The following is a 55,296-nucleotide window of genomic DNA, read 5'->3' as shown; positions in this document are numbered from 1 at the left end:
ACACATTGAATACTTGACCGGCCATGAGGCTGGAGGACACTTGAGTGAACACCGTATCAGTACCTTGGTTTTACTGCCCCAGGTCACCGATGTGGTCAAAATCCCAGTGATTGCCGCTGGAGGTATCTATAACCTGAAAACCGCAAAGGCGGCCTTGGCAATGGGAGCGGCCGGGATCTATGTTGGCACACGTTTTATTACCACGTTTGAATCTCCCGCCAGTCTCAATACCAAGCAAGCGATTGTTAACATTCAGTCTGAGGAGTTGGTCGAAATTAATACCCCGGCGGGAGATATCCGCGTCATCGCCACCGAGAGTATCCTCGCAGGTCGCGGAGAGAGCGAGGTTGGTATCATCAAGACGGGTATGCTAGACGGAGATCATCAATATGGTGTGATCACGGTATCTGGCGCAGCAGGCGGCATTACCAAGATTAGCAGCGTTAAGGAGGTAGTCTGCGAATTATCTTCTGCCTTTAATTAATAAATTCTGTCGAGGAGCCTATACCACCAGGTACAACCCAAAAGCTGTATTACGACCCCCTTCGCAAACCCTGCATTGATGCGGGGTTTTTTATTGTCTGCATAAAAATCACCCGCTACCGTATTCATCTCCTTGCTAATTAATGTGTATGGTGTGTATTATAAGTATTGAACAGGTGAAAAGTTCAGAGCTGATAACATTACTCGAAAAACAGGGTTGGGTTTTGCAACGGATCAAAGGCAGCCACCATCAATTCAAACATCCCGACTCACCGCTGGTGGTGACCGTGCCTCATCCTGTTAAAGATCTGAAATTGGGCACCCTACGGCAGATCATGAAAGATGCCGGGTTATCTGATGGCAAAACCCTTTCGCATTAACGAGGTAACGCTATGTTTTATGCCGCTTATATTCATTCCGATCCCGATGGTAGCGCCAGCGGCTTCTTTCCCGATGTGCCCGGCTGCTACTTTGCCGGAGACAGCCTCGACCAAACCTTCCAGGATGCCAAAAACGCCCTGGATGCGCATTTTGAATTATTAAGCGAAGACAATCAGGCCATTCCGCGTCCACAGGCGGTGTCATTCCATTTAGCACAGGGAAACGACGCCCTCAACGGTGGGCAGTGGCTGCTGGTGGATATCAATATGGACAAGTTTGATGGCCGGGCAGAACGTATCAATATCACGTTGCCCCACAGGCTGCTGAACCGTATTGATTTGCTGGTGCAACAGCATCCAGGCTATGGCAGCCGCAGCGCATTTCTCGCCGCCGCAGCACGCAATGAGTTACTAAAGGCGGGTTAAGCTCAGGGGGCATAGCCCCCTGGCAACATCACTGATTAAGAAACTTATCCAGAAACTGCTTGGTGCGCTGATGCTGCGGATTGGCGAACAATTCCTTCGCGGGCCCCTGCTCAACAATGCGGCCATGATCCATAAAAATGGCGCGTTCGGCCACGTCGCGGGCAAAGCTCATCTCGTGCGTAACAATCACCATGGTGCGTTTTTCTTCTGCCAAAGCGCGAATGGTGCTGAGCACTTCACCTACCAACTCTGGGTCGAGTGCCGAAGTCGGCTCATCGAACAGAATGACTTCAGGCTGCATCGCTAATGCCCTGGCAATGGCTACGCGCTGCTGCTGGCCGCCGGACAAACGTTTAGGATAAGCCTGTTCTTTGCCACTTAATCCCACTTTCTCCAATAGGACACGGGCGCGCTTTTCGGCGCTGGCCTTGGCCTCCCCTTTGACGATCACCGGCCCTTCAATGATGTTCTCCAGCACCGAACGGTGGGGAAACAGGTTAAAGCTCTGAAACACAAAGCCCACCTGTTGGCGCAGGGCACGCACCTGATTTTTCTGTTTGCTCAGCGGGCGAGCGCTGTCGATCAGGATCTCACCGACGCGGATGGTGCCAGAGTCCGGCACCTCCAGCAGGTTGATGCTGCGCAGCAAGGTGGTTTTACCGGAACCACTAGGCCCAATAATCGCCACCACTTCACCCGCATTCACCTCAAGATCGATGCCGTGCAACACGGTCTGCCCTTTGAACTTTTTAACCAACTGTCTGACTTCGATGGCGCTCATCGGTTACTCCTGATCCTGACGGTTAACATGCGCTTCCAGGCGGTTTTGCAATGCGGAAAGCAAGGTGGCCATCACCCAGTAGATCAGCGATGCCGCCAGATACATAGCGAACACTTCCAACGTCCGTGAGGTGATCAGTTGCGCCTGACGGAATAACTCCGGCACCTGAATGGTCGCCGCCAGCGAGGTATCCTTGACCAGACCGATAAAGCTGTTGCCCAACGGAGGCAGCGCGGTACGAGCCGCCTGCGGCAGGATCACCCGGCGCAGGGTCTGCCAGGGCGTCATACCGATACTGGCCGCCGCTTCCCATTGCCCTTTATCGATCGAGGAAATGGCCGCACGCAGCGTTTCAGACGTATACGCGGCGGTATTTAACGACAGGCCAATCAGCGCCGCCGGGAACGGATCCAGCTCGATGCCGAACTGCGGTAAGCCGTAATAGATCATAAACAGCTGGGCGATCAGCGGCGTACCACGAAACAGCGAAACGTAGATGCGGGACAGCCAGGAAACCGGCCATAACGGCGAAAGGCGCATCAGCGCCAACAGAAACCCAAGGATCAAACCGAGCGCCATGCCCCCCAGACTAAGCTGGAGAGTCAGCAGCGCACCGCGTAATAAAAATGGCGCTGAATCCAGCGCCAGTTGAATACTCTCTTGCATTATTTAGTTACGTCCGCACCAAACCATTTTTCAGAGATCTTCGCTAACGTACCGTCTTGCTGCATTTGAGCAATGGCCTGATCGATAGCGGCCAGCAGTTCCGGGTTGTTTTTACGCACCGCGACACCCGCTTCCTGACGAGAGAATGCCGGGCCAGCGACGGCCAGCGTATCACCGGTTTTCTTCACCAGATCCAACGCCGCCAGACGATCGACCAGAATGGCATCGATGCGGCCTACGCGCAGGTCCTGATATTTGGTTGGGTCATCATCATAGGTACGCACATCGACACCCTGCACATTGTCACGCAACCACTGTTCGTAGTTGGTGCCCAGACCAACGCCGACCTTTTTACCCTTCAGATCGTCGGCCTTGCTGATAATGCCCTCATTGCCTTTCTTCACCAATGCCTGGATACCGGACACGGTGTACGGGGTCGAGAAGTCGTACTTTTTCTTGCGCTCGTCAGAGATGGTGACCTGGTTGATCACCACATCGATACGCTTGGACTCCAGCGAGGCCAGCATGCCATCCCATTTGGTTGGATTGAGCTTGGCTTTCACCCCCAGATGTTCCGCCAGTGCATTAGCGAAATCCACCTCGAAGCCGGTCAGTTTGCCGTCCTCACCCTGGAAGCTGAACGGCGGATAGGTCCCCTCCAGCCCAACGATCAGCGTGCCGCGCTGCTTGACCTGATCGAGCAGGTTGTCGGCCGCATAGGTTTTCACGTTCAACCCGGTAGTCAACGCAACGGCCATCACACCCAGCAGCAGTTGACGACGCAATTTTGAAAAGATCATAGACACCCCATCTGTTGTTTATCTTTTTGATATCATGACTTTACCAGTCATGATAATTTCATAAAGGAATATAAAAAAATAAATATAGTTCTAAATGGAATAACAGCCTGACCCGGCATCACACCTGCGGGTGATAGGCGAACAGCGCCGGTGCCCCACCGGTATGCACAAACAGGATCGGGCCTTGATCGCGAAAACGTTGCTGGCTGATACCATCAATCAACCCCGCCATCGCCTTACCAGTATAGACCGGGTCCAGCAGCACACCTTCCTGTTGTGCCAGCAGTTTTACCGCCGCCATCCCCTCGTCATTCGGCATACCGTACTGTGGTGCAAAATAGTCATCCCACAGGGTGATTGGCGCCAATGCATCAATATCCAGCGAACAGGCAACCGCTTTTTGCAACTGCTCTACTTTCGGTAACTGGTCGATCACTTTGCGGGAAACGGTCACGCCAATGAGTTCGCTTTGCGGCAACAGTTGCTGTAGCCCCACCGCCAGGCCAGCATGGGTCCCGGCGCTACCGGAAGCCACCACGATCGAACTGAAGGTGATATCACGGCTTTGCGCGGCAATTTCCAGCGCGCACTGTACGTAGCCCAGTGAACCGAGCGCGTTGGAACCGCCAATAGGGATCACATAAGGACGAAAACCTTGGGCTTCCAAACGGGTGGCGAGATCGGCCAACTGTACCTGTGGATCGTGCAAGGCATCGCACATCACCACTTCAACGTTGAACAAGTCGAGCAGCAGGCGATTACCGTTAGTGAGGTAGTTTTCCGCTTTGGTATCAATCGGGTTTTCCAGCAGTGCCACACATTGCAAGCCAAGCTTGGCCGCCACGGCAGCGGTCTGGCGAACGTGGTTAGATTGAATGGCACCGGCGGTAACCAGCGTATCGGCCCCTTGGCGCACCGCATCGGCGGCTAAAAACTCCAGTTTTCTCAGCTTGTTACCGCCCATTGCCATCGGCGTGACATCGTCACGTTTGATGTAAATTTCGCGGCCAAGGTAATCAGAAAGGCGGGATAACTTTTCGAGCGGCGTGACAGAACCAACCAAATCCAGGCGCGGAAATTGCGCCAGTTGCTGTTGCAGATCCACAACTTCCCCCAGGGAAAAAATAACGACGTCAGAACGATAGATTTATCAGATGTGCTCTGAATAATCACTCTTTATTCGTGGGGCAGCCAGTGGGGAGATCCGGCCAACCGGCCGGACTCGTTAGCTTAATAACTCTTTTGCCAGGCTAAATATTGGTCATACTTACGCAATGCGATGCGGTAATTATCATTCGCAGCCGGTGGCAGATCGTCGATAATACGCTGATGGTTAAACGCGCTGGCAAACTGATCGGCAGGATAATTGTGTGCCACCAGCATTTCATCCAATCGCCGCAGGCGCACGACATATTCGCGGATGGTGCTGTGGTTCATCTCGGTCTGTTCAAACAGATACTGTTTGAATGCCATGATGTCGAAGTAGCTGGGGTGACTATTACAGGAAATTTCACTGCAAAACCGGCATAGCGCAGTCAGTTCGCTTTGCACGTTTTGCCAGACCAGATCGTCAATCGGCTGATCCATCCGGGCGATGGCCTCCTTATTGATGATCTTGCCACGAAACACCAATGCCATGCGATCAAGCAGCTTCTCGCACTGGGAACAATGGGTTTGGCTGTGTTTATAATCTTTCAGGTAGCGGCTGAGTGGCCGTTTCTTCAACTGTTTTCCTGGCATATTTTTGCAGTCCATTTATTGCGGCAATAATCAGGTAGGTTTTGAGGGCAGGCTTTAGGGTTCAGGTATCCTGGGCCAACCGTGCCCGCAGGCGTTTAATCGCCTGGCTGTGCAACTGGCTGACTCGTGATTCACCCACATCGAGCACTGCGCCAATTTCCTTCAGATTCAGTTCTTCCTGGTAATACAACGTCAGCACCAGTTTTTCACGTTCCGGCAGCGCCTCGATGGCGTCGATCACCCGCTGGCGCAGATTACCTTCCAGCAGTTGATGCAGCGGATTGGCGGCTTCATGGCCTTCCAGCACCGGTTCGGCGCTGTCGCCATGCTCTTCCTGCCATTCGTCGTAGGAAAATAGCTGGCTATTGTTGGTATCCAGCAGGATCTGGCGATATTCGTCCAGCGATACATCCAACCCCTGCGCCACCTCCACTTCGCTGGCCGGGCGGCCAAGCCGCTGTTCCAACTGCTGCATCATGCGCGCCACTTCCCGGGCATTACGGCGCACGCTGCGCGGTACCCAGTCCCGGCTGCGCAACTCGTCAAGCATCGCACCGCGAATACGCTGCACGGCATAGGTCGTGAAGGCCGTTCCTTGCAGGGCATCGTAACGCTCAACGGCGTTTAACAGCCCTATTCCCCCGGCTTGCAGCAGATCGTCCAGCTCCACGCTGGCGGGCAGCCGAACCTGCAGGCGTAACGCCTCGTGGCGCACTAACGGAACGTAGCGCAACCAGAGAGAATTTTTGTCCATGACGCCTTCGGCGGTATACAGATCGCTCACTATGTCTAACCTGCGGATTACGGAGTCACCGCTATTATCCGCAGCAGGCGAAATACCAATCGTCTGAACAGCCGTACAAAACGGGCTTTATTTGTGCCATGTAAACGCCCTGATGGCACCAGAAGACAAAAAACCCTGCCGCAGCAGGGTTTGAATGACAGGCTAATCGGAGAGAATCGATTAACGCAGCAGAGTCAGTACGTTCTGGGTAGACTGGTTAGCCTGGGCCAATACAGAGGTGCCAGCCTGTTGCAGAATATTGGCACGGCTCATGTTGGACACTTCGGTCGCGTAGTCAGCATCCTGAATACGAGACTGGGAAGCAGACAGGTTGTTCACGGTGCTGTTCAGGTTGTTGATAACAGAATCGAAACGGTTCTGTACCGCACCCAGGGAAGAACGCAGGCCGTCAACTTGTGACAGTGCTTTGTCCAATACCGCCAGTGGATCGGTGGTTTTAGGTTCGGTAGACTGCTGCGCGCCTTTGGTTACTTTACCTGAGGCATCCAGCGAGGCCTTGAAGAAGGCATCATTACCATCAGCATCTTTGCCTTTAACCACATAGCCAGCTTTACCTGCTGCATCAGTGTAAGAACGCAGTTCATCACCACCGCTCAGACCACTTACCGTAGTGGTGCCCACTTTAACTTGAGCCTGCTCTGTCAAACCAGTTGGTTTAGTAGTAACAACATTGGCACCAACACTTGAATCGAAGGTGAATTCACCAGTACCGCTAACAGCACCTTTCACCCACTCACTGGCACCAGTCTGGATGTAAGAATCAGTACCATCGCTATATACTTTACCGTCAGTAGATGTTTTAGGTGTAGTAGCACTGGTATCGGCTGCAATAGTCGGAGCAGCCATCTTGTCGATTGATGTCACTGCTGCAGTGCCTACTGCAGTAGGATCAATGGAATCAGCGACGCTGAATTTGTCCAGGCCTAAAGTTTTAGCATTGATATTTTTCAGATCGATATCGATGGTTTCACCATCGTTTGCACCGACCTGAATGGTCAGCTTCTGGTCACCGCTCAGCACTTTCACACCGTTGAAATCAGTCTGCTCTGAGATACGGTTGATTTCGTTCAGACGCTGGGAGATTTCGTCCTGGATTGACTGCAGGTCGCTAGAAGAGTTAGAACCGTTCTGAGACTGCACGGTCAGACGACGGATGTTCTGCAAGTTGTCGTTAACTTCGTTCAGTGCGCCTTCGGTGGTCTGCGCCAGAGAGATACCGTCGTTGGCGTTACGAGAAGCCTGAGTCAGGCCCTTGATGTTAGCGGTGAAACGGTTGGAGATCGCCTGACCCGCAGCATCATCCTTCGCGCTGTTGATACGCAGACCAGAAGACAGACGCTCGATTGCGGTACCCAGAGAAGACTGAGATTTGTTCAGGTTGTTCTGCGCCATCAGCGACAGGCTGTTGGTATTAATTACTTGTGCCATAATTTGCTTTCCTTACGAATCAGTTGCGACGTTCGCATTCACAATTAAAGGGTTCGGGCCTTGTTGGCCCACGGCGTCAACCACCGTCCCATCAGGTATCGGCGCTCCCCCAACAACCTTTAGATTTTTTTTCCGTTTTTTTTATTTATCGTCAATGGCGCGAATAACGCTGTTTTTCCCTCTTCTACTACCCCATCGTTTTTTCTATTTATCCGTAAACTTTTCTGATACTGAGCCGATAACGCATAGAACGTACATACCCGATGGATTGCAGGTGGCGGCAGGGCTTCATTCCCCGATGCTCGCAAGCGACTGGTAATACGACGGGTATCAAGTTTCTGATCATAGGAGAATGACGAATGGCATCGATTAGTTCATTAGGCATCGGCTCAGGGCTGGATCTTAACGGCTTGCTGGATAAGCTGAGCGCGGCGGAGCAACAGCGCCTGACACCTTACACCACACAGCAAACCAGCTATAACGCCAAGCTGACCGCCTACGGCACGCTGAAAAGCTCGCTGGAAAAATTCGATAACCTGAGCAAGGATCTGGCCAAGCCGGAGTTTTTCAACAACACCACCACCAGCACACACGATCAGTTTGGCGTCACCACCACAGCCAAGTCGGTCCCGGGAAACTACAGCGTTGAGGTGCTACACTTGGCACAACCGCAAACCTTGACGACGACGGCAGATATCAAGGATCAGGCTGAACAACTGGGAACCAGCGGTGCCAGCGACCGTTCGATCTCCATCACCGCCGGCAATCCGCCCAAAGAAGTCAAAATCCCGCTTGGCGACGATCAAACCTCGCTGCTGGAAATGCGCGATGCCATTAACGGTGCCAAGGCTGGGGTGAATGCCACCATCATGCGCGTGGGCGACAACGAATATAAGTTGGCCATCAGTTCCTCCACCACCGGTGAAAGTAATACGGTCAAGGTACAGGTCAATAATGATGACAAGCTGGGGGCGATGTTAAATTACGACGCCGCCGGTACCAGCAACGGCATGAAAGAAACGGTCAAAGGCCAGGATGCTGAAGTGACCATTAACGGCACCAGCATTAAACGCAGCACCAACTCGATCGTCGATGCCCTACAAGGGGTCACGCTGGATCTGAAAACCACCACCAAACCGGGCGAGCCGCAGAATCTGGTGGTTACCGCCGATAAAGGCGGGTCAGCGGACAAGGTCAAGGCTTGGGTTGATAGTTACAACTCGCTGCTGGATACCTTCAACTCCCTGACCAAATACACTCCGGTCAAGTCGGGTGAAGCGCAGAACGCCAAAAATGGGGCATTGCTGGGTGATAACACGCTGCGCGGCGTTCAGTCCTCTATCAAGAGTGCACTAAGCGCCGCGCAGGATAACCCTGACCTGAAAGGCCTGGGTAATCTAGGCATTACCACTAATACCAAAACCGGCAAGTTGGAATTGGACAGCGACAAGTTGAAAAAGGCGCTGGACGAAAAGCCGGACCAAGTGGCCAAATTCTTTGCCGGAGATGGCAAAGAGACCGGTATGGCGACGGAAATCCACAATGAGATCCAAAACTATATCAAGGCCGGTGGGGTCATCGAGAACTCGACCAAGAGTATCAATACCAACCTCGACCGTTTGAATACCCAGATCACTCGCGTGACCGAAAGCATTCAAAGCGCCATCGATCGTTACAAACAGCAATTTGTTCAGTTGGATACCATGATGTCGAAATTGAATGGTACCAGCACTTATTTAACCCAACAGTTCGCGTCGAAATAAGCGCGTTAACCAGGTAACAATAGCATGTACAACCGCAGCGGCACCCAGGCTTATGCCCAGGTGAGTGTAGAAAGTGGCGTGATGGGAGCCAGCCCGCACCAGTTGATCGTGATGCTATTCGACGGGGCGCTCAGCGCCCTGCTTCGTGCACGCATCCTGATGAACCAAGGCAATATCGCAGGCAAAGGTTTAGCCATCTCGAAGGCGATTAATATTATTGATAACGGGCTGAAAAATGGCCTCAACCACGAACAAGGCGGCGAGATTGCCGATAATCTCGCTGCCTTATACGACTATATGAAACGCCGTCTGATGCAGGCCAACCTGCACAATGATGTCGCGGCCCTTGATGAGGTCAGTGGGCTGCTGGAAAACATTGCCGACGCCTGGCGTCAAATTGGGCCCAATTATCAACCCGTTCAGGACGGCGTCTAATGGAACACTACCAACAGTTGCTATCGGCCTATCAACAGATCCAGACGTTGAGCGAGCAAATGATCTCCCTGGCGCAGGGTGGCCAGTGGGATGTGCTGATTGAAATGGAGCTCATCTACGTCCAGGCGGTGGAAAAAACCGCCAAACTGGTGACTATCTCCGAGTTATCTCCAGCGTTGCAGGAGATTTTACGCAACAAATTGCAGCAAATTCTCAACAACGAAACCGAACTGAAGCGGTTAATGCAACTGCGCATGGACGAATTGACGGTGTTGATCGGACAATCCACGCGCCAAAGCGTGGTCAACAGTACCTACGGTCAATTTCACGACCGCGCTTTACTGCTTGGTGAACCACAACCAAGATAAATCTTAGGTTTATTTGTCTGTCTTGGGTGATTAAGAGGATAAAACACTATTATTATCCCGTTGCACCATAATATAAACGCATGACATTTGAATAATTCGCATGGCAGGTAATGCATGAAAATGCAAACCGCTGGCATTATTGCCGACTTAATGGATAACACTTATCCCGACACGGACGTTTTCTGTTCAACAGGAAACTGATTCTTGACCAGTAAATTACCGAGTTGTGATCGGCAACAGACGAAAAGATGTTGCTCCATCACTCAGCAAAGCGTAAAGATATTCGTAGATAATAACGATGAAATGAATATTGATGGAACGCTTAATTAATCTTTGTCCCGGGATCGGTGCATCAGCACACCTCATTCAGCACACTGAACTACGATTTCTGGCGCTCTATTTTGAGCACACGCATCTGTTTTTGATCCAGCAAGGGCAAACACGTATACGATGGCAGCAGCGGGAGGTGGTCGCTCACGCTGGGGAGCTGTTGATTGTAGACGGTGGGTTAACTGTCGATGTGATTAACAGCCTTTCAGACAGCGGAGTGTTCAGTTGCCAGTTGCTGATTTGCGATCCCTTGCTGTTTGATACGCAACCCAATGCGCCTACTCCATTCACCGGCGTCACTACGCTGACGAAGCTGCCCTGCCCGTTTTTGCACAGTTTTGAAACCGCCTCGCTGGCAATGACGCTACACGAGCGTTTTCCGCAGGCGGTCATCCGCCATAAAATGTGTGAAATCCTGCTATGGCTGGCACATTTTGGGGTCCATTTTGCTCGTCAGGACACCAACGATCTGACTCAGCAGGTTCGTCGCTTGCTGGCAACCGATCCGCACCGGATCTGGACCGCCGCCGAAGTGGCTGAAAATCTGATGATGAGTGAGGTGGTGCTACGGCGTAAGCTGTCGGCAGAAAATACGGCCCTGCGCAGCCTGATGATCGACGTACGTATGAGCCGTGCGCTGTTTCTTCTGCAGGCCACCGACTGGCCAATTTCCGCCATTGCACAATATGTGGGCTATGAGAGCGCTTCCCGTTTTGCCGAACGCTTTCGTAAACGCTTCGGCTTCGCACCTACCGCTATTCGTGGGCATCAGCGAATTATGCAAGCCACCGCCGTGCAACCCCCTTCCTACCCATGGCTCAATACGGTGGAAGAATAAGTGCGCTTGATGGCAATGGCGAGCAGGGAATGTGACTAAGGCCACCCAGAGTGGCCCGTACTTCAGCTGAGCTTAACTAACACATAGGTCAATACGGCCAAGACAACTAGCATGACAATGCTGAAAAAACGCCATCTCACTTCACTTTTAGTACTCATCATCGTTCCTGCATAATGACTATTACCGCTATTATTTCCATCGGTGAAAAAATAACATCCTTGCCAAAATAAATGTATCATCGTTCTTATCTACTGCTACGCCAGCATACTCCGATATACGGCCAAAAAAAATAAGAATTATATTATCAAGTTAGATACCCCCGAATTTATTTAAGTCACAGCTTACCTGGCATGTCACTGATACTGTAATGAGACTCACTCCGTTTATCATTGAACGGATAAGGGTGCACAACCTGATGCTGGACTCAAGTGCGGCGAAATTTTCACCTAATACATTCTTCATCGATACCAGGGATTATATTATTTTCGATTGATATTGGTGGTATCACCTCACACTATAAGGTCAGCACCACGCTAGTTATTGGCTTAACTAACCCTGTGGTTTATCCCATTAAAAGGGTTAATCTAAGTTATTAACAATTATCCCCGCTAAACGCTAACAACATCCATTCTCTAATCAAATAACAACCGCACCATTCATTAGTTTCACACCCAAAAATGTAAGATAATTCCTTTGTTTCACAAGGATATATCCAATTTTACCCCCATCAATTGACTTTTAGGACAATAACTACAAATATTAGTTTGTTTTATCAATTTTAAGGAGGACGTTGTGATGGAATATTTGGTGGCGTCGCTGACTGCCTTGTGCATTTTTGCCTTCAAGAAACACGCAGAAGTTATTGATAGTAAAAAGATTGGTATCGCCAAGAAGAAACATCGGCGACGCACAAAGCACCGGATCGCAGTGATTTATTAGTCGTTCAAAGCGGTCGATAAAGGTACCGGGCGGAGGGTGTTTGTGCAGAGCGTGTTATTGTTGCACCCGCTCGCCGCCCTACCTTATTACTACACGGCCATATTCATCACATCCTGATAAGCCGCTACCAGTTTATTACGTACCTGCACACCCAACTGCAATGAAACCGAAGACTTCTGCAAATCGACCATCACATCATTTAAACTGATACCCGGAACGCCCAGTTCAAAATCCTGCGCCTGCTGGCGAGCGGTTTGTTGCGTGTCGCTAATCTTACCGAGAGCCGCCTTTAGCTCACTGGCGAAGCTGGCCCCCTGTAGCGGATCGTTTTGGCGCAGCGCCCCAGCCTGGACCGCGGTAGCCTGCAACTGCTGCACCACCCCTGCAATACCCTCAATAGTCATAATGACTTCAACACCTCATTCGTACCCTATGGATTTCAAGCTGTGGCTTGAAAGACGACGGGGATAGCCGCGCATTAATTCGCCTGCATTATTCCGATGTAGCACACCCTACCACAGCGTTTTACGACTAAAGCGGCTAATTAACTGCAAAAACACCGGTTTATCGGGCCATCGAAATCGACCTTTAGGGCAAATAATGGCATGCCCGAAAATGGGGGCGCTTTTGTTAGGCCGTAAAGAACTGTGTATCAGGGAGTCTGTTTTGTCATCACACAACAACGCTAGCCATACCTCGAACCCACCTGAGTGGGTACCAGCATGAATGGTGAGAGCCGTGATAACGGCCTGCTGGCCCTATGGAACCGGCTGCGTGCCAACCCTAAAATTCCACTGCTGATCGCAGCCTCGGCGGCGATTGCTATCGTGGTTGCGCTGACGTTATGGGCAAAAAGCCCGGACTACCGCGTGCTGTACAGCAATCTCAACGATCGCGACGGCGGCGCTATCGTCACGCAACTGACGCAGATGAACATCCCCTATCGCTTTACCGAGAACGGCTCAGCGTTGATGATCCCGGCGGAAAAGGTGCATGAAACCCGCCTGCGTCTAGCGCAACAGGGGCTGCCTAAGGGAGGAGCCGTCGGCTTTGAGCTGCTGGATCAGGAAAAATTCGGTATCAGCCAGTTCAGCGAACAGATCAACTACCAGCGGGCGCTGGAAGGCGAACTATCGCGCACTATTGAATCTCTTGGACCGGTACAGAATGCCCGCGTGCATCTGGCTCTGCCTAAACCTTCACTGTTTGTGCGTGAACAAAAAAACCCTTCGGCTTCGGTGACGTTAACACTGCAACCTGGCCGCACCCTGGACGACGGCCAGATCAATGCCGTGGTCTATATGGTGTCCAGCAGCGTGGCCGGTTTACCGCCGGGCAACGTCACGGTGGTCGATCAGGCTGGCCGCTTGCTGACCCAATCCGATGGTACCGGGCGCGATCTCAACGCCGCACAGCTGAAATACGCCAACGAGGTCGAGAACCGCTATCAGCGCCGTATTGAAGCCATTCTGGCGCCTATTGTCGGCAGTGCGAACGTACGCGCTCAGGTCACGGCCCAAATCGATTTTGCCACCCGCGAGCAAACCGACGAACAGTACCAGCCCAACCAACAGCCGGATAAATCCGCGATACGTTCCAAACAACTCAGCCTGAGTGAACAGAACGGCGGGCAACAGATCGGCGGCGTACCGGGTGCGCTTTCCAACCAGCCTAGCGCAGCACCGACGGCACCGATCGAAACGCCAAAAGCCACCACGGCGGGTAACACACCGGCCACGGCCAACAATGCCAATACCAACACGCGCACCGGGGCAAGCAGCAACGTAGCGCAAAACAGTCGCCGTGACGAAACCACTAACTACGAGGTGGATCGCACCATTCGCCATACCCAGCACAAAGCCGGGTCGGTGGAGCGTCTGTCGGTCGCCGTAGTGCTGAACACGCTGGGCACCGATAAAGACGGCAAACCACGGCCGATGAGCAAAGAGCAGTTGGCCCAAGTGGAATCGCTGGTCCGCGAGGCGATGGGTTATTCCAGCAGCCGTGGCGATACGCTCAACGTGGTCAGCACCCAGTTCAACGACGTGGAGCAGACCGGCGGCGAGTTGCCTTTCTGGCAATCACAATCGTTTATCGATCAACTGTTCAACGCAGGCCGCTATTTGCTGGTACTGCTGGTGGCCTGGATTTTGTGGCGCAAACTGGTACGTCCGCAGTTGCAAAGCCGTCAGATCGCTCAGCAAGCCATGGTTGCCGCAGCCAATGCACCAGCCAACCGCCCTGCTGAGGTCAATAAGCCAAGTCATGAAGAGCAGGCGCTGCATAAGAAATCCCAGCAGCGCGTCAATGCTGAAGTCCAGGGCCAGCGGATCCGCGAACTGGCCGATAAAGATCCACGCGTGGTCGCCCTGGTGATCCGTCAATGGATGAGTAACGAACTATGAGCCTGACAGGTACCGAAAAGAGCGCCATTCTGCTGATGACGCTGGGTGAAGATCGCGCCGCCGAAGTCTTCAAGCATCTCTCCTCGCGCGAAGTGCAGCAGTTGAGTGGCACCATGGCCACCATGCGCCAGGTGTCGCATAAACAGTTGGGGGAAGTCCTCTCCGAGTTTGAAGACGATGCCGAACAGTACGCCGCGCTGAGCGTCAACGCCAGCGACTACCTGCGTTCGGTGCTGGTTAAAGCCTTGGGTGAAGAACGTGCCAGCAGCCTGCTGGAGGATATTCTCGAATCACGGGAAGACACCTCCGGCATGGAAACGCTCAACTTTATGGAGCCGCAGAGCGCTGCCGACCTGATCCGCGACGAACACCCGCAGATCATCGCCACCATCCTGGTACACCTCAAACGCGGCCAGGCGGCGGATATCCTGGCGCAGTTCGACGAGCGCCTGCGCAACGATGTGATGCTGCGTATAGCCACCTTCGGCGGTGTCCAGCCGGACGCTCTGGCAGAGCTGACCGAAGTGCTCAACAATCTGCTGGATGGCCAGAACCTCAAGCGCAGCAAGATGGGTGGCGTACGTACCGCCGCCGAAATTATCAACCTGATGAAATCTCAGCAGGAAGAAGCGGTTATCGATGCCATGCGCGAATACGACGGCGAGCTGGCACAGAAAATCATCGACGAGATGTTCCTGTTCGAAAACCTGGTCGAAGTGGACGATCGCAGCATCCAGCGCCTGTTGCAGGACGTGGAAAGCGAATCTCTGCTGATCGCCCTGAAAGGTGCCGAACAGCCACTGCGCGAGAAGTTCCTCAAGAACATGTCGGCACGCGCCGCCGATATCCTGCGCGACGATCTGGCCAACCGTGGCCCGGTGCGCATGTCGCAGGTGGAGAACGAACAGAAAGCCATCCTGTTGGTGGTGCGCCGCCTGGCAGAAACCGGCGAAATGATCATCGGCGGTGGCGAGGACACCTATGTCTGATCGCCTTAACACCCTGCCCTGGCAGCCCTGGTCACCTAACGATCTGGCGGAGCCCAAACCGGTGCTGACACCGGAAATCCCGCCGGAGGTGATCACCATCCCGCAGGATGACAGTATCAACGAGCAGCAACGGCTGGAGATGCTACGTTTGCAGGCCCAGCAGCAAGGCCAGCAACAAGGCTTTGCCGAGGGCCAACAAAAAGGCTACGACGCGGGTTTCCAGGCCGGGCTGGAGGAAGGCCGTCAGCAAGGCATTCTGGCGGGCCAACAGCAGCAGCAGCCAATCACCGAACATTGGCAGCAGTTGGTGACCGAGTTCCAGCACACGCTGGATGCGCTCGACAGCGTGATTGCCTCACGCCTGATGCAATTGGCCCTGACGGCGGCCAAACAGGTGATCGGCCAAGCGCCGGTCTGCGATGGCACCGCCCTGCTCGGCCAGATCCAACAGTTGATCCAGCAGGAACCGATGTTCAGTGGCAAACCTCAGTTGCGTGTTCACCCTGACGATTATGAACGGGTGGAGCAACAGCTTGGCATGACCCTTAGCCTGCACGGCTGGCGGTTACTGGCGGACGGTCAGTTACATCCTGGTGGCTGCAAGGTGAGCGCAGAAGAAGGCGATCTGGATGCCAGCCTGGCCACCCGTTGGCATGAACTGTGCCGCCTGGCTGCACTGGGAGAGCTGTGATGACCGTTCGTCTCGGCCGCTGGCTGAACTCGCTGGATAGTCTGGAGAAACGCATTGCCCGTGCGCCCGCGGTACGTCGCTATGGTCGCCTGACCCGAGCTACCGGGCTGGTGCTGGAAGCCACCGGTTTGCAATTGCCGTTAGGGGCAACCTGCCTGATCGAACGCCATGACAGCGGTGTGGTGCAGGAAGTCGAAAGCGAAGTGGTCGGATTTAACGGCCAGCGGTTGTTCCTGATGCCACTGGAAGAAGTCGACGGCATCGTGCCCGGAGCACGTGTCTATGCCCGCGTCTCGCCCGAAGGGCAAAGCGCCAGCAAACAGTTACCCCTTGGCCCGGCGTTGCTTGGCCGGGTACTCGACGGCGGTGCCAAACCGCTCGATGGCCTGCCAGCACCGGATACTGGCTATCGCGCACCGCTGATCACCGCCCCGTTCAACCCGTTGCAGCGTACCCCGATCGAGCAGGTACTCGACGTAGGCGTACGTACCATCAACGGGCTGCTCACCGTGGGCCGTGGCCAGCGCATGGGGCTATTCGCCGGTTCCGGCGTCGGTAAAAGCGTGCTGCTCGGCATGATGGCACGTTACACCCAGGCCGACGTGATCGTCGTCGGTCTGATCGGCGAACGTGGCCGCGAAGTGAAAGACTTTATCGAAAATATCCTCGGCCCTGAGGGACGTGCCCGTTCGGTGGTGATCGCCGCACCGGCAGATGTTTCCCCGCTGCTGCGTATGCAAGGGGCCGCCTATGCCACCCGCATCGCCGAGGATTTCCGCGATCGCGGCCAGCACGTGCTGCTGATCATGGACTCCCTGACCCGCTACGCCATGGCGCAGCGTGAAATCGCCCTGGCGATCGGCGAACCCCCGGCCACCAAAGGCTACCCGCCTTCGGTTTTCGCCAAACTGCCCGCATTGGTAGAACGTGCGGGCAATGGCATCAGCGGCGGCGGTTCCATCACCGCTTTCTATACCGTGTTGACCGAAGGCGATGACCAGCAAGATCCGATTGCCGACTCGGCACGCGCCATTCTCGATGGCCATGTGGTGCTTTCGCGGCGATTGGCAGAGGCGGGACACTACCCGGCGATCGATATTGAAGCCTCAATCAGCCGCGCCATGACCTCATTGATTGATGAGGACCATTATCGCCGGGTACGCAACTTCAAACAGATGCTGGCCAGTTACCAACGTAACCGCGATCTGATCAGCGTGGGAGCCTACGCCGCAGGCAGCGATCCGCTGCTGGACAAGGCCATGACGCTGTATCCGCAGATGGAAGCCTATCTGCAACAGGGCATTTTCGAGCGCAGCGGCTATGACGAAGCCTGCCAGCAATTACAGCAACTGATTGTTTAACCACGGAGCCTGAGCACCATGAAACCACAGTCACCGCTGATTATTCTGCGAGATCTGGCGCAGGATGCCGTAGAACAGGCCGCACAACACCTTGGCCAGGCACGTCAGGCGCAACAGGCGGCGGAGCAGCAGCTTGCCATGCTGCTCAACTACCAGGATGAGTATCGGCAAAAGCTGAACAGCACCCTGTGTAGCGGGATGGGCTCCGCCAGTTGGCAAAACTACCAACAGTTTATCGGCACGCTCGAACAGGCCATCAACCAGCACCGCCAGCAGTTGGTGCAGTGGAGCGAGAAAGTAGAACGGGCGGTCAAGCAGTGGCAGGACAAGCAGCAGCGGCTGAACGCGTTCGAAACGCTCAACACCCGCGCCCTCAGCGCCGAACTGATGCTGGAAAACAAGCGTGACCAAAAACTGATGGATGAGTTCGCGCAACGTAGTTCACAAAGGAATCTGAATCCATGAATCTCAACGTTCTCTCTGGCCTACCGCCGACCGCTGACGGTACGGAGACTGGCCTTACCGCACTGTCGTTGGATGATGCCGGGCTGGCTGCCAGCTTTGCTCAACTGCTAGGCGAGCGCTTCACGCCAGATGGGCAGCCAATGGGCAAGCCAAACGCGGCACAGCTACTGGCAGCGGATCCACAAATCCCGACCCTTAACCGCCAACAGCTTAACCAACTGCTGGCCTCCTTTAGCGATCGTGGGCAGTTGTTGGCCGCTCCGCAGGAGCTGGGCGCGGCAGACGATAGCAAGAGCAAAGAAGAAAAGCCGTTACAGACGGTCGACGCGTTGGATACGGCTAGCTTGCAAGCCCTGTTTGCCATGCTGCCAGCCACCGTGATGCCGCCGCAAGGAAATGGCATTGCCAGCGCTGATGAGCCAAACGGTGATGAAGCGCAACTGACCGCCACTTCCTCGCTATCAGCCACTCTGAGCGACAAACCCACGTTGCCAGCCTCCGGTAAAGCGGCAGCCAAAGCACCCACCAGCGTAGACGACAAATCCAACCTGGCCGCTAAAGCGGAAACGGTTACAGCGTTGTCTTCTCCGGCCGATGGTAACCAGGACGACGCGGCAACGCCACTAAAGCTGGCGGCTGAATCAGCACCATCGTCTTCGTTGCCACAGCACACCGCCCCTGCCCCCGTTTCCAGCCCGGTCATCGCCAGCAACCCGGTCAGCGCGACGGTGAGCGCACCCGCAACGCCACAGCTGAACGCCCAACTCGGCAGTCCGGAATGGCAGCAGGCATTGGGTCAGCAGGTGCTGATGTTCCAACGCAACGGCCAACAGAGCGCCGAATTGCGCCTGCATCCGCAGGAGTTGGGGGCTTTGCAAATCACGCTGAAGCTCGACGATAACCAGGCTCTGTTGCATATCGCTTCGGCACACGGCCAGGTTCGTGCTGCGGTCGAAGCAGCGCTTCCCCATCTGCGTCATGCGCTGGCGGAAAGCGGCATCAACCTTGGCCAGAGCAGCGTGGGCGGCGAATCGTTGCCCCAGCCGCAACAGTCACAGCAGCAGGCTTCACACCAAGGCGGGCAGCCGTCTTACCGTGAACAACACGGCAGCGCCGAGATTGGCGTTGAGGCGGTGACGACACCAGCGGCGTTACAGGCAATGGCACGCTCGATCGACGGCGTTGATATTTTCGCCTGACGGCGTGCAAACGCCCAAGCTGGCACGCTTTTCCCCGCCTATTCTGGCTATTGCAGGCCCGAATAAGCGGGATAATGGAATTACATGTAATGCGTGCAGCTTGGTAGCGCGCAGAGAACAGGATTTGGTTTAGCAATGTCTCAGAATTCCCTGCCAACAGCAGCAAAAAAGAAACGCCCGATACTGGTGATCCTACTGGTACTGATCGCCCTGGGTGCCAGCGGTGCCGCAGGCTATAGCTGGTGGTTGATGCAACAAGATAAAGAGGGTCAACCCGCCGAGGCGAAAAAGCTGCCGCCCCCGGCACCGGTGTTTATGCCGCTGGATACCTTTACCGTCAATCTGGTCACCCCGGATAATAACCCCGATCGCGTGCTGTATATCGGCCTGACGTTGCGCCTGCCCGATGAAGAAACGCGCCGCCAACTGAACGATTTTCTGCCAGAGGTGCGTAGCCGCCTGCTGATGCTGCTTTCACGGCAGGCAGCGGATCAACTGGCCAACGAGCAAGGGAAACAGCAACTGGTGGCACAGATTAAAGACGTGCTCAGCCCACCGCTGGTGGCAGGACAACCGAAGCAAGTGGTCAGCGATGTGCTGTTCACCGCCTTCATACTGCGGTAATTAACCATGGGCGACAGTATTCTTTCACAGGCCGAGATCGACGCATTGCTCAATGGCGACAGCGCAGCGGATGAACCCGCTGTCGTTATCGGTCAGGAAAGCGAAGTCAAACCTTACGATCCCACGACTCAGCGCCGTGTGGTGCGTGAGCGTCTGCACGCGCTGGAAATCATCAACGAGCGTTTCGCCCGTCAGTTCCGTATGGGGCTGTTTAACCTGCTGCGCCGCAGCCCGGATATCACCGTCGGATCGATCAAGATCCAGCCTTACCATGAATTTGCCCGCAACCTGCCGGTGCCAACCAACCTGAACCTGGTGCATCTGAATCCGCTGCGCGGTACGGCGCTGTTTGTATTTGCCCCCAGCCTGGTATTTATCGCCGTGGATAACCTGTTCGGTGGCGATGGCCGTTTCCCCACCAAGGTCGAAGGGCGGGAGTTTACGCCGACCGAGCAACGGGTGATCAAGCGCATGCTGCGCCTGGCACTGGACGCCTACGGCGATGCCTGGAGCGCCATCTACAAGATCAATGTGGAATACGTGCGCGCCGAAATGCAGGTCAAGTTCACCAATATCACCACCTCCCCCAACGATATCGTGGTGACCACGCCGTTCCAGGTGGAGATTGGTGCGCTGAGCGGCGAGTTCAATATCTGTATTCCATTCGCCATGATCGAGCCACTGCGTGAGCTGTTGACTAACCCACCGCTGGAGAATGCCCGCCAGGAAGACAGCCAGTGGCGGGAAACGCTGGTGAAGCAGGTTCAGCATTCCGAACTGGAGTTGATCGCCAACTTTGTCGATATCCCGATGCGCCTGTCGAAAGTGCTGAAACTGCAGCCAGGCGACGTGTTACCGATCGATAAACCGGATCGCCTGATCGCCCATGTGGATGGCGTCCCGGTCTTGACCAGCCAATACGGCACCTTAAACGGGCAGTACGCCCTGCGTGTTGAACATTTGATTAACCCTATTTTGAATGCCCTGAGTGAGGAACAGCCCAATGAGTGATCCTAAACAACCGTCTAGCGAAGAAACGGGCTCCGTAGACGATCTGTGGGCTGATGCGTTTAACGAGCAGCAGGCGACCGAGAAATCCGCCTCTACCGAAGGCGTCTTCAAGACGCTGGAAGCTCAGGATGCGTTGGGTAGCCTGCAAGATATCGATCTGATCCTGGATATCCCGGTCAAGCTGACCGTGGAGTTGGGACGCACCAAGATGACCATCAAAGAGCTGCTGCGCCTGTCACAAGGGTCGGTAGTGGCATTGGATGGTCTGGCCGGTGAACCATTGGATATCCTGATCAACGGCTATCTGATTGCCCAGGGTGAAGTCGTGGTCGTCGGCGACAAGTTCGGCGTACGTATCACCGATATCATCACCCCTTCCGAGCGCATGCGCCGTCTGAGCCGCTGATGAACCCCAACGCCAGCGTTCAGACGCAAAGCATTCAGCAGCCCACCGGCTCGGCGCTGCCCACCGGCTCGGTATTGATGCAGGTCAGCAGCGCGCTCGGCGCTATTTTGCTGCTGATCCTGCTCGCTGGCTGGCTGTTTCGTCGGCTGGGGCTGGCCCCGCAGGCCCGTGGCAATCAAAAATTGCTGAACCTGCGTGCCAGTTGTCAGGTGGGCCAACGCGAACGTGTGGTGGTCGTTGAAGTGGATAACACCTGGCTGGTGCTGGGCGTCACAGCTCAGCAGATCACCCCGTTACACACTCTGTCTGCACCACCAGCCGCGCAGGCAGCAACCGATGCAAAATCACCGGCAGATTTCCGCCAGTTAATGCAAAACGTGTTAAAACGCCCGGATAAAACGGCATGAATTCATTTCTCCATCGCCGGGCAGTTGGCCCGCTGCTGGCCGCAGGCCTGCTCCTGCTCAGCCCAGCCGCTTTGGCACAGTTGCCGGGGCTGATTAGCCAACCGACGGCCAACGGCGGCCAAAGCTGGACGCTGCCGGTGCAAACGCTGGTCCTGATCACCTCACTCAGCTTCCTGCCTGCGATGCTGCTGATGATGACCAGCTTCACCCGTATCATCATCGTACTGGGACTGCTGCGTAACGCCCTTGGCACCCCGTCGGCACCGCCCAATCAGGTGATGCTCGGGTTGGCACTGTTTCTGACCTTCTTCATCATGTCGCCGGTGTTCGACAAGGTTTACCAGGATGCCTACCTGCCGTTCAGTCAGGATAAGATCAGCATGGAGGTGGCGATCGACAAAGGTTCGCAACCGCTGCGCGAGTTTATGCTGCGCCAGACGCGGGAAAGCGATCTGGCCCTGTACGCCAGGTTAGCTAACTTGCCCGCTCTGGAAGGCCCAGAGGCCGTCCCGATGCGTATTCTGTTGCCCGCTTATGTGACCAGTGAGCTGAAAACCGCCTTCCAGATTGGTTTTACCGTGTTTATTCCGTTCCTGATCATCGATCTGGTGGTGGCCAGCGTGCTGATGGCGCTGGGGATGATGATGGTGCCACCCGCAACCATCTCGCTGCCGTTCAAGCTGATGCTGTTTGTGTTGGTGGACGGCTGGCAACTGCTGTTGGGATCGTTGGCACAGAGTTTTTATAGCTAGATCTTGAGTGTCCCCCTCACCCCAACCCTCTCCCACAGGGAGAGGGAGCCGAATGGTGTCGTTGATAAGTCTCTGCACCCTCGGCAAAAACACTGAAGCAGCAGCAAACTCGATCGATCCCCTCTCCTTGGGGAGAGGGTTAGGGTGAGGGGCCAAAAGCTCCCCCATATTGGAGAATAAAAATGACACCAGAATCGGTAATGGCGCTGGGTACGGAAGCGATGAAAGTGGCCCTGGCGCTGGCCGCCCCGCTGCTGTTAGCCGCGCTATTCAGCGGGCTCATCGTCAGCTTGTTGCAGGCCGCCACCCAGATTAACGAAATGACGTTGTCGTTTATTCCCAAAATTCTCTCCGTGGTCGCCACCCTGATTATCGCCGGGCCGTGGATGCTGAATCTGCTGCTGGATTATATGCGCATGCTGTTCAGTAACCTGCCGAACCTGATCGGCTAGCCATGCTGACCTTTGACAGCGCCCAACTGACCGTCTGGCTCAGCCAGTTTTTCTGGCCGCTGCTACGCATCCTGGCACTGATTAGCACTGCCCCGCTGTTCAGCGAAAAACAGATCTCCAAACGGGTGAAAATTGGCCTGGGTGGCCTGATCGTGTTGCTGATCGCCCCCACGCTGCCCACCAGCAATATCCCACTGTTCTCCGCCACTGGCCTATGGATGGCCGTACAGCAGATCCTTATCGGTGTGGCGATTGGGTTGACCATGCAGTTTGCCTTTGCGGCAGTGCGCCTAGCGGGTGAAGTGATCGGCATGCAGATGGGGCTGTCCTTCGCCACCTTCTTCGATCCTTCCGGCGGCCCCAATACGCCGCTGTTGGCACGGCTGCTGAACCTGCTGGCGATGCTATTGTTCCTCAGCTTTGATGGTCACCTGTGGCTGATCTCACTGCTGGCAGACAGCTTCCACACGTTGCCAATCCAGGCTCAACCGCTGAACGGCAACGGTTTCCTGGCGTTAACCCAGGCAGGCACGCTGATCTTCATTAACGGGATGATGTTGGCACTGCCGCTGATCTGCCTGCTGCTGACGCTGAACCTGGCGCTTGGCCTGCTCAACCGCGTCACTCCGCAGCTATCAGTGTTTGTCATCGGTTTTCCCGTGACCTTGACCATCGGTATGCTGACCCTGGGTATGATGATGCCGATGCTAGCCCCGTTCTGTGAGCATCTGTTCGGCGAGTTTTTCGATCGGCTGGCGGTGGTGATCGGTGGCATGTCCGCTTGACGCCAAGTTTAGCCGCGAGACAAACTAGCAGGGAAAAATATTTTCCGAGATAAAAAGTTGAAAAAGGCAAATTAACCAGATTTAGCGGCGATTATTCGCCCGGACTTGAATAATAAAATACCCACCTTAGAATGGCCTCATTAAATAAATCTCTCAGCGTAGCAATACGCTAAAAAAGTCATTAATTTGGCTGGTGATTTATTGAAACAACCAACAATCCGAAAAATAAAATAACCGTGCCTGCGGGCTGCGGTATTTTATTTATCTCGCTTTATCTACCTAAGCATGGCCAGGAGCATGGAATGAAGATGAAAAACAGGAAAGCACGCAGAGCCTTAGGCATGGCACATTGGGTCACCAACCGCATCCAGATCACGCCATCCGAGTGCGGTAAATTCTGGACCGTCGCCAAAAAGAAAAAATAACGCGCATTTCAGCGCGTAGTATTAAAAATAAAGGTTACTTATCCAGTCGGAATATCTTGACGTTTCCCGGCGTTAAATCAGGCTGTGTAAAAACGGCGCGGCGCTTTATATCCACTTTATAGCGCGCCGTGCCCTACTCAATGAATATAAGCCATCAAGAATTAATACCCTATGGATTTCAAGCTACAGCTAGGCGACAAGCTTGCTCATCCCCAGGAGCTTACGTTTTTGTAAGTGACTGGGGTGGGCAAGTGCAGGTAACAACGCTGTAGTTTGAAAGACGACGGGTATTAGCGGTTCATTTGGAACAGTGACATACCTTGCATATCGCTGAAGGTTTTATACGATGCCTGCAAGGCGGCCTGCTGCATGTAGTAGGACGAAATCGCCTCCACCACATCCGCATCCACCAGCGCGGTCAGCTGGTTTTGGTTCGCCGTGTTATTTTCCACGCCGATGCTGTCCAACACATCCAACTCTTGCAACTGGGTCCCCAGCACCGCACTGGTACTCAACACGTTGTTGTAGCTGTTATCCAGCCCACGGCTTGCCTTGTCGAGATCGGCGGTGACCTGGGCGCGGGTGGCCTCATCGGCCCCCTGCAACGGGGTCTTCAACGCCTTCAACGCCAAGTCGATGCTGTTGAACACGTTGGCTTCCGAAGGGCTGCCATCCGGCTCCGGTTTCACATTGCTGGTCAATGACATAAACACCGAACTGCCGGTATGGCCCACGGTCATGGTGCGGTTGGCATCCACTTTCTGTTCAATGGCCGAATTGCTGCCCTGGTAAACCACCGTGCCATTCTGATCGACAAACGGCGCTTTATCATTGGCAAAGCCAGCGAAAATAAAGCGGCCGTTTCCGTCGGTACTGTTGGCCTGGCTAAGCAACTGATCTTTCAGCCCTTGCAACTGAGTGGCCAACGAGTCGCGGTCATTGTCGCTGAGGGTACCGTCACCGGCGTTGACGATCAGCGTTTTCATGTCCTTGATACCGTCGGCAGCGCTACGCAGCACGGTCTCTTCCATCGAGATATTCTGACGGGCAAAGGTGCGCGCCAACGCGTACTGGCTGTTTTCCGACATCGACTGCGAGATCATCACCGCCTGTGACGCCGCTAACGGATCGTCCGAAGGGTAAAGCACGCGCTTGCCGCTGGAAAGCTGCTGCCCGGACTGCATCCACAGAGACTGATTATTGGTGACCCCCGACAGATTCTGTTGGTAGATCATGCTGGTGCTCATGCGCATGGGTTGGGTTCCTCAATAAGGGCATCCACAGCCGGGAGGCCGGCTGTGATTAACGGTAAAATCAACGGATATTCAGTATGGCGTCAAACAACGAGCTGGCAGTCTGGATCACCTGCGCATTGGCCATGTAATACTGCTGGAAACGCAGCAGCTCGCCGTACTCTTCATCCAGGTTAACCCCGGAGATAGACTGCTGCTGGGTTTGCAACTGGGTCACAATATTGTTTTGTGAGGTGCTGTTGACCTTGGCGGTGGCGGTCTGGTTACCCACGCTGCTGACCAATCCGGCATAGGCTCCGCTCAAGGTTGCCTTGCCTTCCACCACTTTGGCGGTTTGCAGATCGAGCAGTTTCTTGACGTTGTCGTTATCGCCCTTACCGCCATCCTCCGCCCCTGCGGCAGCAAACTTGGCCGAATCGCTGATGGCCACCTTCAGGCTACCGGCCACATCGCTGACCGGTTTGACGGTAAAGCTGTCATTCTTTTTCGCGCTGCCCGTCACGCCGATCTGTAGGCCATCAAAGCTCAGCGTCGGCTTGCCATCCGCATCGGTGCCTGCGGTAGCAGGTACTTTAGCGTTATCGGCCAGGCGCGTGACCTGCCAGTTGGCACCGTCAAACTCCACACGGTAATCACTGGCTTTGATCTTGCTGGTGTCGGTAAAGTCGACCGACAGCGAGGCATTACCGGTGTTGTTGGTATTGTTGACCGCACGGCCACCGGAGAAGCTGAAGAAATCCCCGCCTGCGTCGCCGTTGATATCAAAACCTTCACGATGCTGCTGGTTAAAGCTGTCGGCCAGCGCCAGAGCAAGTTGCCCCAGTTGGTTACGGGCACCATCCAATGACTCACTGCGGAACTTCAACACGCCGCTGACGCTACCGCTGCCAATCTGGCTTTCCGGGATTTCGTTGGTGCCATTGCCGCGATCGTAACCGAGCGTTAGGCGAGATGGATCTTTGCTGGAAGGGATCGCAGCCACCTGATAGGAGGAATTGCCTTGCACCAGCGTCAAACCGTTGGCGAAGGTCACGGTATAAGCATCACCATCCTGCTGGGTGACCTGAACCCCAACCACCTTGTTAAGCTCCGTCACCAACTGATCGCGCTGATCCAGCAAGGCGTTCGGCTCGCCACCACCGCTGCTGGCGCGCACCTGGGTGATTTCGTTATTCAAGCGGGCGATCTGCTGGCTGTAGGTGTTGATCTGCGTGGCGCTGTCGCTCAGTTGCTGGTTGACGCCTGAATCCATATCACGCAGATACTTATCCGCATTGTTGAACTGATTCACCAGGCCGTTGGCCTTGCCGAGTACGGTCTGACGGGCGGCATCATCGCCGGCATTGCTGACAACGTTTTGCAGGTTTTTGAAGAAATCTTCCATACCCGACGCCAGGGTGTTGGTTTTGGACGCCAGCAGGTTGTCGATCTGGGAGACTTTCTCAAAATAGCTGCTTTGGGCCGAAGCCTCGCTTTGCGCCCCGCGCAGCTGGGTCATGATGAACTGGTTATACTCGCGATTGACCGTAGTCACGGTGGCTCCGTTACCGATAAAGCCGTTCATGGTGCCCAGGCCGCCGTTTTGCGCCAGGATCGCGGTCTGGCGGTTATAGCCCGCCACGTTATAGTTGGAAATATTGTTACTGACGGTGCTAAGCGCGACCTGCGCCGCATTCAGGCCACTCATCGCGGTATTGATTAAGCTGTTGGACATAGAGGTTCCTTATGCTGCGGTGCCAGCGGCCCACAGAAGTCAAATAGTGTGCCGGGCGTTGCCATCCAGCCTGTTTGGGTTATCGGCCATCCGTCGGAAAACTTGAGGTAAAATTGTCGGTTCGCGGTTGGTATTTCCCCTCACCCTAACCCTCTCCCAAAGGGAGAGGGGACTGTCCGTGCCACAGATTAATTCTGTGCCTAACCACAACGTCGAACTGGCTCCCTCTCCTTTTTGGGGAGAGGGTTGGGGTGAGGGGACTAAAACAGATCCTGCAAATCGTGGGTATAGGCTTTACTCACCTGCTCCCCGGCGTTTTTCATCTGCTGGATCATACTGACCAGCTTTTTGGCATACTGTGGATCGGTCGCGTAACCGGCCTTTTGTAACGCATGTGCCGCCTGCTCAGGGCTGCTGGCACTGGCCACGTTGGCATAGCGCGGGTTGTTGGTCAGCAGTTTGACGTAATCACCAATAGCTTCCATATAGGAGCCATACACGCGGAAGCGGGCTTTGATCTTCTTCGCCACGCCCTCCTCAAACTCGGTGGTGGTGATCTCCGTTACCGGGCCGTCCCAACTGCTACCCGCCTTGATACCAAACAGGTTGTAACTGCGTGAGCCATCCGCAGCCGGGATCTCACGTTGCCCCCAACCAGACTCCAGCGCAGCCTGCGCCATAATCAACTGGTGTGGAATACCGCTTTGCTGGCTGGCAACGCGAGCAGGAATGGACAGTTGCGCGACAAAGTTGCCATTGCTCAGAGGTAAGGAAGGCACCGGCGGCATTTTGGGCACCGCCCGGCGCACCATCTGTTCCAGCGCCTGATGCGGTAAGGTTTGCAGCACCTCGTTGTCCAGCGCCATGGGCACCGTCCCTGCGGTTTCGCTTGGGCGATTGTTCCCGGCAGACAGTTGCTTGACCATCATGTCCGCCAGCCCCAGGCCTTTCTGCGACATCTGCTGGGCGATCTGCTGATCGTACATTGAGGTGTACAGCCGCGTCTGGTCGCTGCTCAACACGCCATCCTGCGGCAATGCCGCACGCATGCTTTTCAGCATCATCTGCACGAACATCCCTTCCACCTGTTGGGCCACCTGCTTGATATTGCCCTGAGGATCGGCGGCAACATCGCGCTTCAACCCGTTCAATGACTGGGTGTCATAGGCCGCCCCAGACATGGCCATCAAATCGCTGCTCATCAGATAATTTCCAACTTGGCACGCAGGCAGCCAGCGCTCTGCATGGCTTGCAGGATCGACATCAGATCGATCGGTGTCGCCCCCAGCGCATTCAGCGCACGCACCACGTTATTGAGGTTGGCGCTGGCATTCACTTTTTGCAGCGAACCACCCTGCTGCTGCACGGAAATCTGGGTATTCGGTGTCACCACGGTCTGGCCACCGCCGAATGGCGTATCCGGCTGGCTGACGGTGTTTTGCCGATCGACCACCACCGACAGGTTCCCTTGCGCCACCGCGCAGGAATCCAGCACCACATCACGGTTCATGACCACCGAGCCGGTACGGGAGTTGATGATCACCTTGGCATCCATCGCCCCGACGTTAATGCTGATATTCTGAATATCCGCCAGGAAGCGCACCTGCGAGCTATTACCACGCGGCACCAGCACCTGAACGGTGCGGGAATCGAGCGGTGAGGCAGTACCGCTGCCACGCTGACGGTTGATGGCGTCGCTGATCTGCTGCGCCAAGGTGAAATCATCGTCATTCAGTTGCAGATTGATCACACCGTCCTGGCCGAAGGTGGTCGGCAATTCGCGTTCGATGGAAGCCCCGTTACTGATGCGGCCACCGGCCAACTGATTGACCTGCACGCTGCTGCCCCCGGAGGAAGCACCGGCCCCACCGACCAGCACATTACCCTGCGCCAGTGCGTATACCTGATTATCAACGCCCTTCAGCGGCGTCATCAGCAATGTCCCACCACGCAGGCTCTTGGCGTTACCCATAGAGGACACCACCACGTCGATGTTCTGCCCCGCCCGGGAGAATGGCGGCAACTTGGCGGTCACCATCACCGCCGCCACGTTTTTCAGCTGCATGTTGGTGCCCGGCGGCACGGTGATCCCCAGTTGCGACAGCATGTTGCTCAAGCTCTGGGTAGTGAATGGGGTTTGCATGGTCTGGTCACCGGAGCCGTCCAGTCCCACCACCAGGCCGTAACCAATCAAGGCGTTGTCACGCACGCCCTGTACCGAAACCAGATCGCGGATGCGTTCCGCCGTCGCCGGTAAACAAACCAGCATCATGGACAGTGTGAGAAGTAACTTTTTCAGCATCGGTCAATCCTTAGAACGGTGAAACATTTAAGAAGAAGCGCTGTAGCCACCCCATGGTCTGCGCCTCATTGATATAGCCGTTACCGACGTATTCAATGCGTGCATCCGCCACCTGGGTGGACGTGACCGAGTTATTGCCACTGATGGTGCGGGGGTTAACCACACCGGAGAAACGAATGAATTCGGTGCCCTGATTGATGGCGATCTGCTTTTCGCCCACCACGTGCAGGTTGCCGTTGGCCAGCACCTGATTGACCGTGACGGTGATGGTGCCGTTAAAGGTGTTGTTGGCGTTGGCTCCGCCCTTGCCACCAAAGGTGCTGTCGCCGGAGATATCCATGTCGGCTCGCGCATTACCAAGCAACCCATCGAGGTAACGTGGTGACGTGGCCACGCCGAACTTGCTTGCCCCGTTGCGGCTGGCGTTGGCAGATGAACTCTTGCTGGCACTGACGTTTTCTTGCAGCACGATGGTCAGCGTGTCGCCGATATTGCGCGGGCGACGATCCTCGAACAGCGGCTGATAGCCGTAGTTCATCGGCTGCACCGTCTGGAAAATTGAACCGTTCGGCACCGGGGCGCCTGCCGGTGCTGGCTGAGCCGTGGTAGCCCCGTCAACCAAAGGGGTATGCGGAATATAGGCACAGCCGCTGACTGTCAGCATCAGCATCCCGGCCAGGACGCGCTTGCCTTGCTGCGGCACACTGGCCGCTAAAAAGGTGGTTACCACGGGTATCGCCTTTGTTGCTCTGGATAAGGATTACGGGCGCAGCAAGCTGCGCCCGTCGATTACAGTTGCGTCAGCTTTTGCAGCATCTGATCGGACGTTGATACTGCTTTGCTGTTGATCTCATAGGCACGCTGGGTCTGGATCATGTTGACCAACTCTTCCGCCACGTTGACGTTAGAGGTTTCAACATAACCCTGATACAACAGCCCCGCCCCGTTGAGGCCTGGAGTACTTTCGTTCGGCGCTCCGGAGCTTTCGGTTTCCTGATACAGGTTTTCACCCATGCTCTCCAGGCCGCTGTCGTTGATAAAGGTGGTCAACGTCAACTGCCCGACCTGCTGCGCCGCCGTCTGACCTTGCTGAGTCACGCTGACGATGCCATCACGGCCTACGGTAATGCTCAAGGCGTTGGCCGGAATGGTGATCGCCGGTTGCACCTGGTAGCCGCTGGCGGTCACCAGTTGGCCGTTCTGGTCGATCTGGAACGAACCGTCGCGGGTATAGGCCTGAGTGCCGTCTGGCAACACCACCTGGAAATAGCCCTGCCCCTTGATCGCCACGTCTTTGCTGTTGTTGGTCTGCGACAGGTTACCCTGGCTGTGGATACGTTCGGTCGCGACCGGACGCACGCCAGTACCAATCTGCAAACCGGAAGGTAGCGTGGTCTGCTCGGAAGACTGAGCTCCGGGCTGGCGCATGGTCTGGTACAGCAGATCTTCAAATACCGCACGCTGGCGTTTAAACCCGTTGGTGCTGACGTTCGCCAGGTTGTTGGCGATCACGTCCATATTGGTCTGCTGCGCATCCAGACCGGTTTTGGCAATCCATAAGGATGGGATCATGATTTATTCCTCTGCTCTCAGCTCATTGACAGCAATGAGTTGGCGCGCTGTGCGTTTTCATCCACGCTGTGGATGACCTTCATTTGCATTTCAAACCGACGGGCGTTGGCGATCATATCGACCATGGTTTCCAACGGTTTGACGTTGCTGCCCTCCAGCACTCCCGGCATGATCCGCACATCGGGATCGTTCGGCAGTTGGTTGCCACGCTGCTGCTGAGCCGCCGCCGTCAGATGGAACAGGCCGTCATCGCCGCGTACCACTTCCCGCGCATCGGCCTTCACCAGCTTCAGACGGCCGATCTGGGAAATGGTATTGGGCGGATCGCCCGCACTCAGCGCCGTGATAGTCCCGTCTGCCGCCAGCGTCAACTCCGCCTGCGGTGGCGCTTCAATCGGCCCGCCATCGCCCATCAGCGGCACGCCCTGCACCGTCAACTGCCCGGTGGAGGAGATCTGGATGCTGCCGTTACGGCTGTAGGCTTCGGTGCCATCCGGCAGCCGTAGCGCCAGAAAACCATCCTGTTGCAATGCCACGTCCAGCGGCCGCCCGGTGTAGTTCAACGGCCCCTGGCTCATATCGGCCCCTGGCGTTGAAGCGGCGACCAGCGTACGTGTCTGCATGCTCGGCCCATCAACCGGCACCGCACGCAGCGCCGACAGTTGTGCACGGAACCCCGCCGTTGAGGCGTTGGCCAGGTTGTTGGCCGTCACCGACTGCTGCTCCAGCGTTTGCCGGGCACCACCCATCGCGGTATAAATCGCGTGATCCATAAAGCAATCCTATTAGCGCAGGCTGACCAGCGTTTGCAGGATCGAGTCCTGGGTTTTGATGGTTTGCGCGTTCGACTGGTAGTTACGCTGCGCCACAATCATGTTCACCAGTTCCTGACTCAAATCGACGTTGGAAGACTCCAGCGCGCCGCTGGTCAGCGAACCAAAGCCGCCACCACCGGCCAGGCCTACGCGTGGCTGGCCTGAAGCACCGGTCTCCTTCCAGACGTTATCGCCTTGCGCTGCCAGCCCTTCCGGGTTGGAGAAGTTGGTCAACACGATCTGGCCCAACAGCTGGGTTTGCTGGTTGTTGTATACCCCAACCACGGTGCCGTCTTTGTTGATCTGGAAGCCTTGATATTCCCCGGTGGCATAGCCGTCCTGGGCCAGCTTGCTGACGGAGTCGCTGCCAACGTTCTGTTGCAGGCTACCGGCAAAGCTCAGGTTGAAGGTTTGCGCCAGTGCGCCATCTTTAGCCGACATTGGCACGACCAGGTTGAACGGTGTGGCGCTCGGCTGGCCCTGCGCATCCAGAGTGCCTGTTAGCGCACCGCTGGTGTCAAAGTTCAGGCTGCCCGCTTTGGCTGACGGAGCACCGGTCACGCTGCCATCCTGGGTGTAAACGTCCCATTGGTTATCGGCCGTTTTCACAAAGTAGGCGTTGATGTTGTGAGCATTACCCAGGGTATCGTAGGTGGTAATGGTGTTGACGTAGTTAAACGAATCGGTCTTGTTAGGATCGAACGGTTTCACCTCTGGCGGCTGATGGGTCGATTTCAGGTTGGCCACCATATTGCCGTTGGTGCTGGCTTTGGCGTTCATCATGCCTTCAGGAATGCTCAGCGGTACCGGGTCGGCCCCCTGCTGAATAGTTGGCGGTGAACCGGCTGCCGGGTAGCCGGTCAGGCTCAGCCCCTGCATGTTGGTGATGTTACGGTTGGCATCCATGATGAACTGGCCGTTACGCGTATAGAAGATGCCGCCATCGGCGTCCTGCATACGGAAAAAGCCGTTCTGGCTGATGGCGATATCCATAGCCCGGTTGGTGTTGGTGGTGGTGCCGCCGTTGAAGTTTTGGGTGATCCCCGCCACTTTCACGCCCAGCCCGACCTGTGAACCGGCAAACATATCGGCAAAGGAAACGCTGCCGGATTTGAAGCCATAGGTGGCGGAGTTGGCGATGTTGTTACCGATCACATCCAGGTTGGTAGCTGCCGCGTTTAAACCGCTGACCGCTTGAGAAAAAGCCATGTCGTTCTCCGAAATAGGTCATGTAAAAAGGTGTCTTCAGGATCGGTGTGCGATCCATTGCCGACGTGGAAAATCACTACGCTTAGTTGGACGAACTCAGTTTGGACAGGATCAGGCGTACGTCATCCAGCGTAGAGGTTCCCGCCACTCCCAGATCCAGTTTTGCACCGTCCGTGCCGCGCGTAACGCCGTTAACCATGGCAAAACGCAGCGGCTGGGCCACCAGTTGCTCACCGCCGTTTTTGGCGTTGATCGCCACGGTGTAAGCTCCGTCAGGCGCATTGGTGCCATCTTCCAGCGAACCGTCCCAAGAGAAGGAGTGCACACCGGCGGTCAACCCGCCCAGCTCGATGGTGCGTACCACTTTGCCGGTGGCATCGCTGATGGTGGCCGTCACCGCATCGGCGGTGCGTTCCAGCTCGACGCCAAATGGTGTGGTACTGACCTTGCCCTCATCATTACCCACCAGGATCTCTTTGCCCGGCACCATTACGCCGTGACCAATCAGCGAGCTGGCCTGAATGGACTGGTTGCCGCTGATCTGGCCGGAAATCGATCCCAGCGTGGTGTTGAGCTTCTCAATCCCGCTGACCGTATTAATCTGAGCCAGTTGGGTGGTCAGTTCGTTGTTTTGCATCGGGTTGGTGGGATCCTGGTTTTTCAACTGGGCCACCAGCAACGTCAGGAAGCTGTTGCTCAGATCCTGGCTGGTATTGCCGGCACCGTTTTTGGCGCCGGTGCCGGCAATGCTGTTATCGAGGGATTCATTGGTCGTGGCGGCAATGGCCATAAATAAAAGCTCCGGTTACTGACCCAGCGTCAGGGTTTTCATCAACATGGATTTGGTGGTATTCAACACTTCGACGTTGGCCTGATAGCTGCGCGAAGCCGAGATGGTGTTGACCATTTCCCCAACCACATCGACGTTGGGCATCCGCACATAGCCTTTGGCATCCGCCAGCGGGTTACCCGGCTGGAACACCAGGCGCTCCGGCGAGGGATCGTCAACCACCTGCGCAACGCGTACGCCGCCGGTCGACTGGCCCGCTGCTGCCGCGACCTGAAACACCACCTGTTTGGCCCGATAAGGCTGACCATCCGGTCCGGTGGCGCTGTCGGCGTTGGCCATATTGCTGGCACTGACGTTCATACGTTGGGATTGCGCGGACAGGGCCGACCCCGAAATATCAAAAATATTCAATAACGACACAGGGATTACCCTCCTTGCAGCACGGACATCATGCCCTTGATCTGGCCGTTCAACAGCGTCAGATCGGTTTGATATTTCAGGCTGTTATCGGCAAAGTTGGTACGCTCACGGTCCATATCTACCGTGTTACCGTCCATCGCAGGCTGATCCGGTACACGGAACAGCAGGTCCAGCGACGGTGGCTGCATGTTCTGCGCCGGGATATGGCGCGCTGAGGTCAGATTCAGCGCAATACCGCTGCCGCTGACGCGCCCCTGATCCATGACTTTGTTCAACTGGCTGGCGAAATCGATATCACGAGCCTGATAGCCCGGCGTATCTGCGTTGGCGATGTTGGCCGCCAGAATTTCCTGCCGCTGGGCGCGTAGGTTCAGCGCCTCCTGGCCAAAACGCAGAGCAGCGTCCAATTTATCGAGCATGCTCCCTCCGCGAGGTTAGAATTTGGAGTCGACAGCATAAACGCCCCACCTGTCAGCCTATCGTGGGAATAAGGGCAAAATGCGTCGCTATTTGTCTGCTTAGCCTGTGCGCGTAACGGTTACACTTGTCCCTCTGTCGTCGCTGCGTCTGTTGAGGCTAAATATGAAAAGGATCCTGCTGTTGGCTGGCTTGCTGATCGGCCTGAACGCGCACGCCGAGGGCCTGAACGATCAGGTGAAGCGCTTTATCGAGGCACAATTTGCCGGTAATGCCGACGTGACCGACGTTAAGGTGCAACTGCGCACGCCAGCAAGTCGTTGGCCGGAATGCGAATTGCCGCAGCTTTCTTTACCGCAAAACGCTCGCCGCTGGGGCAATATCAGTATCTCGGCCCGCTGTGGTCAAGAGCGGCGCTTTATTCAGGTACAAGTGCAGGTGATGGGACATTATCTGGTTGCGGCACGGGGGATTAGCGCGGGCAGTAAGCTGACCGCAGAGGATCTCAAACTGAAAACCGGCCGGCTGGATACCTTACCGGCGCGCACCCTGACCGACAGCGGCAAGGCGATCGGCGCCGTCAGCCTGCGCAATATCAGCCCTGGTCAACCGTTGAATCCGGTCATGTTGCGCCGGGCCTGGGTGATCAAGGCCGGGCAAGCGGTACAGGTGATGGCTCAGGGGAACGGATTCAATATCAGCGGAGCAGGCAAGGCAATGAACAACGCCGCCGCCGAAGATAGTGTGCGTGTGCGCATGGCCTCGGGGCAGATTGTTAGTGGTATTGCCGATGGCGATGGCACAATTCGTATTACTTTATAAAAAAATAAAGCTTTGCCAAAGCTTGCCGATAAGATAGTCATAGCAGCATTTTTCCGGCCACCAGGGCCACAGATTTGACCTTCCCGTTGCCTAGGCAGCGGTGGCACAGATGGAGATTGAACATGAGTATCGATCGTACCCAACGGTTGCAACCCGTCCCGACGGTACAGCCGCGAGACACACAGCCAGACAGCGCAGTACAGGCGCGCAAAAAAGTATCAACGGAAACTGCGGTCAGCGGCACCCAGGTTAAGCTGAGCGACGCACAGGCACGCCTGATGCAGCCAGGCACTCAGGATATCAACCTGGAGCGGGTGGAAACCATCAAGCAGGCGATCCGCAATGGCGAATTAAAGATGGATACCGGCAAAATAGCCGACGCCTTGTTACAAGACGTGCAAAGCGAATGGATGTCTAGCGACGATCGCGGTTAACACCAAGGGTGAGTCATTGATATGGAAAACCTGGCACAACTGCTGGATAAGCTGCTGGAAACCTTGCAGGCGTTAGGCACGGTACAAACGCAAGAGCATACATTGCTATGCTCAAAGACGTTGGTTGGCGTGGCTTTGCAACGCGTGACCGACGCTAAAAGCGAACTGCTGGCTACGGTCAACTATCTGGACCAACAGCGGCTGGAGCAAGAACGATTGCAACACTGTCAGGCGCCTTATGATGCCCAAGCGCAGTTGGCAGCCAAATGGCAGCAAGTACAACAGTTGAGCCTGCAATTGCGTGAGCAAAATAACCATAACGGCATGCTGCTCAATCATCATATTGCACACAATACACAGGCGCTGGCGGTGTTGAACAAACAGAATAAATCGCTGTATGGCCCCGATGGCCAATCCCGCGCCGGTAGCCTGTTAGGCCGCAAGATTGGGGTTTAAACGCCATTAACCCGCCAACACCGGTTAATTTCATCAATGTAGCACGTTCAGTTCCCTCTCCCTTTGGGAGAGGACTAAGGTGAGGGGGACAATGCTTAACCCACAACATGTTCGCAAAATCGAGCGAACTTTCACTGAGTACTTATTCAGCATCGCGCTCCGCGATGCGCACGACCAACGCCCCCAATAACACCAGATCGATCAACCACGCGATAGCAAAGTTCGTCGCTACTTGCATTTGGATCAGTAATGTCACCGACAACAAGGCAGCGATGATCGCCAGCAAGACGGTAGCGGCTACTACGGTGATGTTGCCCATCGGTTGCAACAACGCCGACGTCACCTGGCTGGCGCTCCCCAATCCAATGCCAGCGATCACTATCCCCGGTAGCATATGCAGCCAATCATTACGGCCAAACAGATCCAGCAATAACAACCCGGCAGCGCAGAGCAACAGGCTGCGCCATAACGCGGCCAAGGTTCGCTGCTTTTCCCTCGCCAGCAAGCGCACTAACGCTACTCCACCGGCATTGGCGAGCAGCAGTGCCAACAACAGCGTGATGGCAACCTCAGGCCTGCCCCAGCTAACCTTCAACAACAAGACTGCTGACGATATCAACACGCTGTACACGATGGTGCGGGCAATAACCTCCGGCTGCCCGACCGTGTCTGCGGCACTCACTTCTGCTGGCGTTCTCATAACGACTCCTGACACTGATGTAGAATGATGAAAAAATCTCACTCCATTAATCGAATGCCATCAGCCTACCCAAGGTATATATTCATAACAAACTCATAGATCTCAGCCTTAGATGAGAATAATTCAGCCATGAAAAAAGTACGTCTCCCCCCGCTAGGCGCTTTGCGCGCTTTTCATGCGGTTGCCAGCTGTAACAGCTTTAAACTGGCTGGTGAGCAACTCGGCGTCAGCGCAACGGCGATCAGCCATCAGATAAAATTACTGGAGTCGATACTGGAATGTCGGGTCTTCGAACGCAACGCTCGCGGGGTTAGCCTGACCGCAACTGGCGAGATTCTGTATAGCGGTACGCAACGCGCGTTTGCCGCTCTGGAGCAAGCCGCCGCGCAGATTATGCACTCCCAACAGCCTCAGGCTCTGACGGTGACCACCACCTCCAATTTTCTTACCCATTGGCTGGTGCCGCGCCTGGCCGATTTCAAGGCGAGGTTCCCAGACATCGACCTACGTTTACACACCAGCGTTGAACGGGTTGATTTAACGCAGCGCACTGTCGATGTCGCCATTCGCTATCGGGAAATGCCGGAACAAACGCTGCGCTCGACCTTACTGTATGAGGATCGCTTTATCGTGGTAGCCAGCCCATCGTTGGCGCTGGCGGAAATCGACGATTTGCGTGGGGTGACTCTGTTTCATGTGGAAAACCGCTTGGTTCCCGCCGACTCCCCAAGTTGGCAAAACTGGCAGCGAAACTACGGGCCACAGGATCTGCATATTGATGCGGGACTGACCTTCAGCGATGAAACTCATGCACTGCAAGCGGCGATTGCGGGGCAAGGCGTGGTGATCGCCAGCCAATTGTTGGCGCGGGACCTCCTGCAGCGCGGGGTGTTAACTGCTCCGTTCGAGATGTCGTTGCCTGGTGCCCGCTATTATCTGGTTACCACGGAAGAGACCGCGCAGCGCCCTGATATTATCGCTTTGCGCGACTGGCTGTTAAGGCAAATAGCGTCAGACTAACCTGTCATCCTCACTGGTAATTGACAATCACCTGATTAGAGATCACCCGCAGCGGTGGATTCAACGCACCGTGAGATCGCACGTAATAAATGAAACGGAACTCGCTGTCTGCCGCAATGCCGTTGAAAGCCTCACTCCGGCCACTACCCGCGCCGAGCGGCACGCAACGTGACGAGGAGCAGAGCTGTACTTGCAATCCAGCCGGGGCACCCGCTAACAACTGATAGCGCCAGCTGATGCTGGTTACTACCGCCGTAGCCGCTGGCGGGTTGGCCGCCCGCAGGCTGGGGGATACGTCACGCACGCTCCCCGTTTCCAGCGTTACGCCTGTGGCATCGGCGGCCCAGGACCCCGACACCGCCTGCGCCGCCAACGGAGCTAACAACCCCAATAGTAAAAGGTAAGCTTTCATCAGGCGGCTCCAATGGTTGAAGTCATGCGGATCTGCCGTTCGTCGTTGATTTCCAGATTCGACAGCACGACCAGCTGTGGCAAGGTACGGCGCATGAAGCGCGCCAACAAGGCACGTAACGCATGGTTTACCAGCAGTACCGGCGGTGCGCTGAGCATTTCCTGACGCTGCAATGCCTGCTTGGCCTGATCTAACAATCGGTCCGCCAGACCCGGCTCCAGGCCACCGCCTCCCTGTAAGGCCTGCAACAGCAGGCGCTCAAGCGGAGTATCCAAGCCAATAACCTGGATCTCACCGCTACCGGGGAACCACTGCTGAGTAATCGCCCGCCCAAGTGCGACGCGCACTACGGTGGTCAGTTCGAAAGGATCGCTTTGCGTCGGCGCATGTTCCGCCAGCGTTTCGAGAATGGTACGCATATCGCGGATTGATACCCGCTCGGACAGCAAATTCTGTAACACCTTGTGCAAAGTCGTTAGCGAAACCACGCCCGGCACCAAGTCTTCCGTCAGCTTCGGCATCTCCTGCGAAACACGATCCAGCAATTGCTGGGTTTCCTGGCGGCCAAACAGCTCGCTGGCAAACTGGCCGAGCAAGTGGTTGAGATGGGTGGCGACCACGGTGCTGGCTTCCACCACCGTGAAGCCCTGGATCTGCGCCTGTTCACGCAATGCGCTGTCGATCCACACCGCCTCCAGTCCGAAGGCCGGATCGACGGTTTTGTCACCGGTCAACTCACCCACGGCATTACCTGGATTAATTGCCAGCCAGCGTCCCGGATGGGCCTCACCGCTGCCGATTTCCACCCCTTTCATCAGAATACGGTAGCTGGCGGCCGACAGTTCGAGATTGTCGCGAATATGCACTACCGGTGGCAGATAGCCCGTATCCTGAGCGAATTTTTTACGGATGCCACGGATACGCCCCAGCAATTCACCGTTTTGTTGGAAGTCCACCATGGGGATCAGACGATAACCTACCTCCATACCCAAGGGATCTTCCAACTGCACGTCAGACCAACTGGCTTCTACCGCCTGGGTATTTTCCTGTGGCAACGGCTGCTCCTGGACTTTCGGTGATTGCTGTTCACGCCCACGTAACCGCCAGGCCAACGCCAACAACGCCGCCGTAAACAGCAGGAACACCAGGTTCGGCATGCCGGGAACCATCCCCAACAGTCCCAATACCGCAGCACTCAATACCATGACGCGCGGGTTGTTGAACAACTGGCCTACCATCTGCTCGCCAACGTCCTCATCGGTGGCAACTCGGGTGACAATCACGCCCGCCGCCGTCGAGATCACCAACGCCGGGATCTGCGCGACCAGGCCATCACCGATGGTCAGCAAGGTATAGGTTTCCGCTGCGGTCCCCAGTTCCATACCGTGCTGGATCACCCCGACCAGCAGGCCGCCCACCACGTTAATCACCATGATCATCAAGCCCGCTACGGCATCACCGCGTACAAACTTGCTGGCACCGTCCATCGAACCGTAGAAGTCCGCTTCCTGCGTTACTTCGGAGCGGCGCTTTTTAGCCTCATCTTCGCCGATCAAACCGGCGTTCAGATCGGCGTCGATCGCCATCTGTTTACCCGGCATCCCGTCAAGAACAAAACGGGCGCCAACTTCGGCAATACGTCCGGCCCCCTTGGTGATCACCATAAAGTTGATCAGTACCAGGATGATAAACACCACGATACCGATGGCAAAGTTGCCCCCCACCAGGAAGTGGCCGAACGCCTCGACAACCCGCCCCGCAGCCGCCGAACCGGTATGCCCTTCCATCAGGATGATCCTGGTGGAGGCCACGTTCAGCGACAGACGTAACAGGGTTGAAAACAGCAGGATGGTCGGGAAGGCCGCGAATTCCAGCGTGCGCTGGGTAAACATCGCAACCAACAACACCATGATCGACAGCGCGATATTGAAGGTGAACAGCAGATCGAGGATAAATGCCGGCAACGGCAGCACCATCATCGACAGGATCATCAGGATCAGTATCGGGCCAGCCAGCACCTGCCACTGCGTATCTTTAAAATTACCCGGCAAACGAAGCAGGGCGGCCAAATTAGCCATCTGAGTTATTCTCTCCAGCAAAATCCAGTGCTTCCGGCACCGGTAAACGTTGAGGTTTTTTCGGGATCAGACCGCCTTCACGCTGCCAACGGCGCAGCTGGTAGACCCAGGCCAGGACTTCGGCCACGGCGGCATACAAGGTCGTGGGAATGTGTTGCCCAATCTCGCTGTGACGGTATAGCGCCCGCGCCAACGGCGGTGCTTCCAGGGTCGGAATACGGTGTTCGTTCGCCAGTTCGCGGATGCGTAAGGCAATCTCCCCAGCCCCTTTGGCCAACACCTTTGGCGCACTCATGTTCTTGTCGTTGTATTGCAATGCCACGGCATAGTGCGTCGGGTTGGTGACGATCACGTCGGCCTTCGGCACGTCGCTCATCATGCGGCGGCGGGCGATGGCCCGCTGTTGCTGACGAATCCGCCCTTTGACATGGGGATCGCCTTCCTGCTGTTTATGTTCGTCGCGAATATCCTGCTTGGTCATCTTCAGTTTCTTGAAGTGGCTCCACAGCTGATAAAACACGTCAAAGGCCACCATCGGTACCAGCCCAAGCACAATAAGCATGCCGCAGAGGATCACGATCTGGAGCGCATTTTTCAGCGCGTCCTGCGGTTGCTGCGTAACCAGATGCAGCATCGCCGCCCAGTTGTGCCACAAATAAAGACCGGCCACCCAGCCGACCAAGGTCGCTTTGAGGATTGCCTTTAGAAGCTCCGCCAGCACCTGGGTGGAGAACATACGCTTCAATCCGGCGATCGGATCCATGCGCTTGGCGTCAAACTTAAGGCTGAAGGCCACGCCGCCCAGCAGCATCGGTGCCGCCAGCGCCACCAGCACCAATCCGGCCAGAATAGGCATCAGTGCCCACACGGCCTGACGCAGCAACATGGCAAACTGGCGCAACATCTGCTTATCGTTGCTGACCATGTTGTGATCGAAATGCAGGCCCTCAGCCAGCATCCTCGCCAATTGCTGCGCGATATGACCGCCTGCGACCCATAAGATCGACAACCCGGCAATCAGCATCAGGATCGAAGTCAGTTCGCGCGAACGCGCAATCTGCCCCTCTTCACGAGCTTTCTCCAACCGGTGGGGTGTGGGGGCCTCGGTTTTTTCCTGATCGCTGTCTTCAGCCAAGGAGACCGCTCCCGTCGCATGCAAGGAATAGAATTGCCGTCAGCATGCCAAAAAAATGCGGATTTCATTGCGGGAACAACGAAGGAAAAGGCGGGTTATTTAGCGGATCGGCTGACGAAAAGAGTTAGGGCGCAATGATGCGCCCTAAAAGTTGATCAAAAACCTAGACTGTCGAGCAGATCGTCTACCTGGGCCTGATTGGCGATCACGCCAGCCCCGTTCTGATCCAGCTGCGGGCCATTGAGCAGGCTGTCGTTAGGTTTTTTCTCTTTGGCTGGCTGATCCGGGATGTTCTCCATCAATACCATCAGCAGCTGTTTTTCAATCTCCTGCACCACGTCCATCATACGCTTGATCACCTGGCCGGTGAGGTCCTGGAAATCCTGTGCCATCATGATTTCCAGCAACTGGGCGTTGGTGAATGCGGTGTGCTCCGGTACCCGATCCAGATACTGACGGGTATCCGTCACCAGTGAGCGGGCATCTGCCAGTTCGATCGGGTTGGCAAACCACTCGTCCCAGCGCCCTTTCAGCGTATTGGCCTGCGACTCCAACTCCGCCTGGCGAGGCTGTGCTGCTTCTACACAGTTGAGCGCCCGTTCCGCCGCCTGCGCCGTCATGGTGACGACATAATCAAGACGGTCGCGTGCATCCGGGATCGCTTCGGCCGCCTGAGCGATAGCCTGATCTAGCCCCAGTTCACGCATGCTGTCACGCAACATACGTGTCAGTTGACCGATACGGCAGATGATCTCACCCGCTGTCGCGGCATCACTGGCAGGCATTCGAATATCTCTCATCGCCCTCTCCTTTTTTACATGCCCAGTTTTTCAAAAATCTTGTTGAGCTTCTCTTCCAGCGTTGCCGCCGTGAAGGGTTTGACCACGTAACCGCTGGCACCCGCCTGCGCAGCCGCGATGATGTTCTCTTTCTTGGCTTCCGCCGTTACCATCAGCACCGGCATTGACGCCAGCGCGCCGTCGGCGCGGATGGTTTGCAGCAGCTCGAGGCCATCCATGTTCGGCATATTCCAGTCCGATACCACGAAGTCGAAGCCGCCCGCGCGCAGTTTGTTCAACGCATCGGCCCCGTCTTCCGCCTCTTCGACGTTGTTAAAACCCAATTCTTTCAGCAAATTTCTGACAATGCGGCGCATGGTGGAAAAATCATCCACCACCAGAAATTTAAGGTTTTTGTCTGCCATTATTACTCCTAAGGTTAATCGTCTTTACCCCGTAACTCGGGGTAGAACATCAAATACGCAGCGCCTGACCACCCGCGATCTGCGCCAACATGCGTTGGCTCATGCGCTCCAACTCCACTATTTCATTCACTCCGCCGGTGGCAATGGCCTCTCGTGGCATACCAAACACCACACAGCTGGCTTCGTTTTGCGCCAGGGTGTACGCCCCAGCTCTATGCATTTCCAGCATTCCCGCCGCACCGTCATTCCCCATTCCGGTGAGGATCACTCCCACCGCATTGCGCCCGGCAAACTGGGCCACCGACCGGAACAATACATCGACCGAAGGACGATGCCGGTTGACCGGCGGGCCGTCATGTAGCCGAACCTGATAGTTGGCACCGCTGCGCGCCAGTTCCAGATGACGATCTCCCGGCGCGATATAGGCATGGCCTGGCAATACGCGCTCGCCGTCTTCCGCCTCTTTCACCGTGATCTGGCACAGTTTGTTGAGCCGTTCGGCAAACGAGCGGGTAAACCCTGGCGGCATATGCTGGGTGATCAATAACGCCGGGCTGCTGGCCGGTAACGGCTGCAACACATGGCGGATCGCCTCGGTACCGCCGGTAGACGCGCCAATCGCGATCAGCTTTTCACTGCTCAACAATGGCGTATGGCTGAGGATCGCCGGAGCCGGTCCCGTTGAACGCTGTGACAGCCGCGCTTTGGCCGCCGTGCGGATCTTTTCGGCAATCAGCTCGCTGTAGGCCAACATGCCTTCGCGGATCCCCAACTGCGGTTTGGTGACAAAGTCCACCGCGCCCAGTTCCAGCGCCCGCAGGGTGATCTCCGAGCCCTGCCCAGTCAGCGATGACACCATCACTACCGGCATCGGCCGCAGGCGCATCAGTTTTTCCAGAAAATCCAGCCCGTCCATACGCGGCATTTCGACATCCAGCGTCAGGACCTGCGGGTTGAATTTTTTGATTAGATCACGCGCCACCAGCGGATCGGGGGCGGTTGCCACCATCTCCATATCGGGATGACTGTTTACAATTTCGGTCATCAGCTGCCGCATCAGGGCAGAGTCGTCTACGCTTAATACGCTGATTTTATTCATTACCTCTCCTTGGTCAGGCCATATACGGTCTGCCCACGCAAGTAGAAATCCCGGCTGAGCTGGCTGAAGTTTTCGGAATGACCGGCAAACATGAGCCCCCCCGGTTTAAGCAGTGGCACAAAGCGCCGTAAAATGCGCTCTTGTGTTTCTTTATCAAAATAGATCATGACGTTACGGCAAAATATCGCATCAAATTGCCCCCGCAATGCCCATTCCGGTGCCAGCAGATTGAGCGGCTGGAAATGGACCTGTGCCGCCAATTCTGGCCGTACCCGCACCAACCCATGATGAGGCCCGGTGCCACGCAGGAAATAACGCTGCATCTGCGCCGGCGTCAGGGTGCGCAGATCTTCCTGGCGATAGACCCCCGCTTCGGCTTTTTCCAATACCTGAGTATCGATATCGCTAGCCCAAACCTGAGTCCCCGTGGCCTTCTGTCCCAGCGCCTCACTCAACGTAATGGCAATCGAGTAAGGTTCTTCGCCGGTCGAGGCGGCGGTGCTCCACACGCAGTAACCGTTTGGCCGCGAGCGCGCATGTTCCGCCAGGATCGGGAAATGGTGCGCCTCACGGAAAAACGCCGTCAGGTTAGTGGTCAGGGCATTGACGAATGCCTGCCACTCGGCGCTGTTGATGTCACTTTCCAACAGCACCAGATAGCTACCAAAATCGGGTATGCCAAGCAGCCGCAAACGACGCACCAGACGGTTGTAAACCATCTCGCGTTTGTGCTCGGCCAGCACAATCCCGGCACGCTGGTAGATCAACTGGCTGATCCGTCGGAAATGCACGTCCGACAAAGGCAGCCGTTGCACCATCTGTGTCAGTAAAGACGCAGGTTCTTTGTTGGTGGATGAGGATGATCCGCTCATACCCTGCCACCCAGGTGGTTATTTACTATACAATTCGACACTAGTTGCTTCCTTAGCCACTGATAAAACTCCGTTGTTAGGGCTTTCCGATAATGTGATGTTATCGTCCGCCAGGCGGAATACCGCTACCGCATCCGCCAAGGTAATCGCTTGTTCTTCCAATGCTGCAGCCGCAGAGGCTGCTTGTTCTACCAACGCGGCGTTCTGCTGCGTCACCTGATCCATCTGAGTCACGGCCTGGGTCACCTGCTCGATACCGCGGCTTTGCTCATCGGACGCCGAGGAGATTTCGCCCATGATGTCAGTGACGCGGGTCACCGAACGCACGATATCCTGCATGGTGGCGCCGGAGTCTTCGACCAGCACCGAGCCCTGCTTGACACGCCCGACCGACTCATCGATCAGCACTTTGATTTCTTTGGCCGCCTGGGCGCTACGCTGTGCCAGGTTGCGTACCTCTGAAGCCACTACGGCGAAACCGCGCCCCTGCTCACCCGCTCGCGCCGCTTCCACCGCCGCATTCAATGCCAGGATGTTGGTCTGGAAGGCGATACCGTCAATCACGCTGGTGATCGCACCAATTTTTTGCGAGCTGCTGGCAATATCGTGCATGGTAGTAACCACGTCGTCGGCCAGTTCCCCACCCTTGGCGGCGGTAGTCGAGGCATCGCGCGCCAGCTTGGAGGCCTGGCGGGCATTGTCGGCGTTCTGTTTCACCGTGGCGGTCAACTGCTCCATGCTGGCGGCGGTCTCTTCCAATGAGGCAGCCTGCTGTTCGGTGCGGGAAGAGAGATCGTTATTGCCTTCCGAAATTTCCTGTAGCCCGATCAGGATCGACTCGGCCCCTTCGCGCACCGCACCAACGGTGCCAATCAGCGAGTGCTGCATACGGTGCAGGCTGGCAAACAGCTGGCTGATCTCGTTGCGGCCATACACTTGGATCGGCGCAGCCAGGTCGCCATCGGCGATACGGTCAAAGTGGCTACGCATAATATTCAGCGGTTGAACCAGCATATTGCGCAGCCACCACATGGCGCTGGCAGTCACCAGGATCAGCATCAGGATTGCGCCACACACCAGCCACCCGGCCAGCGTGAAGGAACGCTGATTAGCCGCGTTGGCCTGGGCGATATTTTCGTTGACCAATTGCAGGTACTGGACAAAATCGGCTTCAAACAGGTCCTGCATTTTCTGCGTGGGTTGATCCATAAAGCCTTGCAGGTTACCGCCCTCCAGGAAGACGACCAGTTCACGCAAGGCACCCCGTAGCCGCTCATAGCTGGCTTGGGTGGTTTCTGTCAGTTGCTGCTCCTGTTCGCTGTTACGCGAGACGGCCAGAAACTGATTAAAATAGAGGTCGGCTTTTTGCAACGAACTGCGGGCGTTGCCCATCAAGGCATCGACCTGTTCTTGCGGCACTTTCAGCGCCGCCCGGGTGCCGGCCCGGTTCAAGGTGTTACGTGCCTGTAGCAGGGAAACCCAGCTCAGGCTAAGGGCATCTCGTTGCTGGCTACCCAGGCTAATCAGATTCAGATTGTGGTTATCGGAGCGGGAAGCGGTATACGACAAGCCGGTGCTAATCAATTGCATCAAGCAAAAGGTCAGCAATAATAAAAACAGACTGGTAGAGATACGGACTCGGTTAAACACGATAAACCTCCAGGTAGCCGTGGCTTTACACGGCTTAGGACGGAAAAAAGGGCCACGACCTCGCCGGAGTGACGCGGCCCAATGCCGGTTAGAACGTTTCCCAGTTTTCCTGCGGATCGCTGGCGTTCATTTTTTTATGATTGATTACCGGGCTGATGACTTTACTGTTGGTGGGGGACTTGAACTCATGTTGGCCTTCCGCTTTCAGTCGGAATACCGCCACGGACTGGGTCAAGCGGCTGGCTTGCTCTTCCAGTGCTGCCGCCGCAGAAGCCGATTCTTCGACCAAAGAGGCGTTCTGTTGGGTGACGCGATCCATTTCGGCAACCGCCTGGCCAACCTGATCGATACCCCGGCTCTGCTCATCGGAAGCCGACGCGATTTCACCCATGATATCGGTGACGCGGGTGACGGCATTGACGATATCGCCCATGGTTTCGCCAGCGCTTTCCACCAGCACCGAGCCCATATCAACCCGGCTTACCGAGTCTTCAATCAGGCCTTTGATCTCTTTAGCCGCCTGCGCGCTGCGGCTTGCCAGGTTACGCACTTCACCGGCGACCACCGCAAAACCACGGCCCTGTTCACCGGCACGTGCGGCTTCTACCGCCGCATTCAGCGCCAGGATGTTGGTCTGGAAGGCAATGCCGTCGATCACGCTGGTGATGTCGGCAATTTTCTGCGAGCTGCCGGCAATGTCGTGCATGGTTTGCACCACGTTGGCCACCACTTTGCCGCCTTTTTGCGCGGTTTCGGAAGCGCTCAACGCCAGCTGACTGGCCTGACGGGCATTTTCGGCGTTCTGTTTCACCGTCGCGGTCAACTGCTCCATGCTGGCAGCGGTTTCTTCCAGCGAGGCGGCCTGCTGTTCGGTACGGGAAGAGAGGTCATTGTTGCCCGCGGCAATCTCGGAAGCGCCGCTGTAGATGGCATCAGCCCCCTGACGCACGCCGCTGACGGTGTCGATCAGTTCGCCTTGCATATGCCTGAGGCTGGCTGCCAATACCCCCATTTCATTGCGGCTGCTGACGTCGATTGGGTGAGTCAAATCGCCTGCGGCGATCAGTTTGATGTGTTCGATCATGCGGTTGAGCGGGCGCACCAGAATATGGTGGATGCCGAGCCAAACCAGGACGATCACCGCCACCACCAGTACCAGCACCACGCCCAGCGTCCAGACGGCAAACTCAAAAGAGCTGTCGCCGTCTTCGACCGCGATCTGGTAGAGCTTGTCGTTCTGGGTCAGATAGCGGTTATAAACCTGTTCAAATTCGGTCTGATAACGCTGGGTCGGTTGTTCAAAGAAGGCGTCCAGCTTGCCGTCATTCAGCAGCAGGATCAGTTCCGACAGCGCGGTGCGCAAAGTGGTGTAGCGTTGCTTGAGCTCTTGCGCCGCATCGGCATCCTGGCGAGCATCCAGAGGGATTTTTTCATAGGCCGCGTAGTGTTGTTCCGCCATGCTCAGCGTGTTTTTTGCCGAGGTCAGCAGTTCAGCTACGGTAGCACCGGTGCCCGCTTTATTGAGGTCCATCATATAGCGGATCCCGGCGCGATTGAGGGTATTACGGGTTTGCAGCAGGTTAACCCAGCTTTCATTCAGTTCTGACTGCTGCTGTCGGATAGTTTGCAGTACGGTAAAATTTTCTTTGTTATCTTTCAACGAAGTGAAAAACAGCCCCCCGGAAACCAGCTGCAAGGCACCGAATAACACCAGCACCAGCAATAAGCTGGTGACCACCTTCATACGATTAAACATGTTGACCCTTCTTGGAAGCCCGCACAGACAAGCTCTGTGTACGTTAACTGACTGGGTTATCGGCGTGGCAGAAGAGAACTTTATGGTTATCTGATAAGATTTTTCTTAAGTTTGCATGAGACTGTGATCTGGCTCGGTACCGGTGATACTCCCCTCACCCTCACCCTAACCCTCTCCCAAAGGGAGAAGGGACCGAATGTGCCATCCATTGGCTCCCGGGGCAATACCGCAACACCTTAGCCTGAGTCAGATGGGGATGGTGCAGGTTAGCCGACCGTTGAGCGTATGGATGCGCGATTGCGAGCCCCCATGGACGGGTTTACGGTGTGTCAGCGTTCTGCATCATCTCCATCTGTTACACCATTACGTACAGCTACTTACCCAGGGTAATCATGCGCTTTTTGCTACGTTGTCCACCAACGACATTTCCTCGCTGCTCAACAGCTTTTCGATATCCACCAGGATCAGCATACGCTCGCCAAGCGATCCCAGGCCGGTGAGATATTCCGTGGCCAGCGTAACCGCAAACTCCGGAGCCGGGCGGATCTGGTCCGTCGTCAACGACAGCACGTCAGACACGCCATCAACCACGATCCCCACCACGCGCTGGCCAAAGTTCAGCACGATCACCACGGTATTCTCATCATAAGAGACGTCCTGCTGGGCAAACTTCACGCGCAGATCGATAATCGGCACGATCACCCCACGCAGATTGGTTACGCCCTTGATAAACGCCGGGGTGTTGGCGATGCGCGTTACCTGATCGTAACCGCGGATCTCCTGAACCTTGAGGATATCAATGCCATATTCTTCGTTACCCAAGGTAAAAATCAGGAACTCCTGACCTACCGTTTCGCCAGCCAATTTGCTGACGGATGCAAGTCCTGCCATTTCGATCACCTTTAAATCAGTCGGTTAATAATTATGCGGCAGCGTCCGTCAGACGCTTTTCCCGATTCAGCGTTTGCAGCGCCGACACATCGACAATCAGCGCCACGCTACCATCCCCCAGAATGGTGGCAGCGGAAATGCCCGGTACCTTGCGGTAATTGCTTTCCAGATTCTTCACCACCACCTGGTGTTGACCGATCAACTGATCGACCAGCAGCGCATAGCGACGGCCTGCGCTTTGCAAGATCACCACGATGCCCTGGGTGGCTTCGGTCTTGGCTCCGTCAACCTCAAACACCCGGAACAGCTCCACCAACGGCAGATACTCGCCGCGCACCTGCAACACGCGCTCGCCACCCGCCAGCGGATGCAAATCCTCGGCCTGCGGTTGCAATGATTCCATCACGGCATTCAGTGGCAGAATGAACACTTCCTCATTCACCTTGACCGACATACCGTCTAGAATGGCCAGCGTCAGCGGCAGTAAAATGCGGATTGAAGTGCCCTTCCCCGCCTGGAAATGGATTTCAACATGCCCCCCCATTTCCTGAATATTTCGCTTCACCACGTCCATGCCCACGCCACGGCCGGAAACGTCTGTCACCTGCTCGGCGGTGGAGAATCCAGGGGCAAAGATCAGCATACCGACCTCTTCATCGCTCATGCTGTCGCTCACCGGCAGCCCCTGCGAGGCAGCCTTGGCAAGGATTTTCTGGCGGTTGAGACCCGCACCGTCATCGGTGACTTCAATACAGATATTGCCACCCTGATGTTCAGCGGACAGGATCAGATTACCGACTTCGGCCTTACCGGCAGCCAGGCGTGCGGCAGGCTCTTCAATGCCGTGATCCAGGCTGTTGCGCACCAGATGCGTCAACGGATCGATAATGCGTTCGATCAGACTCTTGTCCAGTTCGGTTGAGCTGCCCCGTAGCGTTAACTCCACCTGCTTGTCCAGCTTGCTGGCCAGATCGCGTACCAGACGCGGGAAGCGGCTGAAAACGTACTCCATCGGCATCATGCGGATCGACATTACCGATTCTTGCAGGTCGCGGGCGTTACGCTCCAACTGGCTCATGCTGTTGAGCAGATCGCCATGATTGACTGGATCCAGCGTGCCTGAGCGTTGGGCCAGCATCGACTGAGTGATCACCAACTCCCCCACCAGGTTGATCAGTTGATCGACCTTTTCCACCGCCACGCGGATACTGGTGGATTCGCTGGCCTTGGCTTTCGGCTTCGGCGCTTCAGCTAGCGGAGCGGGTGCAGCTGGTGCGATAACGGCAACGGGTTCCGGCGTGCTGACCTTCGCCACGGCTTGCGGCGGCGTGGAAAAGGCAATCTGTTCCGGCTCCAGGACAAAACACAGCACCGCGCTGATATCGTCTTCACTGGCCGAGGTCAGTAGGGTGACTTCCAGGCTGCTCTCGGTCTGCTGCGGGTTTTCCACCTCGCCCAGGTTACCCAGCTCCTCCAGCATCAGCGGAATTTCATTCGGCTTCAGGCCGCTCAGGCAGATCCGCATCCCGCCTTCGATCGCGGCCGGAGCAGCGGCATGCGCCACCGGTGAGGTTACCGCCGCCGCAGGGGCATCCTGCTGTTGCGCTTCCAAAGCCAGCTGTCGCAGCGCCTGACAAATATACTCAAAGCTTTCGGCATCAGGCTGTTGCGACGTTTTATAGGCGTCCAGTTGCTCCTGCATAATGTCTTTGGTTTCCAGAAACAGGTTGATAATTTCGGTACTCAGGCTCATTTCCTGACGCCGGGCACCGTCCAGCAAATTCTCCAGCAGGTGGGTCGTTTCCTGCAGTACGCTAAAGCCAAAAGTGGCGGCCCCGCCCTTGATCGAGTGGGCCGCGCGGAAAATCGCGTTCAAGGGTTCAATATCCGGGGCCAGCGGATCCAGCTCCAACAGATGTTGCTCCATATCGGCCAGCAGCTCGTCTGCCTCATCAAAGAAGGTCTGATAAAAAGCGCTTATGTCCATGCTCACGGGGTCACCTCTACTGTGAGTCGCTGTTAGTCGGTGAAGTGGCGGAAGGTGCCGCCGGAATAGCCGCTGTCGGCCCAGTGTCTGTGGCTTGCACCGCTGCCGCAGGTGGCTCTGGCATGCTTTGTGCTGCCGGCGGTTCGGCGGTTGGTGCTGGCGTCGGTACTACCGGTGTCGCCGGAGCCTGCGGAGCCAACTGCTTCAAACCGTCAGGATTGTCGATTTCCGTCGCATTGCCCTCTGCATTCTCGTGTTCTATCCCCTGCTGGGTTGCCCGGTTCAGTACCAGAATGGTGATACGCCGGTTAATCGCGTCATCTCCGCCGTGCGGTTTCAGGTTCATGGTCGAGGCCATGCCAACCACCCGCAACACCTTGCCCTCGGCCAAACCACCGGCGATCAGTTCACGCCGGGAGGCATTGGCACGATCGGCGGACAGCTCCCAGTTGCTGTAATAGCGCTCACCGGTGGCATAAGGCAGATCGTCGGTATGGCCCGACAGGCTGATTTTGTTGGTTAATCCGTTGAGGATCGGCGCTATCCCACGCAGGATATCGCGCATATAGCTTTCTACCTGCGCGCTACCGGTCTTGAACATAGGCCGGTTCTGGCTGTCGATAATCTGAATGCGCAATCCTTCGTCCATCATCTTGATCAGCAAATGTGGCCGCAGCGCTTTCAGGCGCGGGTCCGACTCAATCAGCTCATCGAGCTTTTCCCGCAGCTTGTTCAGGCGCATCTCTTCCGCACGCTTTTCCGCTGAATCCATCTGTTTTTTAACCAACCCTTGCTGCTGGGTTGGATCGTCCCCGCCCCCCGGGATGATGCTGCTTTCCGTGCTGCTCTTATCGCCGCCGGTCAGTGCCACCTTCAATGGGGTACGGAAATATTCGGCTATCTGCGTCAATTCCTGCGGGCTGGCAATCGCCAGCAGCCACATCACCAGAAAAAACGCCATCATCGCCGTCATAAAATCGGCATAGGCAATTTTCCAGGAACCGCCATGATGAGCGGCATGATTGGCTTTGCGTTTTCTGACCAGAATGACCGGGTGATTCTGTTTCATGCGTCCTGCTCTTCCGTCGCCTGCTGTGCCGGGGCTTTCACCTTGCGCACATGCTCTTCCAGCTCAACGAAGGAAGGGCGCTCCGTGGTGTACAACGTTTTACGGCCAAACTCGACCGCGATCTGCGGGGCATAACCGTTCAAACTCGACAGTAACGTGACCTTGATGCACTGCATCATCTTGGTGGTTTCGGCACTTTTCTGGCGCAGCACGGTAGCCAGCGGCGAGATAAAGCCGTAGGCCAGCAGGATACCCAGGAAGGTTCCTACCATCGCGTTGGCGATCATTGCCCCCAATTCCGCTGCGGGTCGATCAGCCGACGCGAGTGCATGCACGACCCCCATCACGGCGGCCACAATGCCGAAAGCTGGGAGCGAATCGCCAACCATCGCCAGGCTGCTCGCAGGCACTTCGCTCTCGTGTTCGAAGGTTTCGATTTCTTCATCCATCAACGCTTCGATCTCAAAGGCGTTCATATTGCCGCTCACCATCAAGCGCAAGTAGTCGGTAATAAATTCCACCAAATGGTTATCGGCAAGAATGCGCGGATAATTAGAGAATATTTCGCTTTCCTGCGGATTATCGATATCGAACTCCAGCGACAACATGCCCTGCTGGCGGGATTTGGCCATCAGCCGATACAGCAACGCCATCAGGTCCATATACAGTTCTTTGTTGTATTTTGAGCGACGCATCAGCTTGGGCAGCGCGCGTATCGTGGCTTTAATCGCTTTGCCGTTGTTACCGACGATAAAGGCCCCCACGCCGGCTCCACCGATGATCAGAAATTCGGCTGGCTGATACAGCGCGCCCAGATGTCCGCCGACGATCATATAGCCGCCAAACACCGTCCCCAGTACCACGAGATAACCCAAAATAACTAGCACACGTATTCCTTAAATTCACAATGTGGATGGAAGGTGAGTCAGCGCGGGTGAAATTCGGCTACAGCCAGGCCGTACCTGAGGGCCCGGAGTACCGAGCCCTTGAGTTTCACCAGTCTGTGTTTTGTATAGCCTGCAAACGGGCTCAGACCGCGCGTTTAACCTGCTCGTCCAGCAGTTGTGGAATAATATCGGCCAGTTGCGGCGAAAGTTTACGTTTTTTTACTGCGCGGGATGGGGGCTGGCATAAACTGCAGACAAAACTGTTAAGCGGCTGGTGCGCATGGGTGATGAAAGTCCCGCCACAGCAGCTGCAGGCGGAGAGCTGCAACATGCCGCTGTCGACAAAACGCACCAGCGTCCAGGCTCGGGTCAGCGCCAGTAGCGGCGGCTCACCGGGCTGTTGCGGACACTGTTCCAAATACAGCCGATAGGCTTTGACCACGGCTTCAACCCCGTGGCACTGGCCGCATTTGAGCAGGAACTGGTAGGCATTGAAGAACATCGACGAGTGGATGTTCTGTTCCCAGGTCATGAACCAGTCGGTTGAGAATGGCAGCATGCCTTTGGGTGGCGGGCTGCCACGCAATTCTTTATACAGTTTGATTAATCGCCCACGGCTAAGCTGCGTTTCGCTCTCTAACATCTGCAAGCGCGCGCCCAGCGTGATCAATTCCATGGCAAGCTGAATATCCTTGGCTTCCTGAACAATACTTTTCTCAGTCATCATCAGGCTCTTTTCTTCGTCACACTACCGCCTTTACCCGATAGTTCTTGCAGTAAATGGCTCGATAGCAAAATGCCGGTGTGGATCTGTTGCAGATCGTCCACGCGGGATTCTTTCGTCAGGCGCTCGATGGTGTTGTGATCATTGAAGCGGAAATGACAAACCAACTGATTGGTTTCTGCCAATTTGACCATTTGTGGCAACGTGAGCTGCGACAACGCATCCGCCATAGAATTATCAATCCCCAGACGGAACATTGCGGACGCTTTCTCATCGTTAATCAGACGCTGTGCCAGAAGCAAATACGACAAGTTAATGTCATAAATATGTTTAAGTAGTTCAGACGTACCCATATTCCCATCCCGACAGACTATGTTTAAAAACATACGCTGGGTGATAAATTATCGCCCATCACTTGGGTTCATTCCCAAAGTTGGCAAACAAATCCTTGTACGCCAGCCGCGATAACTGCGCGACTATACACAATTCGGGTTGTTACTCAGTATTTGGTATACATGTAATTACGTGTATGGATATACAGCATCCTGCTTCAAAAGTGTGTTTTTTGTGAGAGTATTTTTACAAAAATAATAAGATTAATCTTAATTGCAGCGCAACTCTACCCCCGAACCCTTGGCACACACAACGTAAAGGACTCGCAATTTTGAACGCAATGTGATCTTAGTCACAAAAATAAAAAATATCTAGCTAAAAACGGGCAAAATCAGTCTACTTATTAACCACTTACCTGTTCAATAAATGTACCAAAGTAAGAAAAGGTCTTAAAAACCAGCTTTTATAGCCAAAAAACAGCCGTTTTTAGATCAATTCGAACAAAAGCTTAACCAAAGCCAAATCACAGAACAAAAATCTGCAAATACGGCGACAAGTCAGTTTAAAACGCTGATTATCATTTTAAACCAGTCCGTTATGCGCAAAATTGCCCAGTTGGATCACCTGTGGGTGAAAAGTCAGAATTAACTATAGTGGCTGTTTTAATTTTCGACAGAGCAGATCCCGGTGTTAACACCGTCAAGATCAAGGGGTGAACAAGTAAACAGAGGTAACCATTTGTTTCGTAGAAAAATAATCGGGGACAGCGGTGCCAGGAAACGTCAAAAAAAAACACTGCAAAGGCTATATCGGCCGGAAAAGCAGGAAATTGAATTTTACTTAGCATTTTAATTATTATTAATGATATCGGATTACCCATATGGAAAATTCTTAATACTTCAGGTGGCGACAAGAAAACGCATTTGATCATTCTGGTTTTATTGTCTATGGGGCTTTGACGTTGACGGGAATTATGTTTGAGCCTTGTACATCTTAAGCAAAAATTTTGAATATCCGTCGTAATAACACCGCAATTATCCCTCTGCTCCAGGTTGCCGCCAAAACCGATCCCGTTATCATTTTCTTTGCTATAGGCAAAAAATGGGTCAAGTATTCAATGT

61 protein-coding genes are annotated in these 55,296 nt (G+C 55.4%); 26 read left to right on the top strand and 35 right to left on the bottom strand.

From position 1 onward, the window contains the following. The 3 genes from U869_RS0120900 to U869_RS0120885 form a co-directional block, all read left to right on the top strand. On the top strand, positions 1 to 484 hold a 484-nt coding region (locus tag U869_RS0120900; RefSeq protein ID WP_025123998.1), incomplete at its 5' end, for a nitronate monooxygenase family protein. Positions 485 to 659: 175 nt separating this feature from the next. Then, positions 660 to 863, top strand: coding sequence for a type II toxin-antitoxin system HicA family toxin (locus U869_RS0120890; RefSeq protein WP_025121543.1), 204 nt, complete (start codon positions 660 to 662; stop codon positions 861 to 863). Positions 864 to 875: 12 nt separating this feature from the next. Beyond that, complete coding sequence (locus tag U869_RS0120885; RefSeq protein ID WP_025121542.1) at positions 876 to 1,289, top strand: type II toxin-antitoxin system HicB family antitoxin; 414 nt, start codon at positions 876 to 878, stop codon at positions 1,287 to 1,289. 28 nt (positions 1,290 to 1,317) lie between these two features. On the opposite strand, the gene tcyN is transcribed toward U869_RS0120885, so the two are convergent. The 7 genes from tcyN to U869_RS0120850 form a co-directional block, all read right to left on the bottom strand. Beyond that, positions 1,318 to 2,070, bottom strand: a complete 753-nt coding sequence (gene tcyN, locus U869_RS0120880) for an L-cystine ABC transporter ATP-binding protein TcyN (RefSeq protein WP_025121541.1) — start codon at positions 2,068 to 2,070, stop codon at positions 1,318 to 1,320. A gap of 3 nt (positions 2,071 to 2,073) precedes the next feature. Further along, on the bottom strand, positions 2,074 to 2,736 hold the full coding sequence (tcyL, locus tag U869_RS0120875; RefSeq protein ID WP_025121540.1) for a cystine ABC transporter permease: 663 nt from the start codon (positions 2,734 to 2,736) through the stop codon (positions 2,074 to 2,076). Further along, positions 2,736 to 3,536 carry a cystine ABC transporter substrate-binding protein gene (tcyJ, locus tag U869_RS0120870; RefSeq protein ID WP_025121539.1) on the bottom strand — a complete coding sequence of 267 codons (801 nt, stop codon included), beginning with the start codon at positions 3,534 to 3,536 and terminating at the stop codon, positions 2,736 to 2,738. Before tcyJ ends, tcyL begins: the two co-directional genes overlap by 1 nt. Before the next feature lie 118 nt (positions 3,537 to 3,654). Further along, entirely contained in the window at positions 3,655 to 4,641 is a 987-nt protein-coding gene (locus U869_RS0120865; protein ID WP_025121538.1) for a D-cysteine desulfhydrase, read from the bottom strand. A 125-nt stretch (positions 4,642 to 4,766) separates the two neighbouring features. Next, positions 4,767 to 5,276, bottom strand: a complete 510-nt coding sequence (fliZ, locus tag U869_RS0120860) for a flagella biosynthesis regulatory protein FliZ (RefSeq protein ID WP_025121537.1) — start codon at positions 5,274 to 5,276, stop codon at positions 4,767 to 4,769. Between the two features lie 61 nt (positions 5,277 to 5,337). Continuing rightward, on the bottom strand, positions 5,338 to 6,060 hold the full coding sequence (locus U869_RS0120855) for an RNA polymerase sigma factor FliA (protein WP_025121536.1): 723 nt from the start codon (positions 6,058 to 6,060) through the stop codon (positions 5,338 to 5,340). A 180-nt stretch (positions 6,061 to 6,240) separates the two neighbouring features. Then, entirely contained in the window at positions 6,241 to 7,509 is a 1,269-nt protein-coding gene (locus U869_RS0120850; RefSeq protein ID WP_025121535.1) for a FliC/FljB family flagellin, read from the bottom strand. 359 nt (positions 7,510 to 7,868) lie between these two features. Between U869_RS0120850 and fliD the strand changes: the two genes are divergently transcribed. The 5 genes from fliD to U869_RS32240 all read left to right on the top strand — a co-directional run bounded on the left by fliD (position 7,869) and on the right by U869_RS32240 (position 12,182). Continuing rightward, a complete protein-coding gene (fliD, locus tag U869_RS0120845) occupies positions 7,869 to 9,272 on the top strand; it encodes a flagellar filament capping protein FliD (protein ID WP_025121534.1) in 1,404 nt (467 codons plus the stop codon). A 24-nt stretch (positions 9,273 to 9,296) separates the two neighbouring features. Then, positions 9,297 to 9,707 carry a flagellar export chaperone FliS gene (gene fliS / locus U869_RS0120840; protein WP_024528884.1) on the top strand — a complete coding sequence of 137 codons (411 nt, stop codon included), beginning with the start codon at positions 9,297 to 9,299 and terminating at the stop codon, positions 9,705 to 9,707. Continuing rightward, entirely contained in the window at positions 9,707 to 10,075 is a 369-nt protein-coding gene (fliT, locus tag U869_RS0120835) for a flagella biosynthesis regulatory protein FliT (RefSeq protein WP_025121533.1), read from the top strand. The genes fliS and fliT overlap by 1 nt, the downstream gene beginning before the upstream one ends. Positions 10,076 to 10,388: 313 nt before the next feature. Further along, on the top strand, positions 10,389 to 11,243 hold the full coding sequence (locus tag U869_RS0120830; RefSeq protein WP_025121532.1) for an AraC family transcriptional regulator: 855 nt from the start codon (positions 10,389 to 10,391) through the stop codon (positions 11,241 to 11,243). 792 nt (positions 11,244 to 12,035) lie between these two features. After that, a complete protein-coding gene (locus tag U869_RS32240; RefSeq protein WP_157834748.1) occupies positions 12,036 to 12,182 on the top strand; it encodes a hypothetical protein in 147 nt (48 codons plus the stop codon). Positions 12,183 to 12,271: 89 nt separating this feature from the next. Here U869_RS32240 and fliE read toward each other — a convergent pair whose 3' ends face one another. Continuing rightward, on the bottom strand, positions 12,272 to 12,586 hold the full coding sequence (gene fliE / locus U869_RS0120820; protein WP_025121531.1) for a flagellar hook-basal body complex protein FliE: 315 nt from the start codon (positions 12,584 to 12,586) through the stop codon (positions 12,272 to 12,274). 318 nt (positions 12,587 to 12,904) lie between these two features. Between fliE and fliF the strand changes: the two genes are divergently transcribed. The 14 genes from fliF (at position 12,905) to sra (ending at position 24,154) form a co-directional block, all read left to right on the top strand. Then, positions 12,905 to 14,587 (top strand): flagellar basal-body MS-ring/collar protein FliF, encoded by a 1,683-nt coding sequence (fliF, locus tag U869_RS0120815; protein WP_029987732.1) that lies wholly within the window; start codon positions 12,905 to 12,907, stop codon positions 14,585 to 14,587. Further along, on the top strand, positions 14,584 to 15,576 hold the full coding sequence (gene fliG, locus U869_RS0120810) for a flagellar motor switch protein FliG (RefSeq protein WP_025121529.1): 993 nt from the start codon (positions 14,584 to 14,586) through the stop codon (positions 15,574 to 15,576). Before fliF ends, fliG begins: the two co-directional genes overlap by 4 nt. Beyond that, positions 15,569 to 16,267 carry a flagellar assembly protein FliH gene (fliH, locus tag U869_RS0120805; RefSeq protein WP_025121528.1) on the top strand — a complete coding sequence of 233 codons (699 nt, stop codon included), beginning with the start codon at positions 15,569 to 15,571 and terminating at the stop codon, positions 16,265 to 16,267. The genes fliG and fliH overlap by 8 nt, the downstream gene beginning before the upstream one ends. Next, positions 16,267 to 17,628, top strand: a complete 1,362-nt coding sequence (gene fliI, locus U869_RS0120800) for a flagellar protein export ATPase FliI (protein WP_025121527.1) — start codon at positions 16,267 to 16,269, stop codon at positions 17,626 to 17,628. The genes fliH and fliI overlap by 1 nt, the downstream gene beginning before the upstream one ends. Positions 17,629 to 17,646: 18 nt before the next feature. Beyond that, positions 17,647 to 18,093, top strand: coding sequence for a flagellar export protein FliJ (gene fliJ / locus U869_RS0120795; protein ID WP_025121526.1), 447 nt, complete (start codon positions 17,647 to 17,649; stop codon positions 18,091 to 18,093). Beyond that, positions 18,090 to 19,292, top strand: coding sequence for a flagellar hook-length control protein FliK (locus U869_RS0120790; protein WP_025121525.1), 1,203 nt, complete (start codon positions 18,090 to 18,092; stop codon positions 19,290 to 19,292). Before fliJ ends, U869_RS0120790 begins: the two co-directional genes overlap by 4 nt. Before the next feature lie 135 nt (positions 19,293 to 19,427). Beyond that, a complete protein-coding gene (gene fliL / locus U869_RS0120785; RefSeq protein ID WP_025121524.1) occupies positions 19,428 to 19,916 on the top strand; it encodes a flagellar basal body-associated protein FliL in 489 nt (162 codons plus the stop codon). 6 nt (positions 19,917 to 19,922) lie between these two features. Then, entirely contained in the window at positions 19,923 to 20,927 is a 1,005-nt protein-coding gene (gene fliM, locus U869_RS0120780) for a flagellar motor switch protein FliM (RefSeq protein ID WP_025121523.1), read from the top strand. After that, positions 20,920 to 21,333, top strand: a complete 414-nt coding sequence (fliN, locus tag U869_RS0120775; protein ID WP_025121522.1) for a flagellar motor switch protein FliN — start codon at positions 20,920 to 20,922, stop codon at positions 21,331 to 21,333. Before fliM ends, fliN begins: the two co-directional genes overlap by 8 nt. Next, positions 21,333 to 21,740: a flagellar biosynthetic protein FliO gene (gene fliO / locus U869_RS0120770; RefSeq protein ID WP_025121521.1), complete on the top strand. Its 408-nt coding sequence runs from the start codon at positions 21,333 to 21,335 to the stop codon at positions 21,738 to 21,740. The genes fliN and fliO overlap by 1 nt, the downstream gene beginning before the upstream one ends. Further along, a complete protein-coding gene (gene fliP, locus U869_RS0120765; RefSeq protein ID WP_025121520.1) occupies positions 21,737 to 22,492 on the top strand; it encodes a flagellar type III secretion system pore protein FliP in 756 nt (251 codons plus the stop codon). Before fliO ends, fliP begins: the two co-directional genes overlap by 4 nt. 182 nt (positions 22,493 to 22,674) lie before the next feature. Further along, entirely contained in the window at positions 22,675 to 22,944 is a 270-nt protein-coding gene (gene fliQ / locus U869_RS0120760) for a flagellar biosynthesis protein FliQ (protein WP_025121519.1), read from the top strand. 2 nt (positions 22,945 to 22,946) lie between these two features. Next, positions 22,947 to 23,729, top strand: a complete 783-nt coding sequence (gene fliR, locus U869_RS0120755) for a flagellar biosynthetic protein FliR (RefSeq protein WP_025121518.1) — start codon at positions 22,947 to 22,949, stop codon at positions 23,727 to 23,729. Between the two features lie 302 nt (positions 23,730 to 24,031). After that, positions 24,032 to 24,154 carry a stationary-phase-induced ribosome-associated protein gene (sra, locus tag U869_RS32420; RefSeq protein WP_198530690.1) on the top strand — a complete coding sequence of 41 codons (123 nt, stop codon included), beginning with the start codon at positions 24,032 to 24,034 and terminating at the stop codon, positions 24,152 to 24,154. A gap of 290 nt (positions 24,155 to 24,444) precedes the next feature. Here sra and flgL read toward each other — a convergent pair whose 3' ends face one another. The 11 genes from flgL to flgB all read right to left on the bottom strand — a co-directional run bounded on the left by flgL (position 24,445) and on the right by flgB (position 34,648). Next, on the bottom strand, positions 24,445 to 25,407 hold the full coding sequence (flgL, locus tag U869_RS0120745) for a flagellar hook-associated protein FlgL (RefSeq protein WP_025121517.1): 963 nt from the start codon (positions 25,405 to 25,407) through the stop codon (positions 24,445 to 24,447). A gap of 61 nt (positions 25,408 to 25,468) precedes the next feature. Continuing rightward, positions 25,469 to 27,121 carry a flagellar hook-associated protein FlgK gene (gene flgK / locus U869_RS0120740; RefSeq protein ID WP_025121516.1) on the bottom strand — a complete coding sequence of 551 codons (1,653 nt, stop codon included), beginning with the start codon at positions 27,119 to 27,121 and terminating at the stop codon, positions 25,469 to 25,471. A gap of 260 nt (positions 27,122 to 27,381) precedes the next feature. Beyond that, positions 27,382 to 28,323 (bottom strand): flagellar assembly peptidoglycan hydrolase FlgJ, encoded by a 942-nt coding sequence (gene flgJ / locus U869_RS0120735; protein ID WP_025121515.1) that lies wholly within the window; start codon positions 28,321 to 28,323, stop codon positions 27,382 to 27,384. Further along, positions 28,323 to 29,423, bottom strand: a complete 1,101-nt coding sequence (locus U869_RS0120730) for a flagellar basal body P-ring protein FlgI (protein WP_025121514.1) — start codon at positions 29,421 to 29,423, stop codon at positions 28,323 to 28,325. Before U869_RS0120730 ends, flgJ begins: the two co-directional genes overlap by 1 nt. 10 nt (positions 29,424 to 29,433) lie before the next feature. Then, positions 29,434 to 30,093, bottom strand: coding sequence for a flagellar basal body L-ring protein FlgH (gene flgH / locus U869_RS0120725; RefSeq protein WP_051588670.1), 660 nt, complete (start codon positions 30,091 to 30,093; stop codon positions 29,434 to 29,436). A 119-nt stretch (positions 30,094 to 30,212) separates the two neighbouring features. After that, the gene (gene flgG / locus U869_RS0120720) at positions 30,213 to 30,995 is read right to left on the bottom strand and encodes a flagellar basal-body rod protein FlgG (RefSeq protein WP_025121512.1); all 783 of its coding nucleotides are present in this window, start codon (positions 30,993 to 30,995) and stop codon (positions 30,213 to 30,215) included. Between the two features lie 17 nt (positions 30,996 to 31,012). Then, positions 31,013 to 31,768 (bottom strand): flagellar basal body rod protein FlgF, encoded by a 756-nt coding sequence (locus tag U869_RS0120715; protein ID WP_025121511.1) that lies wholly within the window; start codon positions 31,766 to 31,768, stop codon positions 31,013 to 31,015. A gap of 12 nt (positions 31,769 to 31,780) precedes the next feature. Continuing rightward, complete coding sequence (gene flgE / locus U869_RS0120710; protein WP_025121510.1) at positions 31,781 to 33,019, bottom strand: flagellar hook protein FlgE; 1,239 nt, start codon at positions 33,017 to 33,019, stop codon at positions 31,781 to 31,783. 82 nt (positions 33,020 to 33,101) lie between these two features. After that, positions 33,102 to 33,809 (bottom strand): flagellar hook assembly protein FlgD, encoded by a 708-nt coding sequence (flgD, locus tag U869_RS0120705; protein WP_025121509.1) that lies wholly within the window; start codon positions 33,807 to 33,809, stop codon positions 33,102 to 33,104. A gap of 15 nt (positions 33,810 to 33,824) precedes the next feature. Beyond that, a complete protein-coding gene (gene flgC, locus U869_RS0120700) occupies positions 33,825 to 34,229 on the bottom strand; it encodes a flagellar basal body rod protein FlgC (RefSeq protein WP_025121508.1) in 405 nt (134 codons plus the stop codon). 5 nt (positions 34,230 to 34,234) lie between these two features. Further along, positions 34,235 to 34,648 carry a flagellar basal body rod protein FlgB gene (flgB, locus tag U869_RS0120695; RefSeq protein ID WP_025121507.1) on the bottom strand — a complete coding sequence of 138 codons (414 nt, stop codon included), beginning with the start codon at positions 34,646 to 34,648 and terminating at the stop codon, positions 34,235 to 34,237. A 163-nt stretch (positions 34,649 to 34,811) separates the two neighbouring features. Between flgB and flgA the strand changes: the two genes are divergently transcribed. The 3 genes from flgA to U869_RS0120680 all read left to right on the top strand — a co-directional run bounded on the left by flgA (position 34,812) and on the right by U869_RS0120680 (position 36,358). Next, positions 34,812 to 35,468 (top strand): flagellar basal body P-ring formation chaperone FlgA, encoded by a 657-nt coding sequence (flgA, locus tag U869_RS0120690; protein ID WP_025121506.1) that lies wholly within the window; start codon positions 34,812 to 34,814, stop codon positions 35,466 to 35,468. Between the two features lie 122 nt (positions 35,469 to 35,590). Continuing rightward, positions 35,591 to 35,902: a flagellar biosynthesis anti-sigma factor FlgM gene (gene flgM, locus U869_RS0120685; RefSeq protein ID WP_025121505.1), complete on the top strand. Its 312-nt coding sequence runs from the start codon at positions 35,591 to 35,593 to the stop codon at positions 35,900 to 35,902. 21 nt (positions 35,903 to 35,923) lie between these two features. Next, positions 35,924 to 36,358: a flagella synthesis protein FlgN gene (locus tag U869_RS0120680; protein ID WP_025121504.1), complete on the top strand. Its 435-nt coding sequence runs from the start codon at positions 35,924 to 35,926 to the stop codon at positions 36,356 to 36,358. Between the two features lie 142 nt (positions 36,359 to 36,500). On the opposite strand, the gene U869_RS30155 is transcribed toward U869_RS0120680, so the two are convergent. Beyond that, the gene (locus U869_RS30155) at positions 36,501 to 37,058 is read right to left on the bottom strand and encodes a hypothetical protein (RefSeq protein ID WP_025121503.1); all 558 of its coding nucleotides are present in this window, start codon (positions 37,056 to 37,058) and stop codon (positions 36,501 to 36,503) included. A gap of 129 nt (positions 37,059 to 37,187) precedes the next feature. Here U869_RS30155 and U869_RS0120670 point away from each other — a divergent pair, with 129 nt between their 5' ends. Then, a complete protein-coding gene (locus U869_RS0120670) occupies positions 37,188 to 38,078 on the top strand; it encodes a LysR substrate-binding domain-containing protein (RefSeq protein ID WP_025121502.1) in 891 nt (296 codons plus the stop codon). A 10-nt stretch (positions 38,079 to 38,088) separates the two neighbouring features. Here the strand turns inward: U869_RS0120670 and U869_RS0120665 are convergent, their stop codons facing one another. From U869_RS0120665 to flhD, 15 genes are all read right to left on the bottom strand, one after another. Continuing rightward, positions 38,089 to 38,490: a flagellar protein FlhE gene (locus U869_RS0120665; RefSeq protein WP_029987724.1), complete on the bottom strand. Its 402-nt coding sequence runs from the start codon at positions 38,488 to 38,490 to the stop codon at positions 38,089 to 38,091. Beyond that, on the bottom strand, positions 38,490 to 40,568 hold the full coding sequence (flhA, locus tag U869_RS0120660; RefSeq protein ID WP_025121500.1) for a flagellar biosynthesis protein FlhA: 2,079 nt from the start codon (positions 40,566 to 40,568) through the stop codon (positions 38,490 to 38,492). The genes U869_RS0120665 and flhA overlap by 1 nt, the downstream gene beginning before the upstream one ends. After that, entirely contained in the window at positions 40,561 to 41,703 is a 1,143-nt protein-coding gene (gene flhB / locus U869_RS0120655) for a flagellar biosynthesis protein FlhB (protein ID WP_025121499.1), read from the bottom strand. The genes flhA and flhB overlap by 8 nt, the downstream gene beginning before the upstream one ends. A 155-nt stretch (positions 41,704 to 41,858) precedes the next feature. Continuing rightward, the gene (gene cheZ / locus U869_RS0120650) at positions 41,859 to 42,503 is read right to left on the bottom strand and encodes a protein phosphatase CheZ (RefSeq protein ID WP_025121498.1); all 645 of its coding nucleotides are present in this window, start codon (positions 42,501 to 42,503) and stop codon (positions 41,859 to 41,861) included. 14 nt (positions 42,504 to 42,517) lie between these two features. Further along, complete coding sequence (gene cheY, locus U869_RS0120645) at positions 42,518 to 42,907, bottom strand: chemotaxis response regulator CheY (RefSeq protein WP_025121497.1); 390 nt, start codon at positions 42,905 to 42,907, stop codon at positions 42,518 to 42,520. A gap of 49 nt (positions 42,908 to 42,956) precedes the next feature. After that, entirely contained in the window at positions 42,957 to 44,006 is a 1,050-nt protein-coding gene (locus U869_RS0120640) for a chemotaxis response regulator protein-glutamate methylesterase (RefSeq protein WP_025121496.1), read from the bottom strand. Beyond that, positions 44,006 to 44,878: a protein-glutamate O-methyltransferase CheR gene (gene cheR, locus U869_RS0120635; RefSeq protein WP_025121495.1), complete on the bottom strand. Its 873-nt coding sequence runs from the start codon at positions 44,876 to 44,878 to the stop codon at positions 44,006 to 44,008. Before cheR ends, U869_RS0120640 begins: the two co-directional genes overlap by 1 nt. Positions 44,879 to 44,896: 18 nt before the next feature. Then, the gene (locus U869_RS0120630; protein ID WP_025121494.1) at positions 44,897 to 46,528 is read right to left on the bottom strand and encodes a methyl-accepting chemotaxis protein; all 1,632 of its coding nucleotides are present in this window, start codon (positions 46,526 to 46,528) and stop codon (positions 44,897 to 44,899) included. Positions 46,529 to 46,616: 88 nt separating this feature from the next. Next, positions 46,617 to 48,284: a methyl-accepting chemotaxis protein gene (locus tag U869_RS0120625; RefSeq protein ID WP_025121493.1), complete on the bottom strand. Its 1,668-nt coding sequence runs from the start codon at positions 48,282 to 48,284 to the stop codon at positions 46,617 to 46,619. A 390-nt stretch (positions 48,285 to 48,674) separates the two neighbouring features. Next, positions 48,675 to 49,175, bottom strand: coding sequence for a chemotaxis protein CheW (gene cheW, locus U869_RS0120620; protein ID WP_025121492.1), 501 nt, complete (start codon positions 49,173 to 49,175; stop codon positions 48,675 to 48,677). 31 nt (positions 49,176 to 49,206) lie between these two features. Further along, a complete protein-coding gene (gene cheA, locus U869_RS0120615) occupies positions 49,207 to 51,168 on the bottom strand; it encodes a chemotaxis protein CheA (RefSeq protein ID WP_025121491.1) in 1,962 nt (653 codons plus the stop codon). 10 nt (positions 51,169 to 51,178) lie between these two features. Further along, complete coding sequence (gene motB / locus U869_RS0120610; RefSeq protein WP_037408647.1) at positions 51,179 to 52,231, bottom strand: flagellar motor protein MotB; 1,053 nt, start codon at positions 52,229 to 52,231, stop codon at positions 51,179 to 51,181. Beyond that, positions 52,228 to 53,118 (bottom strand): flagellar motor stator protein MotA, encoded by an 891-nt coding sequence (gene motA / locus U869_RS0120605; protein WP_025121490.1) that lies wholly within the window; start codon positions 53,116 to 53,118, stop codon positions 52,228 to 52,230. Before motA ends, motB begins: the two co-directional genes overlap by 4 nt. A 142-nt stretch (positions 53,119 to 53,260) precedes the next feature. After that, the gene (gene flhC, locus U869_RS0120600; RefSeq protein ID WP_157834747.1) at positions 53,261 to 53,845 is read right to left on the bottom strand and encodes a flagellar transcriptional regulator FlhC; all 585 of its coding nucleotides are present in this window, start codon (positions 53,843 to 53,845) and stop codon (positions 53,261 to 53,263) included. Continuing rightward, positions 53,845 to 54,195, bottom strand: coding sequence for a flagellar transcriptional regulator FlhD (gene flhD, locus U869_RS0120595; protein ID WP_025121488.1), 351 nt, complete (start codon positions 54,193 to 54,195; stop codon positions 53,845 to 53,847). The genes flhC and flhD overlap by 1 nt, the downstream gene beginning before the upstream one ends. Positions 54,196 to 55,296 lie beyond the last annotated feature (1,101 nt).

Origin of the sequence: Serratia sp. H1w (genome assembly GCF_000633355.1) — a bacterium.
GTDB lineage: Bacteria > Pseudomonadota > Gammaproteobacteria > Enterobacterales > Enterobacteriaceae > Chania.
This window is presented reverse-complemented; position numbering and strand designations above follow the sequence as displayed.

Excerpts from the sequence above, each read along its gene's own strand:
- U869_RS0120625 (WP_025121493.1), bottom strand. The coding sequence starts at position 48,284 with ATGTTTAATCGTATGAAGGTGGTCACCAGCTTATTGCTGGTGCTGGTG.
- U869_RS0120665 (WP_029987724.1), bottom strand. The coding sequence starts at position 38,490 with ATGAAAGCTTACCTTTTACTATTGGGGTTGTTAGCTCCGTTGGCGGCG.
- fliE (WP_025121531.1), bottom strand. The coding sequence starts at position 12,586 with ATGACTATTGAGGGTATTGCAGGGGTGGTGCAGCAGTTGCAGGCTACC.
- flgG (WP_025121512.1), bottom strand. The coding sequence starts at position 30,995 with ATGATCCCATCCTTATGGATTGCCAAAACCGGTCTGGATGCGCAGCAG.
- U869_RS0120885 (WP_025121542.1), top strand. The coding sequence starts at position 876 with ATGTTTTATGCCGCTTATATTCATTCCGATCCCGATGGTAGCGCCAGC.
- sra (WP_198530690.1), top strand. The coding sequence starts at position 24,032 with ATGAAGATGAAAAACAGGAAAGCACGCAGAGCCTTAGGCATGGCACAT.
- fliM (WP_025121523.1), top strand. The coding sequence starts at position 19,923 with ATGGGCGACAGTATTCTTTCACAGGCCGAGATCGACGCATTGCTCAAT.
- tcyN (WP_025121541.1), bottom strand. The coding sequence starts at position 2,070 with ATGAGCGCCATCGAAGTCAGACAGTTGGTTAAAAAGTTCAAAGGGCAG.
- tcyJ (WP_025121539.1), bottom strand. The coding sequence starts at position 3,536 with ATGATCTTTTCAAAATTGCGTCGTCAACTGCTGCTGGGTGTGATGGCC.
- U869_RS0120640 (WP_025121496.1), bottom strand. The coding sequence starts at position 44,006 with ATGAATAAAATCAGCGTATTAAGCGTAGACGACTCTGCCCTGATGCGG.
- fliJ (WP_025121526.1), top strand. The coding sequence starts at position 17,647 with ATGAAACCACAGTCACCGCTGATTATTCTGCGAGATCTGGCGCAGGAT.
- fliQ (WP_025121519.1), top strand. The coding sequence starts at position 22,675 with ATGACACCAGAATCGGTAATGGCGCTGGGTACGGAAGCGATGAAAGTG.
- fliT (WP_025121533.1), top strand. The coding sequence starts at position 9,707 with ATGGAACACTACCAACAGTTGCTATCGGCCTATCAACAGATCCAGACG.
- fliI (WP_025121527.1), top strand. The coding sequence starts at position 16,267 with ATGACCGTTCGTCTCGGCCGCTGGCTGAACTCGCTGGATAGTCTGGAG.
- U869_RS30155 (WP_025121503.1), bottom strand. The coding sequence starts at position 37,058 with ATGAGAACGCCAGCAGAAGTGAGTGCCGCAGACACGGTCGGGCAGCCG.
- fliG (WP_025121529.1), top strand. The coding sequence starts at position 14,584 with ATGAGCCTGACAGGTACCGAAAAGAGCGCCATTCTGCTGATGACGCTG.
- cheR (WP_025121495.1), bottom strand. The coding sequence starts at position 44,878 with ATGAGCGGATCATCCTCATCCACCAACAAAGAACCTGCGTCTTTACTG.
- flgD (WP_025121509.1), bottom strand. The coding sequence starts at position 33,809 with ATGGCCATTGCCGCCACGACCAATGAATCCCTCGATAACAGCATTGCC.
- fliS (WP_024528884.1), top strand. The coding sequence starts at position 9,297 with ATGTACAACCGCAGCGGCACCCAGGCTTATGCCCAGGTGAGTGTAGAA.
- fliZ (WP_025121537.1), bottom strand. The coding sequence starts at position 5,276 with ATGCCAGGAAAACAGTTGAAGAAACGGCCACTCAGCCGCTACCTGAAA.
- cheZ (WP_025121498.1), bottom strand. The coding sequence starts at position 42,503 with ATGAGAGATATTCGAATGCCTGCCAGTGATGCCGCGACAGCGGGTGAG.
- flgM (WP_025121505.1), top strand. The coding sequence starts at position 35,591 with ATGAGTATCGATCGTACCCAACGGTTGCAACCCGTCCCGACGGTACAG.
- U869_RS0120670 (WP_025121502.1), top strand. The coding sequence starts at position 37,188 with ATGAAAAAAGTACGTCTCCCCCCGCTAGGCGCTTTGCGCGCTTTTCAT.
- motB (WP_037408647.1), bottom strand. The coding sequence starts at position 52,231 with ATGAAACAGAATCACCCGGTCATTCTGGTCAGAAAACGCAAAGCCAAT.
- fliL (WP_025121524.1), top strand. The coding sequence starts at position 19,428 with ATGTCTCAGAATTCCCTGCCAACAGCAGCAAAAAAGAAACGCCCGATA.
- flhD (WP_025121488.1), bottom strand. The coding sequence starts at position 54,195 with ATGGGTACGTCTGAACTACTTAAACATATTTATGACATTAACTTGTCG.
- fliF (WP_029987732.1), top strand. The coding sequence starts at position 12,905 with ATGAATGGTGAGAGCCGTGATAACGGCCTGCTGGCCCTATGGAACCGG.
- cheY (WP_025121497.1), bottom strand. The coding sequence starts at position 42,907 with ATGGCAGACAAAAACCTTAAATTTCTGGTGGTGGATGATTTTTCCACC.
- flgA (WP_025121506.1), top strand. The coding sequence starts at position 34,812 with ATGAAAAGGATCCTGCTGTTGGCTGGCTTGCTGATCGGCCTGAACGCG.
- cheW (WP_025121492.1), bottom strand. The coding sequence starts at position 49,175 with ATGGCAGGACTTGCATCCGTCAGCAAATTGGCTGGCGAAACGGTAGGT.
- U869_RS0120730 (WP_025121514.1), bottom strand. The coding sequence starts at position 29,423 with ATGCTGAAAAAGTTACTTCTCACACTGTCCATGATGCTGGTTTGTTTA.
- U869_RS0120830 (WP_025121532.1), top strand. The coding sequence starts at position 10,389 with ATGGAACGCTTAATTAATCTTTGTCCCGGGATCGGTGCATCAGCACAC.
- flgJ (WP_025121515.1), bottom strand. The coding sequence starts at position 28,323 with ATGAGCAGCGATTTGATGGCCATGTCTGGGGCGGCCTATGACACCCAG.
- tcyL (WP_025121540.1), bottom strand. The coding sequence starts at position 2,736 with ATGCAAGAGAGTATTCAACTGGCGCTGGATTCAGCGCCATTTTTATTA.
- fliH (WP_025121528.1), top strand. The coding sequence starts at position 15,569 with ATGTCTGATCGCCTTAACACCCTGCCCTGGCAGCCCTGGTCACCTAAC.
- flgE (WP_025121510.1), bottom strand. The coding sequence starts at position 33,019 with ATGGCTTTTTCTCAAGCGGTCAGCGGTTTAAACGCGGCAGCTACCAAC.
- fliN (WP_025121522.1), top strand. The coding sequence starts at position 20,920 with ATGAGTGATCCTAAACAACCGTCTAGCGAAGAAACGGGCTCCGTAGAC.
- flgB (WP_025121507.1), bottom strand. The coding sequence starts at position 34,648 with ATGCTCGATAAATTGGACGCTGCTCTGCGTTTTGGCCAGGAGGCGCTG.
- fliP (WP_025121520.1), top strand. The coding sequence starts at position 21,737 with ATGAATTCATTTCTCCATCGCCGGGCAGTTGGCCCGCTGCTGGCCGCA.
- U869_RS0120790 (WP_025121525.1), top strand. The coding sequence starts at position 18,090 with ATGAATCTCAACGTTCTCTCTGGCCTACCGCCGACCGCTGACGGTACG.
- flhA (WP_025121500.1), bottom strand. The coding sequence starts at position 40,568 with ATGGCTAATTTGGCCGCCCTGCTTCGTTTGCCGGGTAATTTTAAAGAT.
- flhC (WP_157834747.1), bottom strand. The coding sequence starts at position 53,845 with ATGATGACTGAGAAAAGTATTGTTCAGGAAGCCAAGGATATTCAGCTT.
- U869_RS0120680 (WP_025121504.1), top strand. The coding sequence starts at position 35,924 with ATGGAAAACCTGGCACAACTGCTGGATAAGCTGCTGGAAACCTTGCAG.
- fliO (WP_025121521.1), top strand. The coding sequence starts at position 21,333 with ATGAACCCCAACGCCAGCGTTCAGACGCAAAGCATTCAGCAGCCCACC.
- fliD (WP_025121534.1), top strand. The coding sequence starts at position 7,869 with ATGGCATCGATTAGTTCATTAGGCATCGGCTCAGGGCTGGATCTTAAC.
- U869_RS0120850 (WP_025121535.1), bottom strand. The coding sequence starts at position 7,509 with ATGGCACAAGTAATTAATACCAACAGCCTGTCGCTGATGGCGCAGAAC.
- U869_RS0120715 (WP_025121511.1), bottom strand. The coding sequence starts at position 31,768 with ATGGATCACGCGATTTATACCGCGATGGGTGGTGCCCGGCAAACGCTG.
- flgL (WP_025121517.1), bottom strand. The coding sequence starts at position 25,407 with ATGCGCATGAGCACCAGCATGATCTACCAACAGAATCTGTCGGGGGTC.
- fliR (WP_025121518.1), top strand. The coding sequence starts at position 22,947 with ATGCTGACCTTTGACAGCGCCCAACTGACCGTCTGGCTCAGCCAGTTT.
- flgK (WP_025121516.1), bottom strand. The coding sequence starts at position 27,121 with ATGTCCAACAGCTTAATCAATACCGCGATGAGTGGCCTGAATGCGGCG.
- flgH (WP_051588670.1), bottom strand. The coding sequence starts at position 30,093 with ATGCTGATGCTGACAGTCAGCGGCTGTGCCTATATTCCGCATACCCCT.